This window comes from Gloeomargarita sp. SKYB120 (assembly GCA_025062155.1).
GTDB lineage: Bacteria > Cyanobacteriota > Cyanobacteriia > Gloeomargaritales > Gloeomargaritaceae > Gloeomargarita.
Genome location: JANXAM010000022.1, coordinates 1 through 41,574, shown reverse-complemented (window position 1 = coordinate 41,574; position 41,574 = coordinate 1). Strand labels below are relative to the sequence as shown.

The 41,574-nt window shown below is 57.2% G+C and carries 49 protein-coding genes and 1 pseudogene; 27 read left to right on the top strand and 23 right to left on the bottom strand.

The annotated features are described in order from the left end of the window. Nucleotides 1-49: 49 nt before the first annotated feature. Together NZ705_08795 and argB are read right to left on the bottom strand one after the other, a co-directional pair. Nucleotides 50-469: an HAD domain-containing protein gene (locus NZ705_08795; protein ID MCS7293048.1), complete on the bottom strand. Its 420-nt coding sequence runs from the start codon at nucleotides 467-469 to the stop codon at nucleotides 50-52. Between the two features lie 56 nt (nucleotides 470-525). Further along, on the bottom strand, nucleotides 526-1,404 hold the full coding sequence (gene argB / locus NZ705_08790) for an acetylglutamate kinase (protein MCS7293047.1): 879 nt from the start codon (nucleotides 1,402-1,404) through the stop codon (nucleotides 526-528). 88 nt (nucleotides 1,405-1,492) lie between these two features. On the opposite strand from argB, the gene NZ705_08785 reads away from it, so the two are divergent. From NZ705_08785 to NZ705_08765, 5 genes are all read left to right on the top strand, one after another. After that, nucleotides 1,493-1,837 (top strand): histidine triad nucleotide-binding protein, encoded by a 345-nt coding sequence (locus NZ705_08785; protein MCS7293046.1) that lies wholly within the window; start codon nucleotides 1,493-1,495, stop codon nucleotides 1,835-1,837. 107 nt (nucleotides 1,838-1,944) lie between these two features. Next, entirely contained in the window at nucleotides 1,945-3,015 is a 1,071-nt protein-coding gene (gene psbA, locus NZ705_08780) for a photosystem II q(b) protein (GenBank protein ID MCS7293045.1), read from the top strand. Between the two features lie 200 nt (nucleotides 3,016-3,215). Continuing rightward, entirely contained in the window at nucleotides 3,216-4,859 is a 1,644-nt protein-coding gene (locus NZ705_08775; GenBank protein ID MCS7293044.1) for a DUF87 domain-containing protein, read from the top strand. A gap of 304 nt (nucleotides 4,860-5,163) precedes the next feature. Next, nucleotides 5,164-6,195, top strand: a complete 1,032-nt coding sequence (locus NZ705_08770) for an RNA polymerase sigma factor, RpoD/SigA family (GenBank protein ID MCS7293043.1) — start codon at nucleotides 5,164-5,166, stop codon at nucleotides 6,193-6,195. After that, nucleotides 6,196-7,389: a class I SAM-dependent methyltransferase gene (locus tag NZ705_08765; protein ID MCS7293042.1), complete on the top strand. Its 1,194-nt coding sequence runs from the start codon at nucleotides 6,196-6,198 to the stop codon at nucleotides 7,387-7,389. It abuts the gene before it with no gap. On the opposite strand, the gene NZ705_08760 is transcribed toward NZ705_08765, so the two are convergent. After that, entirely contained in the window at nucleotides 7,331-8,524 is a 1,194-nt protein-coding gene (locus NZ705_08760) for a class A beta-lactamase-related serine hydrolase (GenBank protein MCS7293041.1), read from the bottom strand. The genes NZ705_08765 and NZ705_08760 overlap by 59 nt on opposite strands. Before the next feature lie 117 nt (nucleotides 8,525-8,641). Between NZ705_08760 and folK the strand changes: the two genes are divergently transcribed. Continuing rightward, complete coding sequence (gene folK, locus NZ705_08755) at nucleotides 8,642-9,187, top strand: 2-amino-4-hydroxy-6-hydroxymethyldihydropteridine diphosphokinase (protein MCS7293040.1); 546 nt, start codon at nucleotides 8,642-8,644, stop codon at nucleotides 9,185-9,187. A gap of 418 nt (nucleotides 9,188-9,605) precedes the next feature. On the opposite strand, the gene NZ705_08750 is transcribed toward folK, so the two are convergent. From NZ705_08750 to NZ705_08730, 5 genes are read right to left on the bottom strand one after another with little or no spacing between them, the layout of a single operon-like run. Further along, entirely contained in the window at nucleotides 9,606-10,553 is a 948-nt protein-coding gene (locus NZ705_08750; GenBank protein ID MCS7293039.1) for a glycosyltransferase, read from the bottom strand. A gap of 3 nt (nucleotides 10,554-10,556) precedes the next feature. Then, complete coding sequence (minE, locus tag NZ705_08745) at nucleotides 10,557-10,847, bottom strand: cell division topological specificity factor MinE (GenBank protein MCS7293038.1); 291 nt, start codon at nucleotides 10,845-10,847, stop codon at nucleotides 10,557-10,559. Nucleotide 10,848: 1 nt separating this feature from the next. Further along, nucleotides 10,849-11,646, bottom strand: coding sequence for a septum site-determining protein MinD (minD, locus tag NZ705_08740; GenBank protein ID MCS7293037.1), 798 nt, complete (start codon nucleotides 11,644-11,646; stop codon nucleotides 10,849-10,851). Nucleotides 11,647-11,676: 30 nt separating this feature from the next. Beyond that, the gene (gene minC / locus NZ705_08735; protein MCS7293036.1) at nucleotides 11,677-12,354 is read right to left on the bottom strand and encodes a septum site-determining protein MinC; all 678 of its coding nucleotides are present in this window, start codon (nucleotides 12,352-12,354) and stop codon (nucleotides 11,677-11,679) included. Beyond that, on the bottom strand, nucleotides 12,351-13,118 hold the full coding sequence (locus tag NZ705_08730) for a nuclear transport factor 2 family protein (GenBank protein ID MCS7293035.1): 768 nt from the start codon (nucleotides 13,116-13,118) through the stop codon (nucleotides 12,351-12,353). Before NZ705_08730 ends, minC begins: the two co-directional genes overlap by 4 nt. Before the next feature lie 83 nt (nucleotides 13,119-13,201). On the opposite strand from NZ705_08730, the gene speA reads away from it, so the two are divergent. Beyond that, nucleotides 13,202-15,151, top strand: a complete 1,950-nt coding sequence (gene speA / locus NZ705_08725; protein MCS7293034.1) for a biosynthetic arginine decarboxylase — start codon at nucleotides 13,202-13,204, stop codon at nucleotides 15,149-15,151. Here speA and tsaD read toward each other — a convergent pair. Continuing rightward, entirely contained in the window at nucleotides 15,148-16,182 is a 1,035-nt protein-coding gene (tsaD, locus tag NZ705_08720) for a tRNA (adenosine(37)-N6)-threonylcarbamoyltransferase complex transferase subunit TsaD (protein ID MCS7293033.1), read from the bottom strand. The genes speA and tsaD overlap by 4 nt on opposite strands. Nucleotides 16,183-17,273: 1,091 nt before the next feature. Between tsaD and NZ705_08715 the strand changes: the two are divergent. Then, a pseudogene (locus NZ705_08715) lies at nucleotides 17,274-17,423 on the top strand (transposase). An 11-nt stretch (nucleotides 17,424-17,434) separates the two neighbouring features. Here NZ705_08715 and NZ705_08710 read toward each other — a convergent pair. From NZ705_08710 to NZ705_08695, 4 genes are all read right to left on the bottom strand, one after another. Then, nucleotides 17,435-17,824 (bottom strand): Sua5/YciO/YrdC/YwlC family protein, encoded by a 390-nt coding sequence (locus tag NZ705_08710; protein ID MCS7293032.1) that lies wholly within the window; start codon nucleotides 17,822-17,824, stop codon nucleotides 17,435-17,437. Nucleotides 17,825-17,874: 50 nt separating this feature from the next. Continuing rightward, nucleotides 17,875-18,816 (bottom strand): tyrosine-type recombinase/integrase, encoded by a 942-nt coding sequence (locus NZ705_08705; GenBank protein ID MCS7293031.1) that lies wholly within the window; start codon nucleotides 18,814-18,816, stop codon nucleotides 17,875-17,877. Nucleotides 18,817-19,145: 329 nt separating this feature from the next. After that, nucleotides 19,146-19,328 carry a hypothetical protein gene (locus NZ705_08700; GenBank protein MCS7293030.1) on the bottom strand — a complete coding sequence of 61 codons (183 nt, stop codon included), beginning with the start codon at nucleotides 19,326-19,328 and terminating at the stop codon, nucleotides 19,146-19,148. 197 nt (nucleotides 19,329-19,525) lie between these two features. Continuing rightward, nucleotides 19,526-20,500: an aspartate carbamoyltransferase catalytic subunit gene (locus NZ705_08695; protein MCS7293029.1), complete on the bottom strand. Its 975-nt coding sequence runs from the start codon at nucleotides 20,498-20,500 to the stop codon at nucleotides 19,526-19,528. A gap of 56 nt (nucleotides 20,501-20,556) precedes the next feature. On the opposite strand from NZ705_08695, the gene NZ705_08690 reads away from it, so the two are divergent. After that, a complete protein-coding gene (locus NZ705_08690; GenBank protein ID MCS7293028.1) occupies nucleotides 20,557-20,838 on the top strand; it encodes a glutaredoxin family protein in 282 nt (93 codons plus the stop codon). On the opposite strand, the gene plsY is transcribed toward NZ705_08690, so the two are convergent. The 5 genes from plsY to NZ705_08665 all read right to left on the bottom strand — a co-directional run bounded on the left by plsY (nucleotide 20,816) and on the right by NZ705_08665 (nucleotide 22,800). Beyond that, nucleotides 20,816-21,484, bottom strand: a complete 669-nt coding sequence (plsY, locus tag NZ705_08685; GenBank protein ID MCS7293027.1) for a glycerol-3-phosphate 1-O-acyltransferase PlsY — start codon at nucleotides 21,482-21,484, stop codon at nucleotides 20,816-20,818. The two genes, NZ705_08690 and plsY, sit on opposite strands and share 23 nt — an antisense overlap. After that, the gene (locus NZ705_08680) at nucleotides 21,451-21,711 is read right to left on the bottom strand and encodes a chlororespiratory reduction protein 7 (protein ID MCS7293026.1); all 261 of its coding nucleotides are present in this window, start codon (nucleotides 21,709-21,711) and stop codon (nucleotides 21,451-21,453) included. The genes plsY and NZ705_08680 overlap by 34 nt, the downstream gene beginning before the upstream one ends. 7 nt (nucleotides 21,712-21,718) lie before the next feature. Then, nucleotides 21,719-22,252, bottom strand: coding sequence for a tetratricopeptide repeat protein (locus NZ705_08675; GenBank protein MCS7293025.1), 534 nt, complete (start codon nucleotides 22,250-22,252; stop codon nucleotides 21,719-21,721). Continuing rightward, nucleotides 22,253-22,540 (bottom strand): hypothetical protein, encoded by a 288-nt coding sequence (locus NZ705_08670; protein ID MCS7293024.1) that lies wholly within the window; start codon nucleotides 22,538-22,540, stop codon nucleotides 22,253-22,255. Between the two features lie 113 nt (nucleotides 22,541-22,653). Then, a complete protein-coding gene (locus tag NZ705_08665; GenBank protein MCS7293023.1) occupies nucleotides 22,654-22,800 on the bottom strand; it encodes a chlorophyll a/b-binding protein in 147 nt (48 codons plus the stop codon). 88 nt (nucleotides 22,801-22,888) lie between these two features. On the opposite strand from NZ705_08665, the gene NZ705_08660 reads away from it, so the two are divergent. The 10 genes from NZ705_08660 (at nucleotide 22,889) to cysK (ending at nucleotide 29,734) form a co-directional block, all read left to right on the top strand. After that, nucleotides 22,889-24,103, top strand: coding sequence for a GTP-binding protein (locus tag NZ705_08660; GenBank protein MCS7293022.1), 1,215 nt, complete (start codon nucleotides 22,889-22,891; stop codon nucleotides 24,101-24,103). A 20-nt stretch (nucleotides 24,104-24,123) separates the two neighbouring features. Next, nucleotides 24,124-24,429 carry a YtxH domain-containing protein gene (locus NZ705_08655; protein ID MCS7293021.1) on the top strand — a complete coding sequence of 102 codons (306 nt, stop codon included), beginning with the start codon at nucleotides 24,124-24,126 and terminating at the stop codon, nucleotides 24,427-24,429. Continuing rightward, on the top strand, nucleotides 24,422-24,850 hold the full coding sequence (locus NZ705_08650) for a hypothetical protein (protein MCS7293020.1): 429 nt from the start codon (nucleotides 24,422-24,424) through the stop codon (nucleotides 24,848-24,850). The genes NZ705_08655 and NZ705_08650 overlap by 8 nt, the downstream gene beginning before the upstream one ends. Before the next feature lie 56 nt (nucleotides 24,851-24,906). Further along, nucleotides 24,907-26,271 (top strand): ribosome biogenesis GTPase Der, encoded by a 1,365-nt coding sequence (der, locus tag NZ705_08645; GenBank protein ID MCS7293019.1) that lies wholly within the window; start codon nucleotides 24,907-24,909, stop codon nucleotides 26,269-26,271. 9 nt (nucleotides 26,272-26,280) lie between these two features. Beyond that, on the top strand, nucleotides 26,281-26,772 hold the full coding sequence (locus tag NZ705_08640; protein ID MCS7293018.1) for a hypothetical protein: 492 nt from the start codon (nucleotides 26,281-26,283) through the stop codon (nucleotides 26,770-26,772). Beyond that, complete coding sequence (locus tag NZ705_08635; protein ID MCS7293017.1) at nucleotides 26,769-27,344, top strand: biotin transporter BioY; 576 nt, start codon at nucleotides 26,769-26,771, stop codon at nucleotides 27,342-27,344. The genes NZ705_08640 and NZ705_08635 overlap by 4 nt, the downstream gene beginning before the upstream one ends. Beyond that, a complete protein-coding gene (gene lspA / locus NZ705_08630; protein MCS7293016.1) occupies nucleotides 27,341-27,790 on the top strand; it encodes a signal peptidase II in 450 nt (149 codons plus the stop codon). The genes NZ705_08635 and lspA overlap by 4 nt, the downstream gene beginning before the upstream one ends. Nucleotides 27,791-27,931: 141 nt before the next feature. Further along, on the top strand, nucleotides 27,932-28,285 hold the full coding sequence (locus NZ705_08625; GenBank protein MCS7293015.1) for a hypothetical protein: 354 nt from the start codon (nucleotides 27,932-27,934) through the stop codon (nucleotides 28,283-28,285). Nucleotides 28,286-28,346: 61 nt separating this feature from the next. Next, a complete protein-coding gene (locus NZ705_08620) occupies nucleotides 28,347-28,775 on the top strand; it encodes an Rrf2 family transcriptional regulator (protein ID MCS7293014.1) in 429 nt (142 codons plus the stop codon). Nucleotides 28,776-28,783: 8 nt separating this feature from the next. After that, complete coding sequence (cysK, locus tag NZ705_08615) at nucleotides 28,784-29,734, top strand: cysteine synthase A (protein MCS7293013.1); 951 nt, start codon at nucleotides 28,784-28,786, stop codon at nucleotides 29,732-29,734. A gap of 215 nt (nucleotides 29,735-29,949) precedes the next feature. Here cysK and NZ705_08610 read toward each other — a convergent pair whose 3' ends face one another. Beyond that, nucleotides 29,950-30,411 carry a hypothetical protein gene (locus tag NZ705_08610; GenBank protein MCS7293012.1) on the bottom strand — a complete coding sequence of 154 codons (462 nt, stop codon included), beginning with the start codon at nucleotides 30,409-30,411 and terminating at the stop codon, nucleotides 29,950-29,952. Nucleotides 30,412-30,604: 193 nt separating this feature from the next. Between NZ705_08610 and NZ705_08605 the strand changes: the two genes are divergently transcribed. After that, on the top strand, nucleotides 30,605-31,852 hold the full coding sequence (locus NZ705_08605; protein MCS7293011.1) for a sugar transferase: 1,248 nt from the start codon (nucleotides 30,605-30,607) through the stop codon (nucleotides 31,850-31,852). Here NZ705_08605 and NZ705_08600 read toward each other — a convergent pair. After that, nucleotides 31,818-32,855, bottom strand: coding sequence for a zinc ABC transporter substrate-binding protein (locus NZ705_08600; protein ID MCS7293010.1), 1,038 nt, complete (start codon nucleotides 32,853-32,855; stop codon nucleotides 31,818-31,820). The genes NZ705_08605 and NZ705_08600 overlap by 35 nt on opposite strands. 81 nt (nucleotides 32,856-32,936) lie before the next feature. On the opposite strand from NZ705_08600, the gene NZ705_08595 reads away from it, so the two are divergent. Then, a complete protein-coding gene (locus NZ705_08595; GenBank protein ID MCS7293009.1) occupies nucleotides 32,937-33,650 on the top strand; it encodes a metal ABC transporter ATP-binding protein in 714 nt (237 codons plus the stop codon). Nucleotides 33,651-33,729: 79 nt separating this feature from the next. Here NZ705_08595 and queG read toward each other — a convergent pair whose 3' ends face one another. Beyond that, nucleotides 33,730-34,650, bottom strand: coding sequence for a tRNA epoxyqueuosine(34) reductase QueG (gene queG, locus NZ705_08590; GenBank protein ID MCS7293008.1), 921 nt, complete (start codon nucleotides 34,648-34,650; stop codon nucleotides 33,730-33,732). An 86-nt stretch (nucleotides 34,651-34,736) separates the two neighbouring features. On the opposite strand from queG, the gene NZ705_08585 reads away from it, so the two are divergent. From NZ705_08585 to NZ705_08575, 3 genes are read left to right on the top strand one after another with little or no spacing between them, the layout of a single operon-like run. After that, nucleotides 34,737-35,402 carry an SIMPL domain-containing protein gene (locus NZ705_08585; protein ID MCS7293007.1) on the top strand — a complete coding sequence of 222 codons (666 nt, stop codon included), beginning with the start codon at nucleotides 34,737-34,739 and terminating at the stop codon, nucleotides 35,400-35,402. A 33-nt stretch (nucleotides 35,403-35,435) separates the two neighbouring features. Next, nucleotides 35,436-35,975, top strand: coding sequence for a Ycf51 family protein (locus NZ705_08580; protein MCS7293006.1), 540 nt, complete (start codon nucleotides 35,436-35,438; stop codon nucleotides 35,973-35,975). A gap of 11 nt (nucleotides 35,976-35,986) precedes the next feature. After that, the gene (locus NZ705_08575) at nucleotides 35,987-37,078 is read left to right on the top strand and encodes an iron-containing alcohol dehydrogenase family protein (protein MCS7293005.1); all 1,092 of its coding nucleotides are present in this window, start codon (nucleotides 35,987-35,989) and stop codon (nucleotides 37,076-37,078) included. On the opposite strand, the gene NZ705_08570 is transcribed toward NZ705_08575, so the two are convergent. After that, nucleotides 37,035-38,372 carry a hypothetical protein gene (locus tag NZ705_08570; GenBank protein MCS7293004.1) on the bottom strand — a complete coding sequence of 446 codons (1,338 nt, stop codon included), beginning with the start codon at nucleotides 38,370-38,372 and terminating at the stop codon, nucleotides 37,035-37,037. The two genes, NZ705_08575 and NZ705_08570, sit on opposite strands and share 44 nt — an antisense overlap. A gap of 80 nt (nucleotides 38,373-38,452) precedes the next feature. Between NZ705_08570 and NZ705_08565 the strand changes: the two genes are divergently transcribed. Genes NZ705_08565 through NZ705_08555 form a run of 3 tightly spaced genes read left to right on the top strand, consistent with a single transcriptional unit; the run spans nucleotide 38,453 to nucleotide 40,415 of the window. Beyond that, entirely contained in the window at nucleotides 38,453-39,037 is a 585-nt protein-coding gene (locus NZ705_08565) for a hypothetical protein (GenBank protein ID MCS7293003.1), read from the top strand. After that, nucleotides 39,037-40,107, top strand: coding sequence for a phosphotransacetylase family protein (locus NZ705_08560; protein MCS7293002.1), 1,071 nt, complete (start codon nucleotides 39,037-39,039; stop codon nucleotides 40,105-40,107). The genes NZ705_08565 and NZ705_08560 overlap by 1 nt, the downstream gene beginning before the upstream one ends. Beyond that, nucleotides 40,083-40,415, top strand: coding sequence for a TIGR02450 family Trp-rich protein (locus NZ705_08555; GenBank protein ID MCS7293001.1), 333 nt, complete (start codon nucleotides 40,083-40,085; stop codon nucleotides 40,413-40,415). Before NZ705_08560 ends, NZ705_08555 begins: the two co-directional genes overlap by 25 nt. Before the next feature lie 506 nt (nucleotides 40,416-40,921). On the opposite strand, the gene NZ705_08550 is transcribed toward NZ705_08555, so the two are convergent. Further along, on the bottom strand, nucleotides 40,922-41,574 hold a 653-nt coding region (locus tag NZ705_08550; protein MCS7293000.1), incomplete at its 5' end, for a WYL domain-containing protein.

The following is a 41,574-nucleotide window of genomic DNA, read 5'->3' as shown; positions in this document are numbered from 1 at the left end:
CCTGCGGCAAAAATTGCACTGTTTACAGGGAATATAAAGGTTTCGGGGCCTAGTTGCTGTGATACCAAGTCCGCAGGGCATCTCCTTCCCGGTCAGTAAAGCCGGCCAAGGGGTCCACCCAGATCAGATGCGGGTCAGCAGGGGCGAACAACTCCGGCATGTCGTCCAGAGCCACCCAACTACAGGCTCGTTCACTGGCAAGAAAGGCTTCGATTTCCCGGCGACGGCCCCCAGGGCACAGCCCATCGGGGAGAATTGGTGTCATGCCCACAACACGGGGCCGTAAGGGCGGGCTAAACAACGACCGTAACGCTTCAAAGGGATGCCCATGCCGCCATGCTGAACTGATCACAATGTCCAGGTAGGGGAGGGTTAGTAAGCACTGTTCCACGAAGGGCAAGCGAGTCAAAGGTTCTTCCCCCTCCGCGTGCAACACCCCGTCAAAGTCCAGAAACAGCAACTTGCGCATAACGCGGCGAGCCACGAGTCCGCTCCCATTTTATGCGGCTCACCTTGAGAAACAACCTAACTGTTGAGGCTCCCCATCCCTGAAGCCACAATCATTGAGCCGATGCCGGTGTCGGTAAAAATTTCTAGCAAGAGCGCGTGGGGCAACCGGCCATCGAGAATGTGCGCTGCTTTTACGCCCTGGGCCAGCGACCGCACGCAGCAGTTTACCTTGGGGATCATGCCGCCCCGGATTACCCCTTGCTCAATCAGTTCTCGGGCTTGCTGGATATTTAAGAAATGGTATAGGGTGCTGGGGTCTTTGGGGTCCTGGAGAATGCCAGGGGTGTCGGTGAGCAAAATTAACTTCTCAGCCCCTAGTGCAGCGGCAATTTCTCCAGCGACCGTATCGGCGTTGATGTTGTAGGCTTGGCCAGTTTCATCAGCGGCGACGCTGGACACCACAGGGATATAGCCTGCCTGGATCAGGGTCTCTAATAAATGGGTTTCCACGCTTTTGACTTCCCCCACAAAACCGATGTCGTCTGAACCTTCGGGCCGCGCTTGGATCAGATGACCATCCACACCGGCCACTCCCACTGCTCTGCCCCCTGCTTGGTTAATCAAACGCACAATTTCCTTATTCACCCGCCCCACCAGCACCATTTCCACCACCGCCATCGTGGCGGCATCCGTGACCCGCAACCCGTTTTTGAACTGGGGCGCGATACCCAACTTATCCAGCCAAGCATTGATCTCCGGCCCGCCCCCATGCACCAGGATCGGGCGAATCCCGACACAGGACATGAACACCACATCGCTAATCACCTGCTGCTTTAAGGATTCATCTTTCATCGCCGCTCCGCCGTACTTGATGACCATCGTCCGCCCCGTGAACTTCTGGATATAGGGCAACGCTTCGCTCAGCACCTGGACGCGGTCTTGATTGGTGAGCATGGAGTCGGCAATTTTCCTAAAATTTCCCCCTTTAGCTTACCGGATTCTGAGAAACTGAGAGAGAAGAGACGTTCTCGGCCTTCCCCCCATGAGCAGCGATACCGTCTTTGGCCGGATTATCCGCAGGGAAATCCCCGCCACCATCCTTTATGAGGATGACCTGTGTATCGTCATCAAGGACATCAACCCGCAAGCGCCGGTACACCTGCTGGTGATCCCCAAAGAACCCATTCCTCGGATTTCTGAAGCCCAACCTGAACACCAGGCCCTGCTCGGACATCTGTTACTCACGGCCAAACACGTAGCCCAAGCCCAAAACCTGACCCAAGGCTACCGGCTGGTGATCAACGACGGCCCCCAAGGCGGTCAGACCGTCTATCACCTGCACCTCCATATCCTGGGCGGGCGGGACATGGGTTGGCCCCCCGGCTAACAAAAATATAAAAAACCTGTAACAGTCCTTCACAAAACCCAGGGTTTGGGCTAATATACTGCCAGGGAGTTTTCCCTACTGTTGTCGTTCACTGGACTTATAGGACTATGACTGTAACCCTGGAACGTCGTTCGAGCGTGAGCCTGTGGGAACAGTTTTGCCAGTGGGTGACCAGCACGGACAACCGGCTGTATGTGGGCTGGTTTGGCGTGTTGATGATCCCCACCCTGCTGACTGCCACGGCTTGCTTCATCATTGCGTTTATTGCGGCTCCGCCGGTGGACATTGACGGGATTCGTGAGCCGGTGTCGGGTTCGCTGCTGTATGGCAACAACATCATCACGGCTGCGGTGGTGCCCACCTCCAACGCGATTGGGCTGCACCTGTACCCCATCTGGGAAGCAGCTTCGATGGATGAGTGGCTCTACAATGGCGGCCCCTACCAGTTGATCGTGCTGCACTTCCTGATTGGGGTGTTCTGCTACATGGGTCGCGAGTGGGAGCTGTCCTACCGGTTGGGGATGCGGCCTTGGATCTGCGTGGCCTACTCGGCACCGGTGGCGGCGGCGACTGCCGTGTTCCTGATTTACCCGATTGGCCAAGGCTCCTTCTCGGATGGGATGCCCTTGGGGATTTCTGGTACCTTCAACTTCATGCTGGTGTTCCAAGCGGAGCACAACATCCTGATGCACCCCTTCCACATGCTGGGGGTGGCGGGTGTGTTTGGCGGTGCCCTGTTCTGCGCCATGCATGGTTCGCTGGTGACCTCTTCCCTGATCCGGGAGACTACTGAGGAGGAGTCTCAAAACTACGGCTACAAGTTTGGCCAAACGGAAGAAACCTACAGCATTGTCGCAGCCCACGGCTACTTTGGCCGGTTGATCTTCCAGTACGCCAGCTTCAACAACAGCCGCTCGCTGCACTTCTTCCTGGCGGCTTGGCCGGTGGTGGGCATCTGGTTCACCTCGCTGGGGATCAGCACGATGGCCTTTAACCTGAACGGGTTCAACTTCAACCAGTCCATCGTGGACAGCCAAGGTCGGGTGATTAACACCTGGGCGGATGTGATCAACCGGGCCAACCTGGGGATCGAAGTGATGCACGAACGCAACGCGCACAACTTCCCCTTGGATTTGGCGTCTGCTGAACCGGTGGTAGCGCCAGCGATCAACGGCTAATTCCAGACCAATTCGCAATCTCCATAGGAGATGTAGTTTGCCCCCCAGCTGGGGGGTATTTTCTTTGCTGACCGCGTATCTGAGCTGGTCCAGTTCAACCGTTTTCTATCTAATTTCTGGCTTCTAGTCTAGTTTCTCCCCCGTTGTCGCTCATTCGGATGTAGGATAGAACCAATTTAATGGTGGTACGGACGGGATTTATGACCAATACAGCCCCCCTCGGTCTGGTGATTCAAGGGTCTCTCACCCAAGGTTTGGAGGTGCGGTTGCATCCCGATGTCTCGGTGGAGGATTTGCGGGTAGGGAAATTTTTGGTGGTGCAGGGACGGCGTGCTCGCTTTTTTTGTATGTTGACGGATGTGGCATTGGGAACTGCGAGCCCTCGGATCCTGGCGGACCCCCCCGCGCCCCACAACCACTTTCTTACCCAAGTGTTGGCGGGTACCGGCACCTATTCCACGATTACGCTCAACCCCATGTTGGTTTTGGTCACGGGCGATGGCGACCAGCCCATGGAACTCCTGCCGGTCAAAACGGTGCCAAGTCATTTCAGCCAGGTGTACGAGGCGTCGGAACAGGATTTTCGCTCAGTGTTCGGTTGGGAGGACGACCCGCACCGGCGCAACTTCGCCATCGGGCGGCCCCTGGACATGGACGTGCCCATCTGTATTGACCTGGACCGGTTTGTGGAGCGCAGCAACGGCATTTTCGGGAAATCGGGGACGGGTAAATCGTTTCTCACCCGGCTGCTCCTGTGCGGGATCATTCACAAGCAGGCGGCGGTGAATTTGATCTTTGACATGCACTCGGAGTACGGCTGGGAGGCGATGAAAGAGGGGCGCGACGTCTCAATGGTCAAGGGGTTGAAACAGTTGTTTCCCGACCAGGTGCAGATTTATACCCTCGACCCGGCCTCGACCAAGCGGCGGGGCGTCCCCCAGGCCCAAGAGCTGTGGATTAGCCTGGACCAAATTGAGGTGGAAGACCTGGAGTTGCTGCGGGAAGTGTTGAATCTCTCGGAAGCCAGCATCGAAAACGCCAACATCCTGCGGGCGGAGTACGGCAACCAGTGGATCGCTCAACTGTTGCAGTTGTCCAACGATGACATTCAGGAATTCTGCCAGACCCGGCGGGGAAGTCCCGCTGCCATCATGGCCCTGCAACGCAAGCTCCAGCGCCTGGAAAACCTGTCCTACATTCGCTCAGCGTCGGCCAACAACTACGTCCAGCAAATCCTGCGGGACTTGGATGCAGGGAAACACGTGGTGATTGAATTTGGCTCCCAATCCAACCTGCTGGCCTATATGCTTGCCACCAACATCATCACCCGCCGGATCCACAGTTCCTACGTGAAAAAGGCCGAGAAATTTTTGCAATCCAAAGACCCCAGCGACCGGCCCCGGCAACTGGTGATCACGATTGAGGAGGCGCACCGGTTTTTGAACCCCGCCGTGGCCCACCAGACCATCTTTGGGACGATTGCGCGGGAGATGCGCAAATACTTTGTGACGCTGTTGGTGGTAGACCAGCGCCCGTCAGGGATTGACAACGAGGTGATGTCCCAAATTGGCACCCGGATTACCGCCCTGCTCAACGATGAAAAGGACATCGAGGCCATCTTTACCGGCGTGGCGGGCAGTCAAGGGCTGCGGTCGGTGCTGGCGAAACTGGACTCCAAACAACAAGCCCTGGTGCTGGGTCATGCGGTGCCCATGCCAGTGGTGATCCAGACCCGTCCCTACGACCAGGCGTTTTACCAGTCCCTAGGCTACCTGGACAGTACCCAGCAGCGGGAGAAGGTGTTGGCCCGTGCCCGTTCTGCTCGGCAAGATTTGGGGTTTTAAGGAACTTCCGCGTCCGGGCATCCGTCTTGCCAATCCAGTGTTTGCGGCGCGGCCTATGAATTTACAGAAGGATACATTTGGTTTATCATATTAAACATGAGGTTAATGTCAAGCGGCGCTGTAGGCGGGCGGAACAGGTAACGGTTGGGTTACGAAGCATACCTTGGTTAGGGTTTGACGCAGGAGAGACAAATGAGCGACCAAGGGTACAGGGGCGGATAAGACCCTGACGCAACCTTTATTCTGGACAGCCTAAGGTCCACAGCGACGAAGTTTTCATTTTTTCCACCCTAGGAACAAGCCCATGATGCACGACTACACTGAACTCCCCACCGACGAGCTGGAAAACAGTTGGACTGCCCCCAGTGACTTGGAGAGCGGGCGACGGGCGGCGGTGACGCCGGACATGGTGCGCACCTATTTGCAGGAGATTGGCCGGGTGCCCCTGCTGACCCACGAGGAGGAAATTGTTTACGGCAAGCAGGTGCAGCAGATGATGCGGCTCCTGGAGCTGCGCGACCGGATGGCGGCGGAAACAGGGCAACCTCCCGATGAGGAAACTTGGGCCAAGCGGGCGGGGTTGTCGGTAGAGGAATTGCGCCAGACACTACGGCGGGGCCAGCGGGCCAAGCAACGGATGATTGAAGCGAATTTGCGGCTGGTGGTCTCCATCGCCAAGAAGTACCAAAAGCGCAACCTGGAACTGCTGGACCTGATTCAGGAGGGCACCTTGGGGCTGGAGCGGGGCGTCGAGAAGTTTGACCCCACGCGGGGCTACAAGTTCTCTACCTATGCCTACTGGTGGATCCGCCAGGCGATTACCCGCGCCATTGCCCAGCAGGCCCGTACGATTCGCTTGCCGATCCACATCACGGAAAAGCTGAACAAAATCAAAAAGACCCAGCGGGAGTTGTCCCAGCAGTTGGGGCGCTCACCCACACCGTCGGAAATTGCCCAGGCCCTGGAGTTGGACCCGGCCCAGATTCGCGAGTACTTGACGATGGCGCGGCAACCCATCTCGATGGACCTACGCATCGGCGATAACCAAGACACAGAACTGGGGGAACTCCTGGAAGACAAGGGGATGTCGCCGGAGGACTTTACCACGCGGGAGGCGCTGCGAGGCGACTTGGAGCGGTTGATGGCGGAACTGACGCCCCAGCAACGGGAAGTCATCAGCCTGCGGTTTGGGCTGCAGGATGGCAAGGAACTCTCCCTATCCAAGGTGGGCAAGCGCTTGAACCTGTCGCGGGAGCGGGTGCGGCAATTGGAGCAACAGGCCCTGGAACACCTGCGCCGCCGGCGGGTGAACATCCGGGAGTACCTGGCCAGCTAGGTGGACATTCCCCAGGTTGTCCTGAAGCCAGGGCGGGAAAAGTCCCTGTACCGCTATCACCCCTGGGTATTCTCGGGCGCGATTGCGCGGGTGCGAGGCCAACCGTCGCCGGGAGAAACCGTTGGGGTTTACGCCCACAGCGGGGAATGGTTGGCCTGGGGAGCTTGGTCGCCCCAGTCCCAGATTGCGGTGCGAGTGTGGAGCTTTCAGCCGGACGACCGCCTGGACCGCCAATGGTGGCGCACTCGGATTCACCAAGCCCTGGCGCGACGGGAACCGTTTGCCCAGCAGCCCGACCTGGACAGCTACCGCCTGATTTATGCCGAAGCCGATGGGCTACCGGGGGTCATTCTGGACCGCTATGGGGAGGTGCTCGTTCTGCAACTGCTCAGTTGGGGCGCCGAGTACTGGCGGGAAACGCTGGTTGAGGCGTTGCGCGAACGCTATCCAAGGGCCACGATTTATGAGCGGTCGGACGCCGAGAGTCGCACCAAAGAGGGTTTGCCGCTGCGCGCTGGTTTGATCCACGGCCCCGAACCACCGGAACTCGTGCCCATCCAGGAGTACCACAACCGGTTTTGGGTAGATGTTCGGCAGGGGCATAAAACTGGGTTTTACTTAGACCAGCGCGAGAACCGGCGGGTGGTGCAAACCTACTGTCGGGGTGGGGAAGCCCTCAATTGCTTTGCCTACACCGGCGGGTTTACGGTGAGCCTGCTGCGGGCCGGATGCCAGCACGTGACCCAAATTGATAGCTCGGCCCGCGCTTTGGATATTGCCCTGAAAAACGTGGCCCTTAACGGGTTCGACAACCGCTGCGTCACAAGCGTAGTGGGCGATGTGTTTCAACTGTTGCGCCGCTACCGGGATGAGGGCCGCACCTTTGACCACATCATCCTGGACCCACCCAAGTTTGCCGATGCCCAGGCCCAAGTCCCCAAAGCCGCCCGTGGTTACAAGGACATCAATCTTTTGGCGATGAAATTGCTCAAACCTGGGGGTTTGCTGGTGACCTTTTCCTGTTCGGGGTTGGTAAACGCCGACTTGTTCCAAAAAATCCTAGCGGCGGCGGCCATAGACAGTGGGCGCACGGTGCATTTGCTGCAACCGCTGGGGCAACCCTGGGACCACCCCATCAACCTGTGGGTGCCGGAGGGGGCCTATCTGAAGGGCTGGGTGTGCCAGGTGACCTGACCCGGTTCAGGTAGCGATAGATGTGCCGGGACAATTCCTGGAGCAATTGCACAGCGCGGGGGTCGTTGTAGGCGCTCTGGACGAAGATGGCGACTAAATAGCGCTGGCCGGTCGCTGTATCCACCACCCCCGCATCCCCAATGATGAAACCGATATCGCCCGTTTTATGACCAATCACCGCCCCTGGCCCTAGACCCGCCGGCAACAGACTCCGGTTCTGCGTACTGCGCAGGATGTGCAAAACCCAATCGCGGCTGCGGCGCGACAGGGATTCCCCCCGCTCGATCAGCGCCAGGGTATGCACCAAATCGGCGGCGCTAGTGGTGTTCGTGCCTTTTAGGTCGGGCAACCAATTGCGAATCACCGTGGTTTGCAACCCCCAGCTGGCAAACAGCCGGTTGACCACGTCCTTGCCCCCCAAACGCTCCAGGATCAAGTTGGTCGCCGTATTGTCGCTGATGACAATCATGCGGGTGGCCGTATCCAGCAAGGTGAACGTCGTCCCCACCGGCTGGAACTGCATATCCCCCGACCCACCAGCCAGCAAGGCTTTGGTCATGGTCAAGCGTTCCTCCAGGCGGACCTGGCCCTGGTCCCACGCCTGAAACACCGCCAGCAGCAGGGGCAACTTGATTGTGCTGGCCGCTGAAACCGTCCGGGTACCGTTGATATCCAGGTATTCACCGCTGTCCAAGTCCACCGCGTACAGGCTCACCTGCATCTGGGGCTGGCGCTGGATGAGTGATAAAAGCTGCTGTTGCAGGGTGGACATCTCGCCTCGGCGGGGAATGAGCGCCTCCAGCGTCGTCGGGCGCACCGGTTGGGGCATCAAAGCCGGCTGCTCCGGCGTTGGAGGCCAAAAAAAACTTTGCCAGGTGGGTGGCTGGTCTTGCGGGCGCAAGGGAAACGGGCCAATGCGGTCGTACCCCTGGCTCAACCAGAGGTGCAATCCCGTGCCCGTTAACACGCCCAACCCCACTCCCAAAATCCCCAAGCGCAAAGTGTTCAGGACAAATACCTGCCACCAGGGTTGGGAGCGCCGCATCGGTGGACGCGTGGGCGCTGGCTGAGTCTGCAGGTTGGTTCGGCGGTAGTTTTTGCCCATCAGCTCAAACCCGCTGGATTTGCTGGTCATTGTATCCCGCTAGCGGCTCACCTATCACCTCAGCGTGTCATCTTTCGGGTTGCAGGGCGCGATCCCGTCCTTTTCCCTGAAGTTTAGAATAAAAGTCTTAAACGACGCATTAGGGGAATGCGTGTACCCGTGTTCGCAGATAGAACGGCTGACCCTGACTCAACCAATCTTGTGACGCCGGTCGTGATTGCCTTCGGGAGTAATTTAGGGAATTCCCTAGTGACCCTGCAACGGGCGTTAGCGCATTTGGCCAACACCGAAGGACTCCGGTTGATTCGCCGTTCCCACTGGTATCGCACACCACCTTTGGGGCCGCCTCAACCCGACTATCTGAATGGTTGCGCCCTTTTCCATACCTATCACCCCCCCGAAAAATTGCTCCACATTCTTTTAGCAACAGAGCAACATTTCGGTCGGACTCGCACTGGGAAATGGCAACCCCGCACCCTGGATTTAGATTTGATTTTTTACGGTCAACACATCATTCATACCCCCACTTTAACGGTTCCCCATCCTGAATACCACCGGCGAGCGTTTGTGTTAGTGCCCCTGGCGGAAATTGCCCCCGAATGGCGCGACCCACGCAGTGACGTAACAGTTCGGGAATGGATGCAACAGGTGGATTGTTCCGGGATTAGGATGCTGGAGGACCGTTATAGCTAAGTTATCTATGCTCGTCACTCCTTAGGTTGCAGAACGCAGCCCTATCCCAGTAGTGCTATGTAATTACATTATACAGCTAAAATTAAGAAACTTGACATCAGCTACGGATAGTTTCGTTGGCCAAAGATTGCAGATTTCGATTGCACTCACCTGTAACTTATGCATCTTTTGCTTAATCAATCGGATTCAAATCTGGCGCATATCTAGGCAAACATATCAGCTTACCACCGCTAAATTGTCCATCACCATCTTTTTGCCAGGCCCAATTGCTAGTAATAACTACTCATGCAACCAAGTTAAAGCTCCCTATCCATCAGTGGCTTCCCGACATAGATCCGTGACATAAGGCATAGATGTAACCCCTTAACCTATCCACCTTATTCTACGTCAGACTAAATGTTTTTAGCCATAGATGCGCTCAAAAGTGGGTTGGGTTCGTTTCAAAACCACACACCTCGGCAATCGTAAATAGGGGGCGGGCTTTGACTTCGTCGTAGATGCGCCCGATATATTCGCCCAAAATGCCAATGGTGATGAGTTGAGCAGCACTTAAAAACAAAACCGCCATGATGATTAACGTGTAGCCAGCCAGGGGGGAATCGGGCACAAATAACCGCCAATACAACACCAAAAACAGCATCACCACTGCCATCAATCCAGCCAAAAAACCAAGATAGGTCGCTAAGCGCAACGGCACCCACGAGAAGGACACTAAGGCATTCATCGCTAGGGCAAAACTTTTGAGCCAGGTGTATTTGGGTTGACCGGCGTAACGGGGCGGACGGTGATACAAAATCGGCGTCTGGCGAAAACCGACCCACGCCCGTAAACCCCGCACATACCGGTTGCGCTCCGGCATTGCATTCAGGATATTGACGACCTGGCGGTCCAACAAACAAAAGTCGCCGCTATCTCGCGGAATTTCCACACTGGATAGGTAAGCCAGTACTCGATAAAAAATGTGAGCGCATACACGCTTTAACCAGTGCTCCTGCCGTTGTACCCGTTGCCCATAAACCACTTGATATCCCTGTTTCCAAAGAGCAATCATGTCAGGGATCAATTCGGGTGGGTCCTGTAAATCGGCATCCAAAATCACCACCGCTTGTCCCCGTGCAAACTGTAATCCGGCGCTCACCGCAATCTGATGGCCAAAATTTCGCGCTAAAGAGATATAACAAACTCGCCAGTCTTTCTGGTGTAATTCCCGCATCAAGGTTAAGGACTCATCCCGACTGCCGTCGTCTACTAAAATCAATTCGGCTGGGCCATCGAGACCGTCCATGATGGGTCGCAAACGTTGATAGAGATGCGGGAGATTGGGAGCTTCGTTATAGACAGGTACGACCAGCGAATAGCGCACCATGATTTAGGATTCAAGCAACTCCCGCCGCACCCGGCGAATAGGAACATTGGCAATCAGGGCCGTTACGCGCTCATCTATTTCTAAGGAAAATTCCATGCCTTCCGCGTCAAATTCCACGTACCGGCCAATCACTTCCACAATTTCCTGCCGCATTTTTTCCAGCATTTCCGGCGTTAAATCGGCGCGGTCGTGGGCCAAGACCAATTGTAACCGCCGTTTCACTTCATCCCGACTGCCGCTAGAACGGGGAAACCAACGCTCGAATAACTCCCGAATCGCTTGCAACACCGGCATATCAACGACTGAAGAAACGGCGTAAACGACCCATAAGCGTATTGTAGGGGGCATCCAGGTCTAAAAATGGGACTTTTTCACCTTCCAGGCGCCGGGCAATGTTCTGGAATGCTATTCCCGGTAAGGACAGTTTGGTGTCCAGAACCAATGGCTCGCCGCGATTGGTGGAGATAATTACCCGTTCGTCATCCGGGACCAGTCCTGCCAGCGGAATCGCTAGAATTTCCTGCACATCGCTAACCGACATCATGTGGTTGCTCTGGACCATCTGGGGCCGAATGCGATTGACAATCAAACCAATTTTGCGAATCCCATGGGCTTCGAGTAACCCAATCACCCGGTCGGCATCCCGCACGGCGGCAATTTCTGGCGTGGTCACCAGCAGGGCTTCCTGGGCGGGGGCGATGGCATTTTTAAATCCGGCTTCAATCCCCGCTGGGCAATCAATCAGCACGTAGTCAAACTTTTCGCTCAGCAGTCCGGCCAGATGGCGCATCTGCTCGGGGGTGATGGCGTCCTTGTTGCGATTTTGGGCCGCCGGTAACAGGGCCAAATTGGGCTGGCGTTTGTCCCGCACCAGCGCCTGTTCTAACCGGCAATCTCCGGCCAGCACGTCCAGCGCAGTGTAAACCACGCGGTTTTCCAGTCCCAATAGCAAGTCCAGGTTCCGCAGGCCAAAGTCAGCGTCTATCAGGGCCACTGTTCGCCCCATGCGTGCCAAAGCCATTCCTAGATTGGCTGTGGTTGTGGTCTTACCGACACCCCCCTTGCCAGAGGTAATGACAATCACCCGCCCCATGTGCGTTTCCAATCGCGCCTGATTTTTCTATCAGAATACTCCCCCAAGGGCGGTTCTGCCAAAATCTCGCGCTGGCTGTAAAAGAATCTCATCTCCCTGGACGCAGGCAACTTCGGGATAAAACGCTGGCTGGTCCGGCATCCGCGCCACCCGGTCGCCAATCCGTAATTGGGTCGCCGCCATTTCCAGAGCCATGATGAGCCGACGGTTATCACCGTTCGCGCCCGCATGAGCCACGCCCCGCAACCGTCCCCACACCAAAATATCTCCATCGGCCACGATACACCCGCCCGGATTCACATCTCCCACCACAACCACCGTGCCGTGATGCCGAATCTCTATCCCCGACCGCACTGGCTGCACGACATACAGGGGCGGCGATGCGTAAATTGCTGGTGCCGTATCCAGAGAATTTTGCTCTACAGACAACCCGGCCATGGCCGCTGCTACCGCTGTCGCCCGCACGGTTGATTGCACGGTCGTCAAGACCAACTGTTGCTGCTGGAGTAACGCCGCTAACCATTGCCATTGTTCAGTTGTGATAATGCGTTCTCCGGCCAGTACCCGCACCAGACTGTGGGGCGACCACCAGGGTTCAGTGAGTTGGAAGTAGGCTTGTAGCAGTTCTTGCAGGTAGGGCCAATCCGGTTCAGGAGGCAACACCAGGTCAAGGCCTTCAGCGCCGGGTTGCACCAAGGGGAAGGTCATGGTGTTGCTACGCGCAACCGCCGCGTGATGATGGTAATGCCGCCCTGGCGCACGAGTACCGCTGATAGCCACTGGCTGCCTGGCGTCGCTGGCGCTTGTCCCATCTTGAACAAACCACCGGATGACAGCACTTCTAACTTGAGGCGGGGATTTTCCAGCAGTTGTTCGGGCTGCACCGGGGTTGCCACCGCCGTCCCCAAAATTTGGTCGTCCTGTAAGGGTTCCTGCACGATGACGTCGAATTCATAGGTTTGGCTGGGAGCAACCACCTCAGGAAGCGTAACGGTCACCTGGGGCGGTTCTTTACCGGAAGTCAACTGCGTCTGTTCGCTGAGAATTTCCTGGCGCTGGATTTGCCCCTGGACTACGGTTTGGCGGGTTTTCAACACACTGGTCAGGTCAAACTGGCGATTCTTCTGGGTCTCTGTCCCCCGCAAGGTCATCTGCACATCCGCAACAAACCCCTGCTCGCGGGGTTGCCAGTCCAGCAATTCCGCCCGGTAGGTTAAGTTGGGAAAGCGCTGCCACAACCGGGTCAGGGATTGCGCCAGGACATCCCGGTTCAAGCCGTCGGCATGGGTGAAATTGGGACTATAGAGTTGCAAAACCGCATCGGCGCTGCGCTGGTTGAGGGTTTCTTCCAAGCGCCGGACAAAGGTTTTTACTGGTTCGGGAGCTGTCTCTGGGGGTAGCGCCTGAGCCACACCACTCCACAAGCAAAAACTCAACGCCCAGCCCCCCAACCACTTGGCGTACCAACGCATAGGCCACACCCGACGGAAAAGTTGCTCTTCATTGTAGCGACGAATCGGTACAATTTGTCATGTTGAGCGCAGGGGAGTCACCCATGAGTACAGCAGGGGCGTTGACGGTTGCGGCGGTTGCGTCTGATTGGAGCATCGAGGATAGCGAAGAACTCTACCGCATTCGTGGCTGGGGGGAACCCTATTTTTCCATCAACGCCGCTGGGCACGTGACGGTTTCGCCCATGGGTGAACGGGGCGGGTCGTTGGACTTGTTTGAACTGGTGCAAGCCCTGCAAAAACGCAACATCCAGTTGCCCTTGTTGATTCGCTTTCCAGACATCTTGCAAAACCGGATTGAGCGCCTGAATGCCTGTTTTGCCAAAGCCATTGCCCGTTACAACTACAACGGCATCTATCGGGGCGTGTTTCCAGTCAAATGCAATCAACAACGTCATCTAGTGGAAGCATTGGTGCGCTTTGGTGAACCCTACCACTTCGGATTAGAGGCGGGTTCCAAACCGGAATTGTTAATTGCTTTATCGATGCTGCCGACTCGTCAAGACGCCGATGCACCCCTGTTGATTTGCAATGGCTATAAGGACCGGGAATACATTGAAACGGCGATGCTCAGCCGGCGCTTGGGACACCAAACTATTATTGTCCTGGAGCAACTAGCGGAATTGGAACTCGTCATTCAAGCCAGCCGGCAATTGGGGATTCGACCGGTGTTAGGGGTGCGTGCCAAACTCAGTACGAAAGGGGTGGGACGCTGGGGCAATTCGACCGGGGAACGGGCGAAATTTGGGCTGACAATACCGGAAATTCTGGAGACAGTCGAGCGCTTGCGCAGTGAAGATTTGTTGGACTGTTTACGACTGTTGCATTTCCATATTGGTTCGCAAATTTCCGCCATTAGCGTGCTCAAGGACGCCCTGAAGGAAGCGGGGCAAATTTACACGGAATTGATGGCGTTGGGCGCGCCGATGGGCTATCTGGATGTGGGGGGCGGTCTCGGCGTTGATTACGATGGGTCGAAAACCAATTTCTATGCGTCGGTGAACTACACCATGCAGAACTACGCCAACGATGTGGTGGCGGCGATTAAAGATGCCTGCATGCAGAAAAACTTGCCTGTGCCAACCATCATCAGTGAGAGTGGCCGGGCCTTAACAGCCCATCAATCGGTGCTGGTGTTCAATGTGCTAGGAACCAGCGAAGTCTGGCAAGGGACACCCACACCGCCGTCCGAATCAGCCCACCTGGTGCTGAAAAATCTCTACGAAACCTATGTCACGATTCGTCCAGAAAACTACCAGGAAGCCTACCACGACGCGAACCAGTTCAAGGAAGAAGCCATTAGTCTTTTCAACCTGGGGTACTTGAGCCTGAAAGAACGGGCGGAAGCAGAACAATTGTACTGGGCTTGCTGTCAAAAAATCCTGGACATTACCCAGCAACAGGACTACGTGCCGGATGACCTGGAAGACTTGCCCAAAAACATGACGTCCATTTACTACATCAACTTGTCGGTTTTCCAGTCGGCGCCAGACACGTGGGCGATTGACCAACTGTTCCCCATCATGCCGATTCACCGGTTGAATGAACGACCGAGTTGCCGGGGGATACTGGCGGATCTGACCTGTGATAGCGATGGCAAAATTGACCGGTTTATTGACCTGCGGGATGTGAAATCGTGGCTGGAATTGCACCCCTACCGTCCGGGCGAACCCTACTACCTAGGGTTGTTTCTCGGTGGCGCTTATCAGGAAATCATGGGCAATTTGCACAACCTGTTTGGCGATACCAACGTGGTGCATATCCGGCTGTCCCCCAACGGCTATCAGATTGAGCACGTTGTCAAGGGCGATACGCTGCAGGAGGTGCTGGGTTACGTCCAGTACAACGCGGAGGATTTGCTCGAGCAGCTGCGTCGCCAGAGTGAAGCGGCTTTGCAGGCCAAACGCATTACATTGGAGGAAGCGCAACGGTTGCTCTCCCACTACGAACACAGCCTGAATCGCTACACCTACCTGAGCGATACCACGTCCTAAGCCGCGTAGAGACTGGCCACGGCGGTCAAGGGCAAGCGCGATTGACTGACCAGACTCAACGGCGATTGTTGCCCTTGGGATAGACGAATGACGCCGGCGCACCCAATCATCGCGGCATTGTCGGTGCAGTAGCGCATGGGGGGAATCACCACGCGAATCCCGTGCTGGGCCGCTGCTGCGGTTATCGTCGCCCGCAATTCCCGGTTCGCGGCCACACCCCCAGCCACCACCAGGGTTTTGAGGTCCTGGTCGAGGGCGCACCGAATGGCACGGCGGGTCAGGGTTTGCACGACAGTGTACTGAAAACTGGCGGCCAAATCTGCAACCGGTAAAGGCTGGGGGAGTTGCTCCACCAGACGCCGGACCGCAGTTTTCAACCCACTGAAACTCATGTCGTAGGGATGATAACCGCCCTGGGGCAGGGAAATTTTGCCCTCTGGAAGCCCAAAGGCGTGCGGGTTCCCAGTTTGAGCCAAGCGGTCAATGGCCGGCCCGCCCGGATAGCCTAACCCTAGTAACCGCGCCACCTTGTCAAAGGCTTCCCCAACGGCATCATCCCGCGTTTGTCCCAACGGTTCGTAGGTCTGCCAGTCCCGCACTGCGACCAAGCTCGTATGTCCCCCCGAAACCAACAGGCACAAAAAAGGCGGCGTCAGGTCGGGTTCCGTTAGGTATGCCGCGCAGATATGGCCTTCTAAATGGTGAATGCCCACCAACGGTCGCCGATGCAGGATTGCCAGGGTTTTGGCCACCGTTAATCCCACGTTTAAGGCCCCCACCAGCCCTGGCGCACAGGTCGCAGCGATGCCGTCCACATCCGTCCAGCGAATGCCTGTTTCGGCCTGCACTTGGGCCATCAGAAAATTGATCACCTCTAGATGCTGGCGCGAGGCGATTTCTGGAACGACCCCCCCGTACACCTGATGCTGGGGAATTTGGGAAGCCACGGCTTCGGCGAGCACCTGCCGGTCTTGCACCAGAGCGACAGCCGTTTCGTCACAACTGGTTTCGATGGCTAAAACAGTGGTCACAGTCAAGGTTGCTAACAGAGCCTGCATCTCTATAGTAGGGCCAAGTCGCTGATGCTGGTCATTCCTTAGGTTACAGGGTGGTGCTATGTAAGTAATGATGCATTATAGTGGTGGATGAAGTTGAATATAATTTCGATGTGATTTTCTAGGTTTTTAGAAAAGGACGGAGTTCCCATAGTCAAGTGACTCACTCGCTGTCGAAGCGTGTTGTTAAAGCACTCAATCAGGGACGTCCTACCACTCCCTTTGGCACTGGCTGCATGTTGAGATTGCGGAATTACCTTCCGATAAACTGACCAACAATCAGTATAAAATTTTGCCCGCTTTCGCCAAATAAGCGGCACTCTCTTCCATAACTTTTTGCCATCTCTACACTTCTATCCCCTACACAGGTCGTGACAATCATCCGTGTCTTTCTCGCTAGAACCAGCCAGCGCCATTGGAGATGCTTTTTCGAGTCGCAAAACGACCATATCTCGTCGCATTACAGCTAAGCTTTTTAAGGTTGTCATATAATGAACGTGTTGCTAGGGAGTGAGAAAATGCCTAGACTATATAACTATGATTTGCGCAAGAAGGCGGTAGAGGCCATCGTGGAAGTCAGTCAGTTCCTAAACGTCAGCTATCGAACGGTAAACGCTGGCTCAGACAAGGGTTAGAAACAAGAGATGTCCACCCCAAGGAAGGCTATCAAAAAGGCCATTGTCATAAGCTAAAAGACCTAGAAGAATTCCAGTAGTTTGTGGATTAACGGGAGATGGCCGCTCACTTCGGTGTGAGCTAAGGCCCTGCAAAAGATAGGCTATACCCACAAAAAAGCGTATTTCTAAGAGCGACAGGCTTACTGTGAGTTAATCGAGCAGATACCACCAGAGCAGGTGGTCTAGATGGACCAATCTGGCGTGGATTACCGGGATATTGATGAATAAGGAGAGAGAGTTTAATCGTGGAGAACGAGTTAGCATGATGGTGGCTTACCCATCAGGGCGTGTGATAGAACCATTTACTTGGATAGGCTATGGCGACACTCAGGTAGTCATCTGGTGGTTAAGTGAGAGACTTTTACCAGCGATAGGTCCTGGGAAAGCCATGCGGCGGTGAGACAGGTCGTGGAAGCGGCTGGGTTTCGCTTGGTTTATTTACCGAGATATTCACCTGATTTAAATCCAATTGAGCAGGTGTGGTCTTGGCTAAAACGGTGGATCAATAACCAAACGGAACCTACGTTCTCTCGTGGATGAAGCTGTCTGTCTTATATGTCAACCTTTGTCAGCTTAGCTATAAAAGCATCTGGGCAAGCGAGAAAAACTGATGCAAAACCATCCGTAATCAGGGGGTCGAGATGGGGTTTTGCCGGCACAATCATCGTCACGGGATAAGGAAAATGACTGAGCATTTGCCGGGCTGGGGGTGTCAATGCGGCGACGGTTTCGGCATGAGCAACACTGTTGGTCAAAATGGTTAACGGTTGGGGAGCAGGCAAATGCCTTACAGCTCGCAATTTCGCTACGGCTGTCGGAGACGTTCCCTTCGCCACTAAGCCATAGACTGTTGCCATGGGCAAGGCCACAATTTCATCCTGTTGCAAAAACTGCTCAATCTGACCGAACGACCGCCGGTCTGCCGGTAGCACCAACGCCATTGCCAACCCTCTCGCCCAATACTCATCTATCAGGTTGATATAAGTATAAGTCAATGATGAATACGCAGGCGAGCAACCGCCAGTTGCTTGGTTTGTTCCTCGCGCCGGTCGTAGCGAATCGTCGTTTGCACCTGGGCATGACCCGCCAGTTTCTGTACAGTGGCCACATCCACGCCTGCATCCAGCAAGTTAGAAATAAATGTCCGGCGTAAATCGTGGGGGCTAAACGCTGCTAGACCGGCCTGGTGCGCCCGTTTGCTCAGGATATGCAACACCGCCTGGTCCGTCATCCGGCGCACAATCACCTGGCCCCAGCGATTCACCGGGCACAACAGCGGCCCCACTTCCCGTCCCCGTACCGCTAACCAGCGTTGCAGCCACACCTCTGCTCCTGGTGCTAGGTACACCCAGCGGTCTTTGTTGCCCTTGCCGGCTCGCACATGCAAACGATGGGTAGCCGGTTCGTAATCCGACAGTTCCAACGCTACGACTTCCGCCCGCCGCACTCCCGACCCCACCAGTAGCGCAAACAATGCCGCATCCCGGTACCCCGCTGGACTGTTTTCTTGCTGGCATAGGGTTAAAATGGCGTTAATTTCGGCGTCGCTGACCACCCGTCCCCGCAAAAGCCGTTGCCCCCTGACCGTCGGCACATCTACAGTACGGTGATAGTCTTCCGCCGAGAGCAACCCCAAGCGCCAGCATTCCCGCAGGACCCCGCGTAGTGCTGCTAGTTGTTTATTGACCGTCGCCGGGGCGTACCGCTCCACCAACCAAGCCCGCAACGCCGTCGTGTGGGGATATCGCAATTGCCACCAGGGAAATTCCAGCGCCCCCCACTGGGCTTGACTCATCCAGCGGGCCATCAATTCCAGCGCTTCCAGCAGCGTGCGCCGCGACCCCGGGCTGAGACGGCTCAAATACACCCAGACGGGATGGGCTGTTGCTGGAGTCAATGGTTCGGGATGGGCCGGCAGCAAAGTGGGAGACATGAGTGAATAGATGCCGCAAGTTTATATCGCATTGTAGCGAGCAATGGCATTCCATAAAAATGGTTTTACAGCCCAATCTCTAGGCCGGTCATCTGATACTTCTATTTATGCAAGCTGGTAGAGAATTTCCTAGTGAGAATGCAGAGATGATGAAGGGGTACCCCCTGCGACCGCTAGTTGGCAATTTTTGTTAGGTTGTAGTCTAAAGCCCTGTGCTTATTTGATTATCCCTCTGGACAACCAAAGTCATTCAGCTACAGCAGGTGAGTAAACGGCCCCAAAGAAACAAGCCATGGCATATTTGTTGATAAAAAGAAGGTGCCGTTGAGTTATGAACCCTTCAGGGCCTTGAAAAATTCCTGGCGGTAGCGGCCACTAAACGCAAAAAAGATGGGCCACAGAACGGTTAACCAAAAACGATTGCTGGAGTAGAAAGTCTTATCAAAGCCAGCAAGAAACCGCCAGGCCCCCAGGAGATAAATCACTAACAAAAGGGTTGCTGCAATATTCATAGACCCTCCCCCCTTTGACCAGCAACTGACCTGTTGCCCTTTTGGAAATCGTGAAATGTTCTGTATCTGTAAAGGCATTATACTACGCGATTGCTGCACGTCCAGTCACGCTCCGGTTGTGGTTGTGCGCAATTTCCTGAGATTCTCTCTCGGTTGGTTATCCCCTGGGTTAATTCCTGGCATTTCCCTGACCAACTTCAGGTTATTTTCGCTGTGCCAAGCAAATACAAAACCGCCATGCGCACGGCAACGCCGTTTTGCACTTGGTGCGGCACCAAACTGATCTGCGGGTCATCGACCAAATCCGACGTGACTTCCACACCTCGATTCACTGGGCCAGGATGCAGCAGTTTGACGTGGGGACGACAGAGCGCTAACCGTTCACGGGTGATGCCATACTCCCGATGATACTCCCGCAAGGTCGGCAAAAAATGCTGCTGCATCCGTTCGGTCTGTAACCGCAAGGCCATGACAAAATCAGCGTCTTTTAAGGCAGGGGCCAATTCCCAATGCACGTGGACTCCCAGAGCTTCCAGTTCTCGGGGCACCAGCGTGGGGGGGCCAGCCAAATGCACATCCGCACCAGCAGCGCGCAAGCTGTAAATGTTGGAACGGGCCACCCGTGAATGGAGAATGTCGCCCACAATTACGACCTTGCGGTTTTGTAACGCCTGCAGCTGCGGGGATGAACCGGACAATTGCTGGCACAGGGTGAATAAATCCAGTAGCGCTTGGGTGGGATGCTCGTGTTGACCATCGCCAGCGTTGATCACGCCCACATTCGTTCCCAGGCGGTCGCACTCCTGGGCAATTTGCTGGGGGACGCCACTAGCCGCATGCCGGATCACCATCAGGTTGGTGTTCATGGCCAGCAGGGTTTTGGCCGTGTCCAGGATGGTCTCCCCCTTGTTGAGCGCTGATGTGCCAGGAGAGAAATTCAGCGTATCGGCAGACAGGCGCTTGGCGGCCAGTTCAAAGCTGTTGCGGGTGCGGGTGGATGACTCGAAAAACATCAGTGCCACCACTTTCCCCTGCAATGTCGGCACTTTGGGGGTGGGACGGGTGAGCACTTCGGCAAAACTGGCGCTGGTTTGCAAAATGATGTCGTATTCCCAGGGGGCCAAATCCGCCAGTGACAGCAAATGCCGGCGTTGCCATTGGTTAAGGGTCATATTGTCGCCGGGTGCGCCCGTACAATACCAAATGGGTTATCGTTGACCGGATCGCCATGACATTGCCCCATCTCGTGCTTTATAGTAAACCGGGTTGCCACCTGTGCGCAGGACTACGAGAGAAATTGACCGCCATTGCGCCGGGCTGGTTTCACCTGGAAGAACGCGACATCACGACCAACCCTACTTGGTGGGAACGCTATCAGTACGAAATCCCGGTACTGGCCTTGGTCAACGGTGACCGAGAAGTGCGGTTACCCCGCCTGTCCCCCCGTCTCTCTGCGGCTCAGTGCCAAGCCTACCTACAGCAGTGGTTCACCCGCCTCCCGACGGCTTAGCGGCTCCCAAGCGGGGTTCGGTGCCCTGGCGCAACCGTTGGATATTGCTGCGGTGACACCAGATGATGTAAGCGCTCCCCAGCAAGACATAGAGTTGGTAGGGCAACGGTATCGGCAGCACCAACGCCAACCCACTGGCCGTCAAACAGGCCGCGATGGAGCCGAGCGAGACAATCCGCACGGTCGCCACCAGCAGGACAAACACCGCCAGCGCCCCTAGGGCCACCGGCCAGGCAAATAACAAAAGCAACCCTAATCCTGTCGCCACCGATTTCCCACCTTGCCAGTTGATCCAGATAGACTTGCTGTGACCGACTAGGGCCGCCAGGGCATAAGCCAATTCCCACCACAGGCGCGTATCGCCGGGGTTCCATCCAGGCCAGGTTTGCCAAACCCACCGAGCGCAGAGAATCGCCGCCACACCCTTGAGCAGGTCAATTGCAAACACGACCAGGGCTGGTCCTTTCCCGAGCGTGCGCAAAACGTTGGTTGCTCCCGTTGAACCAGACCCCACCTGGCGAATGTCAATTCCGGCTAGGCGCCCGGCGATATACCCTGGCGGCAACGACCCCCACAGGTACGCCAGCACCAGCAGTAGCAGGTTAACCGCCATCACCGTCGCTTCTCCAACCGCACCAGATACCATTCCATAAATTCCCCCTCGCCCCACTCCAACCGGCAGGCCCGGTCCAACAAATATTGCACCCGTTCGGCCACGGTTGGGTAGACCGCCAGTTCCGGCGTCAATTCCGGCATCTGCTCGAGAACCCGCTGGAGCCGCTCCCGCAACTCGGCTTCCGTACACAGTTCCTCGGGGGCGGTGGGGGTCAACACCACGTAATGTTCACCTTCGTACAGCAAGGGGTCCGCCATGGCAAGTTCAACTCGGCGTGGGTGTCAAACGTTTGCGTAAGGAAGCCGCCCGTTGCTTGGCCGTTGGGTTATCCGGCGCGATTTGCAACACCTGCTCATAGACTTCCAGCGCCTGGGCGGTCAAATTCTTTTTCTCATAGGCATGGCCCAGGTTATTCAACGCTGTCACGTAATCCGGCTGCAATTTAAGCGCCTCCCGGTACTGGCGAATCGCTAGGTCGTATTGTTCTTGACTGAAATAGGCAAACCCCAGCGCGTTATAGACTTTGGCCAAGCCCGCCAGGTCATTTTCGTCCCAGTTTTTCAGGGCTTTTTGCAACTGGTTAACGCATTGGACGTAGAGCTTTTTGCGCAGATAAATGCTCCCCAATTCATAGTAGTCCGCTGCGGTGGCTTCGCCGGCTGTCACTTTCCGCTGCAATTCGGTCAGCCGGGTTTCCGTCGCCCGCGTTTTCAGCACTTGTCGCGCCACCAGGACCGCCGACACCCCCAGCAGCGTCAACAAGCCCAATAGATAGGTAATTTGCAGCGCCAGGTCCACCTACTCCGCTCCCGTTGTCGTTTGCACCGGTTGGGGCACCGTTAAGTCAATCACGTAATCGGGACTGGTGAAAAACCCCCGCAGCATGTCCGCCTGCTCGTTGTAAAAAGAATAGGACTGCAAGCCCCAGTGCCCGCTCATGCCGTTGACATCGCCGTTGAATTCCCCCGCGCCCTCGTCCACCAGCAGCGTCACACAGTTATTGCTAAAGGAATTGCTGTCGTACAGGCGCACCCGCACGATGTAGTCCGTGTTGAACACCTGGCTACCGACGCGAATCAGGGCCATACTCCTCTCCGCACCCGCTTCTTCACTTCCAAGATAAAACATGAAAAAGCCTAGGAAAACCCCAGGCTGCTCAAGTCTATGAGAAGATCAAAACGGGACTGACGGAACAGGAATTACATCAAACCCAACTGGGCCAAAATCCCCTTGCCGGTCAGCAACTCGGTCGCCACGCCAATCACAAACCCCAACATGGCCAACCGACCGTTCCAGGTTTCCGCAAAATTGGTAAAACCAAACTTGGGCGCTTGCTGCTCTTGCATAACCACCTCCAACAAGGCTGACATTAACAAATGTAACTAAATGTCCGACAAACGGCAACAAAATTTTACATTTTGTGGGGGAAGGCCGATGGCGACGGTGACAGCGATACAGGACTGGGCGGCGTTAAAGGGGGCGTGGTGTTATGCCCAGGCGCAGGCGCTCAGCAGCGGGTCAGCCCGGCAGCGGTTGGACCAGGGATTGGTACAAGTGGTGGTGCTGGGGTTGGTGGGGCGGGGCAAATCCAGCTTGCTCAACGCTCTGGTGGGAGAGCCGGTGTTTGCGACAGGGGCGGTGCATGGGGTGACCCAGGGGGCGCAAGCCGTGCAATGGTCCTTGGGAAACGTCAGGGTCGAGTTGGTGGATACGCCGGGCTTGGACGAAGTGGGGCAAACAACCGCCGAGCAGGTGTGGGCCTTGGCCTTGGGAGCGGAACTGGTCCTCCTGGTGCTCAGCGGCGACCCCAACCGGGAAGAATTGGGTATCCTGTCGCGCCTGGTGCGGGCGGGAAAACCCGTCATGGTCGTTCTCAACAAAATGGACCAATATCCCCCGGACGCCCAAGCCCTGTTGCTGTCCCGCTGGCAATCCGGTCAATTAGCTCGCTGGGTGGACCCCAAAGATGTGATTCCCGTCGCCGCGCAACCGACCACCTGGCAACGCACGCCCCAGGGCACTGTCGTCCGGCAACCCGCGCCTCCCCAGGTCGAACCCTTACGCCAGCGCTTGGTCCAGGAATTAACCCAACTGGCGCCGGCACTTTTAGCCTTGAACGCCCTGCACACCACCGCGCAAGCACCGCCTTTGAGTGCGCCTCCAGCCCAAATCGAAGCGCTGATCTGGCGAGCCAGTACCCGGAAAGCGCTGGCGGTGGCTGTTAACCCGGTATTTGGGGTGGATTTGCTGGTCGGGGCGCTGATGGATGGGGCCTTGTTGCTGCGATTGGCGCGCCGGGCGGGCGTGTCTCTAAGCGCTGGGGAAGCCATGCAATTTCTCCAGTTGATGGCGGGGAGTTTGGGCGGGCTAGGGATCGGCGCCAGTGTACTCAAAAGCAGTTTCGCCGTGGGGTCTGGCCTGACCTGGCTTCCCTACATCGCGGTTGCCGCAGGGCAAGGCGCGCTAGCAGGTCTGGCGACGTACCTGGTGGGGCGGTTGGGATGGCAGTACTTGATGCAGGACAAGACCTGGGGGCCGGGCAGTCCAGCCGCAACAATTCAGCAATGGCTCGGTGAGATTGACCAGGGGGCGGTGTTAACCCGTTTACGCCGGTATTTGCATTCCCCCCCCGCCCATGGGCTACAGTAAAGCCAGAGTGGGGATATGGTATGAGTCGCAATCCAACCGGCGCATTCTTAGGGGGGTTGGTGATTGGGGGTGTCACCGGCCTAGTGGCGGGCATGGTGTTAGCGCCGCGCTCCGGCCAGGAAACCCGGCGACTCTTGCGCAAGGCGGCGGCAGCCCTCCCCGAACTCACGGCGGATGTCTCCGGAAATTTGCAACTCCAAGCCCAGCGGTGGACAGCCGTGCTCCAGCAACAGTGGCAAGACCACTGGATTCGCTTCCAATTGGCGGTGCAGGCGGGGTGGGAAGCGGGACGACAGGAACATCAGCGGCAACAAAACCGTGGCTGAAGCAATCTTTTTTCTGGGACTGTCGTTGGCGCTGGTGGCGGTTTCCCTCACAGCCGTCTTGATTGCCCTGATCCCCGCCGTCCAGGAAATTGCCCGCGCCGCCCGCAGCATCGAAAAGCTGGCCGATACGTTAAACCGGGATTTGCCGCCTACTCTCGACGCCATTCGCCTGACGGGGATGGAAATTAGCGACCTGACCGACGACGTGAGTCAAGGGGTCCAAAGCGCTAGCCGCCTCGTAGAACAGGTCAATCAAGGTGTAGAAAGCACCAAGCAGACCCTGCGGCGCACCCAAATTTCCACCCGGAGTGTGTGGGTGGGCGTGAAAGCCGCTTGGCAAACTTGGCGACAACCGCCCCAACCACCTTACCGCTTGGCTCCGGAACAACGCCAGTCCTTGCCGGAATCTCCCCCCCAATAGCCGCCGCCGGCTGGATATGCTGGAAATAGCGTGCGTGGGATGGGGCGTAACCCAACATGGCGTTACCGATTGTGGCAGTGGTCGGTCGTCCGAACGTGGGCAAATCTACCCTGGTGAACCGCATCGCCGGGGGACGGGATGCCATTGTGTTTGACCAGCCGGGCATGACCCGCGACCGTCTCTACCGGCAGGCGTTCTGGCGGGACCGGGAATTTCTAGTGGTGGACACGGGCGGGCTGGTGTTTGACGACGACACGGAATTCTTGCCCCAGATTCGCCAACAGGCCATGACCGCTGTGCAGGAAGCCCAAGCAGTGATTTTTGTGGTGGATGGACAAACCGGGCCGACTGCTGGCGATGCCGAAATTGCCGAGTGGTTGCGGCGACAACCCCGGCCCGTCCTGTTAGCTGTCAACAAGTGCGAGTCCGTCACTCACGGTCTGATCCAGGCGGCCCAGTTTTGGGAATTGGGGCTGGGGGAACCCTATGCGATTTCCGCGGGGCACGGGATTGGCGTGGGGGATTTGCTGGATGCGCTGGTGCCCCATCTCCCCGCAGCAACTGCCACAGAAGTGCCTGACCCGATTCACATCGCCATCGTGGGCCGCCCCAACGTCGGTAAATCCAGCTTGCTCAATGCCCTGGTGGGGGAAGAACGGGCGATTGTCAGTCCGATTCCGGGCACAACCCGCGACAGCGTGGACACCTGGGTGGAACGGGACGGCCAAAGTTATTGTTTGATTGACACGGCGGGCATTCGGCGCAAGAAGTATGTGGAGTATGGCCCGGAATTTTTCGGCATCAACCGGGCGTTCAAGGCCATTCGCCGGGCAGACGTGGTGCTGCTGGTGCTAGACATCACCGAAGGCGTCACCGACCAGGATTTGAAACTGGCTGGGCGGGTGATCAAAGAAGGTCGGGCGTGCGTAGTGCTGGCCAACAAGTGGGACGCGATTCCCGACAAAGACAGCCATACCATGCCGCGCCTGGAGCAGGAATTGCGCCGGCGGATGTACTTTATGGACTGGGCGGATGTGCTATTTATCAGCGCTAAAACCGGCCAGCGGGTGGACAAAATCTGGGAACTGGTGCAAACGGCGGCCCAATCCCACCGGCGGCGGGTGAGCACGTCAGTCATCAATGAAGTCCTTCAGGAAGCCACGGCTTGGCAATCGCCCCCCGCCAATCGCCAGGGACGCCAGGGACGCATTTACTACGGCACCCAAGTGCAGACGCAACCCCCCACCATCGCCCTATTCGTCAACGACCCCAAGTTGTTCAAAGAGAACTACCGGCGCTACCTTGACCACCAGTTTCGGCAGCATTTGGGGTTCCGGGGAACGCCGCTGCAATTTCTCTGGCGGGGCAAGACGGAGCGACAGGCGCAGCGCCAGGCCAACGGTACAATGGGGGCAAAGTGACCCACAGCCATGCAGTACTTGGTTGCGCTGTTACCTGACCGTTTACAGGCAGAAGCTGCCTATTCAGCCCTGGAAGCCGCCGGCATTCCCCTGGAAACCGTCGCGCTGGTGGGGCGGGGCTATCGCGATGTGCAGGACTACCCGTTTGGGCAGGGGGGGTGGCGACCGCCGCTGTTGACCTACTGGCTGGTGCCCTTCGGGTTTGTGGCGGGCGTTGGGTTTAGCGTGCTCACGGGGCTAGAGACCTTCACGGCTTGGGTCGGCCCCTGGGGCAATCACCTGCTGGGCGGGCTACTGGGGGCTATGGCCGGCGCGCTGGGCAGTTTTTTGGTAGGGGGCGGGCTGGGACAATGGGCGCAATGGGGGTTGCCGAACTACGCCCAGGCCGTGGCCCAGGGTAAATATCTGCTCGTGGTGCAGGGGTCGGGGATGATTCCCAAGGCCCGTAACATTCTCCTGCGCTACCAACCCCAAGCCCTGAACGTTCTGGAAACCCGATGATCTGGCTCCGGCAGGGTTTGTGGGCGGTTACGGGCGTTTTTCTGCTCGTGCTGGGAACGTTTGTGGGGGTATATGTCGTCAGTCCGCCGTGGCAATGGGCAACCCAGGGGATTTGGCTGTGGCCGATGGTGAGCAGTTGGCAGGTTGGCGCGATGGTGCTAACCGCTTGCTTGGGGGGGCGGTCGGTGGCAACGGTGGCAGTGGTGGCCTATTTAACGCTGGGGCTGATGGGCTGGCCGGTGTTTACCGCGGCGGGGGGCTGGACGTATGTTTATCAGCCGGGGTTTGGTTACCTCGTGGGGATGATCCCTGGTGCGTGGGTCTGCGGCGACCTGGCGTTTCGCTGGCCGGTGACGCTGGAGCATCTAGCCTTGGCGGCGCTGCTGGGGCTACTGACGATGCACCTGGTGGGCTGGGTGGGTTTAGCGCTGCACTATCCCCACTGGCCGGAGTGGTGGTCTTGGGTAGGGCATTACAGCGGGACGCCGCTGGCGGGGCAGTTGCTGGCGATGTGCGCGGTGGTGGTGCTGGCCTACGGGGCGCGGCGGTTAGGCATTGCGGTGCGGTGGTGAAACATCGGACCTTTTGGGTGGTGGCCGGGCTGGGCCTGCTCCTCGACCAACTCAGTAAACAATGGGTTGTGCAGCAATTCGGTTTGGGGGAATCGTGGCCGCTATGGACGGGGGTGTTGCATGTTACTTATGTGCTGAATACGGGGGCAGCCTTTAGTTTATTTGGGCAGGGAACCATCTGGTTGCGGTGGTTGTCAGTGGCAGTCAGCGGGGCGCTCATGGTGCTGGCTGTGGCTGGGCCGCGCTTATCCCGTCTGGAGCAGTGGGGCTACGGGTTCATCCTGGCCGGTGCCGTGGGCAATGGGATTGACCGGTTTCGGTTGGGGGCTGTGATTGATTTCATTGACGTCCGGGCGATTGGATTCCCCATTTTTAACCTGGCCGACACCTGGATCAATCTGGGGTTAATTTGCCTGTTCTGGCACTATCTCCGGCAACCGCGCTAAAAAAATTCTGCATCTTGGGGTATGAGCGATAGGCAAACAAAAATGATTCGTGTATAGTAAAGGCGGGGTCAACCGGCAAGCCAATTCAGGGTTGATAGAGTGCGCTGGATTCTTTAGGGTTACGTTTTTGGGAAAGGTCTTATGTCTCGATACACTGGCTGGTTTGTTCTGGGTGTCCAAGCGCGCAACCCCCTACCCCTGCTAGCGGAAACGCTCCAACAGTGTGACCTGAATGTAGTCTATCGGTCGGACGATTATCTCATGGCCCGCGAGACCCCCGGCTCTGTGCCCCCCTCGCGCTTCAATCGTCTGGTCACCGCAGAAATCCTGCTAGAACAACACCCGCAACCAGGTCAAGTACGGCTCCAGGTAGTGGTCAAAAACGAAGAGCTTCCCCTCCACCGGCACAATCACTGTCAGCAAGTCTTTGAGAAAATCCGCACCGCCATTAGCGACAACCACAACTGGGAATTACTGGACCTGGTCGCCAGCTAGAAACCCTGCAAAATCCAGGGGAAAACCGGTATATACTAGGGTAAGTGTTTGGGGGCCGGTTGTGGAATTGTCCTGCAAGACGGAGTATGCGCTCTTGGCCTTAATGGCGCTGGCGGATGGTTATGGTCGCGACGAGCCAGTGCAGATTAGTCAGATTGCTCAAGAACAGGGGATTCCCGACCGCTATCTGGAACAATTGCTGGCCACGTTGCGCCGGGGCAATCTGGTGCGCAGTCAACGGGGGGCCAAAGGCGGTTATTTCCTAGCCCGGTCGCCCTGGCAAATCAACCTGCTGGACGTGTGGGCGTGTTTAGAAGGCACAACGCCAGTCACCCAGCCAGCCGCGACGACCCCTGAGCGGGCGGTCATTCACCACATCTGGCAGGAAGTCCAGCAGGCCACCCACGCCATCTGGCAAAAATACACCCTCAAAGACCTGTGCCAAAAGCGGGATAGCTTGCGCCAGCGCGATTTGATGTATTACATCTAGCCAGGCCTATGCGGATTGCCAATAGCATTACCGAGTTAATTGGTCGGACGCCGCTGGTGCGGTTAAATCGGATTCCCCGAGCCTATGGCTGTGTGGCGGATATTGTGGTGAAACTGGAGAGCATGAACCCCGCCGCCTCAGTCAAGGACCGGATTGGCTTACACATGGTGGTAGCGGCGGAACGGGCCGGGTTGATTGCGCCGGGAAAAACTGTGCTGGTGGAACCCACCTCTGGCAACACGGGGATTGCCCTGGCGATGGTGGCGGCGGCGCGGGGCTATGACCTGATCCTGACCATGCCGGAGACCATGAGCCTGGAGCGCCGAGCCATGCTACGGGCCTACGGGGCGCAATTGGTTCTGACACCGGGGATAGAAGGGATGGGGGGGGCGATTCGCAAAGCCCAGGAGTTGGTGGCGACCCTACCCAACGCCTACATGCTCCAGCAATTCCAGAACCCCGCCAACCCGGAAATTCACCAACTGACAACGGCGGAAGAACTCTGGCAGGACACCGATGGTCAGATTGATATACTAGTGGCGGGGGTGGGGACAGGCGGCACAATCACCGGCGTGGCGCGGGCGCTAAAACCCCGTAAACCCAGTTTCCAAGCGATTGCGGTAGAACCGGCAGCCAGCCCAGTGCTCTCAGGCGGGCAACCTGGACCCCACAAAATCCAGGGCATCGGCGCCGGTTTTATCCCAGCCGTCTTGCAGATGGATTTGATTGACGAAGTGATAACTGTGACGGATGAAGAAGCCATTTTCTGGGGCCGGAAACTGGCGCGGGAAGAAGCCTTGCTGTCAGGAATTTCCAGCGGCGCGGCTCTCGCAGCAGCCATCAAAGTCGCCCAACGCCCAGAAAACGCCGGCAAGTTGATCGTCATGGTGCAGCCCAGTTTTGGCGAGCGCTACCTCAGCACTCCTCTATTCCAAGACCCAGCGCTGCTGGCTGAATAAAAAGCCGATTTATAGCCAAGCCACTTTCGTTTGTCAGAGTGAAAACCAGGAATGGCGCTTTGCCCCGCAACCCGCTGGACGACAAGCATAGATGACTTGGCTATAGCAGAAAAAAGAACCCTGCCCCGCAACCCCAGGTATCACCTTCTCCAGCTATCTAGACGCCGACTTGGCGCCCGCAGGTGGGACAGGGCAAAGCGTTTTACCAGTTGCTGTTAGCTCGGGCAGACCGGTTTTTTGTTAGCGTTCAGGAAGATTTTGCCCGCTTGACCATTCACTTTAATGGGGACTTTGGTATTTTCCCCGACCACCCGGAACATATTGGGCCGGTCCGCTAAACAGGCTTGCACCCGGCTAACCCATCCGGCCAAGGCTTGGTTGTACTGCTTTTGGTGGGCGGGCAGGTCATCTAAGTTTTGGACCCCATCCCCCGTATAATCCCGAAACGGCGTAATGGTAAATCTGTCTGTCAGAACCGTGTTGGTGCGGATAGCGGTGTTTTGGTTCACCCCTAAGATAAACGTGCGGGTTTCGTAGTTCAAATTGGCGGGGTACATGTAGGGCGCTTCCGGCGGGAAAGAAATGGGAATCCCACCCCCCGGCATCATAAAGCTGGGCGACACTTCCCCTTCCTCGGTCACGGTTTCCAGCTTGGGACTGGCATGGGCTACCCCCATTCCCAAAAGAACTGTGCAAGCTGTCGCTAAGGATACAGAAACAAAACTTTTGATGGACACCATTTTTTCACTCCTCGTTAGCAGAAAACCGGCTGTGTAAAGCCTTGTTTCTACTACGATAGCGGTTTAGCCAGGAATGCACAATGGGCGTTTTGCGATTGAATAGTTAGGGGAGCGTACGAGCAGCGTGGGAATGACGGCAGTAACCTGGCAAGCACAAGCGGCACGCCGGTGGAGCGGCTGGCGGTGGGTGGCCCATCTGGTCGGGCTAGTAGGAATGCTGCTGCTGTCGGCTCAAATCACCTGGGGCGATGGACGGTTTTGGTTGCACTGGCCCTATTTCCGCCTGGCGCTGCTGGTGGCGGCGACTTACGGGATGGCGCTAGGGTTGGCGACGCAGGTGAGCGATTTCCCCAGGGTGCAGCGGTCGCGGGTCGTGCTGGTAAGCGTGAGCTTGTGTTTCTTGGGGTTGCTGGGGCTGGTGGGGATGACCCGCTGGTACTACTCCCGCACGTTTGTGGGGTTGAGCTATCTCCTAACGTTGCTCTGGCAATCAGGGTTGGCGGGATGGCGACGCCCGTTGCGCCTGGGACTGGTGCCGGGGGAATTGACGCTAGCGCTCAGTCAAGTGCCGGGCGTGCAATGGTGCTGGCTCAACGAAGAACTCACCTCTGGCGTGGGGTTAGATGGGGTGGTGGTGGACCTACACGCGCCCTTATCCGCGAACTGGTTGCGGTTTTTGGCCAATTGCCGGTTGCAAGGGATACCCGTGCATCATGCAGCGACGGTGTGGGAAGGCCTCACCGGGCGCGTGTCCCTAGCGCACTGGCGAGAAGAACTGTTGCCAACACCTGCGGATCAAGGCTACTTGCTCATCAAGCGGCTGGCGGAAACGGCTCTCATCCTGCTGCTGTCGCCGGTGCTATTGCCCTTGGCCGGGTTGGTAGCGCTGGCAGTGTGGTGGGACTCGCCGGGGCCGGTGCTGTTCTGGCAAGAACGCATGGGACAAGGGGGACGCCCGTTTCGCATGGTGAAGTTTCGGAGTATGCGGGCAGGGACGGGAAAGGCCCAGTTTGCTCGTCCGGGCGACCAGCGCCTGACCCGCGTTGGGAAATGGATTCGCCGGTTTCGCTTGGATGAATTGCCCCAGCTCTGGCACGTGCTCACCGGGGAAATGAGTTTGATTGGCCCGCGCCCCGAGCAAGTTCCCTTTGCCGAAGAATTCAGCCGCCGCATTCCCTACTACATGTGCCGCCACCTGGTCAAGCCGGGCATTACGGGCTGGGCGCAAGTCAACCAGGGCTATGCTGCCGGCGTGGAAGAAACCCGCTTAAAGCTGGAGTACGACCTGTATTACGTCAAGTACCTGTCGCTCTGGTTAGATGGACTCATCCTGGCCAAAACGGTCAAGACGATTTTGACGGGGTTTGGCGCGCGTTAAAGGGCGTACAGGTTCCCCCCAACCCCTGCACCACCGTACAGGTATTGGTGATCAACATTCCTTGCACCGTCGCAGCGGGACTCCCTGGCGGCCCTAAACCATCGGTGTACAGGGGTGTGGCGGCAATTTTCACCCCCGCTTCCTGAGCCACGGTGTTGAGCAATTTGGGATTGATGCTCACCTCAGCAAAGATGGTGGGGACTTGGGCCTGTTTGATGTCGCGGACAAGTTGCGCCAAACGGGCCGGGCTGGGTTGCTCCTGGGTGCTGATGCCCTGGAGCGCGCCCATGAGTTCCAGACCATAGGCCTGCGCAAAATACCCCAACGCTTCGTGCGTCGTCACCAACTTGCGCTGGCGCGGGGGAATGGTTTGCACTTGCTGGCGAATCCACTGGTCAATCTGTTGCAGCTCGCCCACCACCTGACCCGCCTTGGTCTGGATGGCCGCCGCTTGGGCCGGGTAGATTTGGGCCAGTTTGTCCCCGATGACCTTGGCCATATTCGCCGCGTTGACGCCAGTGTGGAACACATGGGGGTCAGGGACTTTCTGAGCCTTTTTCTCATCCCCGTGATGGTGGTAGTCGTGCCCGTGGTCATGGCCGTGACCGGGATGCGCGTGTATCCCCATCAACGGTTTAGGCACCGCCAATTCCCCCACTGGGACACGAGTGACGCTTGCCGGCAACGCCGCAATGAGTTTTTCCACCGCTGGTTCCAAGTTGTAGCCGTTATAGAACACAACCTGGGCCGTTTCTAGAGCTTGGCGGTTTGCTGGCGTTGGCTGATAGGTGTGGGCATCCACACCGGGGGGCACCAAACAGGTCAAATGCACCCGCGTTTGGGCAATCTGGCGCGTCAGGTCGCAGATGACAGATGACGTGGCGACGACCTTGGGCGCATCAGGAGCCGGTGTGGGCAGTTGTTCCGTTCGGGTCTGGGAAAGGATACCACCGCACCCTGTTGCCATCACCACCAAACCCACTAGCCAACCATGCGCCTTCATACACCGTTTCTCAAAACCCCCCATGCTATAGAATAATAATCACTTTTGCGATGATGAGAATCATTTTCGCGGGGTTGATTGGTGCTGGCGGTTGAAGGCTTAGCAGCGGGGTATTCAGAGCGGTGGGTACTACGGGATGTAAGTTTTACCGTAGCGCCGCAGGAGATGGTGGGGATTGTGGGGCCGAACGGGGCGGGAAAGAGCACGTTGCTCAAAGCCTTGTTGGGGCTGGTACCCCGGTGGCGGGGGCGAGTGCAGTTGGATGCCCAGCCGTTATTGCAACAGCGGCGGCGGGTCGCCTATGTGCCCCAGCGGTCGCAGGTGGACTGGGATTACCCGATTACGGTGGAACAGGTGGTGCGCTTGGGGTGCAACGGGCGGTGCTCTGAGCGGGTGCAGCAAGCGCTCGGGCAATTGGGGTTGGAACATCTACGGCGGCGGCGCATTGGCGACTTATCGGGGGGACAGCAGCAGCGGGTGTTTTTAGCGCGGGCTTTAGTGCAGGGCGCCGATGTATTTCTGCTGGATGAACCCCTGACCGGGATTGATGCCCAGGCGGAACGGGTCATTCTCGACGTGCTGCGGCATTGGCAACGGCAGGGGGCCATGATTTTGGTGAGCACCCACCACTGGGGGCAACTACTCCAGCACATGAACCGGGTGATGTTGCTCAACCAGCGGTTAATTGCGGTGGGGCATCCCGAGGACGTGATGACACCGGCTTATCTGGATAGGACTTACGCCACCAGCCAGGAGACTGATGTTGCCTATCAGCACTGGTCGTCGTTTTGTTAAGAAAGCCTTGGCGTTAAGTCATTGATGCTTGTCATGAGGTTGCAGGGCGCAGCCCCGTTCTGGGGTTTTCCAGTATCTTTTAAGGCGGCGTAGCGCTCGCACAACGACTTAACAACGCCCGTGCATTCCGTCGCCACATGGCCGGTTTAATCCGTCGCAGGGCCGACCCCCTTAACGTGCGGTCCCAGGTGTCGGTATCCATTTCCGCCCATGCCTTGAGGGATAAGGGGGGTAAGCGGGGTTGGAATTCGTCTACATCAGTAGGTTGGGCAAAACGCTGGTTCCAGGGACAAACTTCCTGGCAAATGTCACAACCTGCCAACCACCCTTCTAAACGGGGGACGATTTCTGCAGGCAGTTCCGGTTGCCGGTTTTCAATCGTGTGATAGGCGATACAACGACGGCTATCCACCACGAAGGGACGGACAATGGCTCCGGTTGGGCAAGCCTCTAAACAGCGGGTGCAGGTGCCGCAGTGTTCCGTGTGAGGTGGGTCGGGTGTCAGTGCCAACGTGGTCAACACTTCCCCCAGCACCACCCAGGAACCGTACTGCCGCGTGATGAGATTGGCATTTTTCCCTACCCAGCCTACACCGGCCCATTCTGCCCAGAGTTTGTCTTCCACCGGCCCCGTATCAACATAAATACGGGTTTCACAGTCGGGGACTTGTTGTTTGAGCCATTGCGCCAGCGCTTTCAGTCGTCGCCCCACCACCCGGTGATAGTCCCGGCCCCAGGCGTAGCGAGCGATTTTCCCAACCTGGGGTTGCTCCCCTGGCCAGTAGTAGTTCATCGCCACGGCAATTACCGACTTCACCCCGGGCAATACCTTTTCAATCCGTTGCCGCCGCGCATCGGTTAACCAGTCCATGTCGGCGTGGTAGCCTGCCGCTAACCACTCAGCCAGGTGCGATTGGGGTGCTGGTTCAACCGCGGCAATCCCTACCCGATGAAACCCTAATCGCCGCGCTTGTTCTTTGACTTGCTGGGCGTTTATCATCGGCGTTGGCTCCCGCTGTCCCTATTCTACGGAACTCCCTGCTAGGGCTGGCGGTCTGGAAAAACGGTGGTGTAGGAGAGACGGACATGAAGCGATGGCTGGGATTGAGTGTTTTGCTGGTAGGGTTGTGGCAACCGGTGGCCTGGGCAGAAATGAAAGAACGGGTTTTGCAAGTAACGGGTCAGGGAATGGTGACGTTGCCCACCCAACTAGCGGAAGTGGAAGTGGGAGTGGAAATTCGCGGCAACAGCGCTAACCAAGTCCAAACGGAAATCGCCCAGCGCATGAATCGTCTGGTGCGGACGCTCCAGCAACGCCAGGCTGAAAAAATTAACACCACGGCCTTGAGTTTAAGCCCGCTTTACGGCGAACGTCAGCAACTCCTGGGGTTTCTTGGTCGCAGCGCTGTCGAATTTCGCCTACCCATCTCCCAGGCCGGCGCTGTGGTGGATGAACTGATTGCCCAAGGTGCGAATCAAATTGCTCGGCTGCAATTCATTGCCAGCGATACAGCCCTCGAACAGGGACGCACTCAAGCCCTGCAACTAGCCGCCCAAGATGCTCAACGACAAGCCCAAACGGTGTTAGCAGCCCTGCAGCTGGCGCCTAAAGAGGTGATCAATGTCCAAATTCTCAGTACCACTCTACCGGTGCCCGAACCGGTGGCCTTTGCCCAGCAGCGCCTGAGTACCCCCATCCTCGGCGGTGAGCAAGTGGTGCGAGCGCAAGTACGTCTGGAGATTCGCTACTGAGTTAAGCTCATAGTAGCGCTGGAAAATCGCTGGATGCTGGCCGTCACCATTCCCACACCTGCTGAATTTGCCCAGGCAGCTCGCTGGCTAGGGGGACTGACCCTGTTCATGGGTGTTGTGACGGCAGTGGCGTTTATCGCCCAGTGGGGGATTCGCTTTCGCCTGGTGGGGATCACCGCGTTTATGCTGGTGTTGACCGGCGGCCTTTTTGCTCTGGGGTTAACACCTGTGACCCGTACCGTTTTGCCAGATGCCGTTCGCTATACCACAGTGTATGACAATGGCGGTACGCAGGCCGTGATTGCAGTGCCCCGCGACATCACCCCTACCCAATTGCATGCCACCCTGCAACAGGCCGCTAACGATTTGTTTTCCTACGGGCGCTTGGCAAAAGGAGAACCCGTGCTGACTATCCGAGCGCGGACATTGCTGCATCCCGAACCAGGCGTGACGGAACCGGTGTATTTGGGCTACGTCCGGCGGTCGTTGCGCCAGCGAGAAGACCCAGCCATGGTGATAGAATTGGATACTCAGGCCCTAGCGCGGGTCGCAGCCAACCACTCGGGTTCCTAGTAGGTTCGTCCATGTCGGAATTACTGGTAGCGCCCTGGCGAGTGTTGCGGGGACGGCAGTTACTCAGTCAATACGGCCACCAGTTGCGCTCTCTTGGCCAACGCTGGTTACTAGTGGGGGGCCAAACGGCGCTATCGCTGGTGCAACCCCAGTTACAGGCCGCAGGGATTTATCCGGTGCAGGCGGTCGCCGTTAAGGAATGCACGGAGAACCTGCGCCGTACTTTGGGACAACGAGTAACGACTGAGCGAATTGATGGCGTGTTGGCCTGCGGCGGCGGCAAAGCCTTGGATATGGGAAAACTGGTGGCCCATGACTGTGATTTACCAGTGGTGACCATCCCCACGTCAGGGGCAACTTGTGCGGCCTGGACAGCCCTCAGCAACATCTATTCCGAAATGGGAGCTTTCCAGTACGATGTACCGCTGCGCCGGTGTCCAATTTGGTTGCTCCTGGACTACGACCTAGTGCAAACGGCTCCCCAACGGACTTTAGTCGCCGGCATTGGAGATGCACTGGCCAAGTGGTACGAGGCGTCCGTCAGTGCGGGGCAATCAGCCGAAACACCAGTGGTGATGGCGGTTCAGCAGGCGCGGGTACTGCGGGACATCCTCTTGCAAAAAGCGACGGCAGCCTTGACAGCACCGGGCAGCGACGTGTGGGAACAGGTGGTGGATGCCACAGTGTTAATGGCGGGCTTGGTTGGGGGCCTCGGTGGCGCTCCCTGTCGTACAGTGGCGGCTCATGCTGTGCACAACGGGTTGACCTATTGGCCAGCGACCCATCGCTGGTTGCACGGGGAAAAGGTGGCCTTTGGTATCCTGGTGCAATTGCGTTTAGAGGAAATGCAGGGGTATCGGTTGGCGGGCATTGCTCGGGGGCAATTACTAACGTTGTACAAACAAATTGGGTTGCCCTGCACACTGGCAGAATTGGGTTTGGGTGATTTACCCACGGACGAACTCCGGGTCCTTGCCGAACGGATTTGTCAACCCGCTAGCGACATCCACCGTTTGCCCTTTCCAGTGACCACCGCTCAGGTGATGCAGGCACTAGGGACTACCACCCAGGCATGGCCCCCCCAAACGGCGCCGGTAGGATAATGGCGAGTGCCAATCCCCAGGTCGCAATCGCGAAGCCATCCCGCCAGTGATTGGGTTCTGTCAGGTCGTTCAAGACTGGCGGCGGCAGCGTTGGGATAAAACATAACAAGATAGCCCATCCCCACAGCCAAGGTTGCAGACGCCACGCCACCAGCAGTAGCAATCCCTTAGCGACCCATCCCCCCATCCCAGCCGCGCGTCGTCCTAGTAGCCCTTGGAGCAGGCGTCCCCCGTCCAACCGACCCACCGGCACCAGTTGCAAGGCCACCAGTCCCAAGCCAGTCAGAGCCGCAGCCGCCAGTGGGTGTAGATGTAAACCCATGTCCAGCGGCCATTCCCGCCCCCAGACCAGGCGACACATGCCCCACAGCAGTAAAGAATACTCCGGCGAGAGACCCCCTGATGCCCAGTGGGAATGGGCAAGTCCCCAAGCCAGCAACGGTAGCGCCACTGCCAGGCTCCCAGCTACCCCTGCCAACGTTCGGTCCACTGCCGCTTGCCGGTGGGGGAGTAGCGCTTGCATTTGACTGTAGGTGCCGACCACACCCGGCCAGAACAGTAACGGTAGGCACCAGGGCCACGCCACCGGCACCCCGTAGCGACGAAGCACCCAGCGTTGACCAATTTCTCGCGCCAGCAGAATGCTCACCATACCGGCTGTGTATAGGATTGGTTCAACCTTGGGCCAAGGCGCCGGCATAATTCCCAGTAGCACTATCCCCAACCCCCAACTGGCGGTGCCAATGAACCAAACAGAGGTGGAGGGCCGCACCGGCTGGCGGGGTATCACCATAAAGACCGGTTGATGGTTGGACAGGCATTCCAGCAGCAACCAGAACCGTTGTCCCCAGCGGGCTTCCACTTGTTGCTGCACCACCCGGTAGGCCTGAGCCGCATCCATACGCAGGCGACCCCGGCAAATCACGATGTCCCCCTGCGGTTCCAGTCGTTGTAAGGCGTACACATCTGATGGAAAACATTGCCGCAGACCAGCTAAATCCTCTGGCTGCCATAGGGAGGGGGTTAGTGAGGAAGGAATTATTGATTGCAAGCGACCGTTTTGCTGCATCAGCAGTAGATAGAGTAAGCCGCTGAGGATAAACGGGCCAGCGACCAGTACAGAGGGCAGGGGCCGTTGATGGCCGTAGAGATACACCCACCATCCCACCACCAGCCCCGGCAGCATTAACACCAACCACAGCAACCACCAGGGCGTGCGGCTGACGGGACGGACGTAATGCCAGACTAGGAGAAAGGTCATCATTGCTAGCAATCCCAAGGCAACCCATGTCATCGGCTTCTCCTAGGCTCATTCTTGAGGGTATTTGGGCGTTTCCCCCTAACCGGCACACCCTCGGTGGTACTAGCTATTTTATGGCGGGGGCAGCGCTGAACTTACCGGGTAATGTCCTGGTGGATTGTCCAGCGGCAGAGTTTCAGGACTGGTGCCAGGCCCAAGGCGGGATTCAGTATCTATTGCTCACGCAACGGGATGGGGCTGACCGGGTGGAGCGCTGGCAGCAGCGGTTTCAGTGCCCTGTTTACACCCAGCAGTACGAAGCCTATCTCTACCCCGGCGTGTGGGTGCGTCCGTTTGCTGCAACGGCTGAAGTTGCACCGGGCCTAAACCTGATCTGGACACCGGGTTATAGTCCTGGCAGCAGTTGTATTTATCTAGAGCGGCTAGGGGGTGTTTTGTTTACTGGGCGGCATTTGTTACCTGATTCTCAGGGCGAACTGAGACTGTATCGCACGCGCAAAACCTTTCACTGGCCCCGGCAACAACGCAGTTTGGAGACGCTCAGAAACTGGCTCGGCGCTCGACCTGTGCAATATATTTGTCCGGGGGCGCACACGGGATTTTTGCGGGGGCGCGGCTATCTAGCGGTCAATTCCCCAACAGATTGGTATGATCAGGTCAGGGAGCGTCTGATGACTGGCGTTCCACAGGTGAGGTAGTGACTCGTCGCTTTCTATTCGTCGGTTCCACTCAGGCATACAGTGGCAAGTCCACGGCCATCTTAGGTATTGCCCAACAGCTACAGGCCCGGCACTGGCGGATTGGCTATGGCAAACCGGTTGGTCACAGTCAAGTGACGACGGACCCGGTTCCCCTGGATATGGATGGGCAGTTAGCCGCGCAGGTTTTACGTTTGTCGGCTGACTGCATTGCCCCAACGCTAGTTTTTCTCCAGGATTGGCTCAAACAACCGGAGCGCTTGTTGCAGGTGCAGCCTTTGACATCGGCGTTGGCAGATTATCAAAACCTGACCACCCCAGATGCCCTACTGGTGGAAGCGCCGGCGAATTTCTATGAGGGGTATTGCTTTGGGCTAGGGTTCAAAAGCCTGGTGAACGTGCTCAATGGGGCCGTGCTGCTGGTGGTGCGGGTGGAATCGTTAATGGTGGTAGATGAGTTGCTGATGGCCCAAGAACAACTGGGTTCGCGCCTAATCGGTGTGTTGCTGAATGCTGTCCCGGCTGACCAACCATCCGTACCGGAAATTCTGGTGCCGATGCTGGAACAACGGGGAATTCCAGTGCTAGGGATATTGCCGCGCAGCCGGTTGTTACGCAGTGTACGGGTGGGGGAACTGGCGGAGCGGTTGCAGGCGCAAGTGCTATGTTGTGCAGAACGACTAGATTTACTGGTGGAACATCTGTCCATCGGGGCCATGAGCGTCAACGCCGCGCTGGATTATTTCCGCCAGGGAGTAAATATGGTGGTGGTGACCGGCAGTGGCCGTACCGATATTCAAATGGCAGCGTTAGAGGCATCAACGCAATGTTTGGTGTTGACAGGTCCTAATGACCCTGACCCTATGGTGCTCGCCCGCGCCGAAGAAATGGAGGTGCCAATTTTGCGGGTGGATATGGATACCCTGACGGCAGTGGAGATTATCGAACAGGCGTTTGAGCGGGTGCGGCTGCAAGAACCCGTGAAGATTCAATATGTCCAACAAATGATTGCCCAGCATCTGAACTTAGAGCGATTGCTGAATTTATGGGACGCGGTTTGTCCAGCGTGAGGGTCGGGTCAGCTTGGACGGCGCAGCAGCCGATGTGGGGATGGCGACATTTTCAGGTGAAAAATTGCAAGCGCCAGGGGCGTTTTACCTTTGTAGAGCTGGTGGCGGTGTGCGACCCCCAGGTGCGGTTTTGGGTCAATGCCCAGCAATTGCGCGACCGGAACCTGTGGCAACCGGGGTGGCAATCGTTACAAAGCGCGAATGAGCGTTTGCAGTTTGGCAATGACTTCGTTGAAGGGTTTGATAGGCAGCTTACAACTGAACACTGCTTGTCGAACGCGCCAATCCAGACTTCTGACTTGATCTGATAGCACGACACCCGATACCTTTAGCCCGGCTGGAATTTGCACCTCAAATGGATATCCCTTAACCTGGTTGGTAATAGGGCAAAGTAACGCTAAACCTACTTTGGCATTGTACGCTTTGGGTGATATCACTAACGCTGGCCGTCGCCCTGCCTGCTCATGTCCCGCCTGAGGATTGAACGTAATCCACACAATATCTCTTCGGTCTGGTACATAGCTTGTCACCAAACTTCCTTACCGACAGGCGAACCCATATCAACTTCATCGTGCCGATTCTCGGAAGTCACACCTGCCAGTAGCTCCGCCAAGGTCCAATCCGATTGGACTAGGGGTGTGACCACCAAAGAACCATTTGCCACCCGCATATCCACAAGCGTCTTGGGCGCTAACCGGAGCTGAGCAGCTGTGGTTTTGGGGATTCGGAGGGCTAGACTACGGCCCCAGCGCTGAACTTTTGCACGCATCACACAGCTCTTGAAGATCTCTGTAACAAGGATACCTCGACCTGGTCAATGCGACAAATTGCCATAGCTTTGGTAAGCCCGTTGCAGTTCCTGGCGCAAGTCTTGGGCTAACCAGGCCGGTTCAAGCACCTGCGCGTTGGCCCCGTATTGCAATAACCGTTGGCGAAACCAAAACAGGCAATCCACACTGGCCTTGATTTCCACAAACTGACCATCTGGGTCTTGCACGACCACCTGCTCGTAGGCGCGCCGGGGTTGGTAGCGGGCTAATTCACCTTTCAGGCGATAGCGCACGGTGAGGGTGGGGAAATGGCGCCGTTGCCAGGGAGTACCGGATGCTGGACCCACGTAAACAATCCGGTCCACCCGCAAGGTGAAGTTCTCCTCGACACTGGGGGAAGGCAAGCGCCGCGGCAGGAAAATCGGTGGCGTCGGCACCCACGTAAACAAGTACAAAACCCCGTTGTGTAGCCGTAGCTCCGAACAATCGCAGTCCCAGAGGCGCTCATCCCCCTGGAGCGGGCGATAGGCAATCGCAAAGCGCCGCCGCTGGTGGATACGTTCTTCCAATTGCTGCCGGATGGTTTGGTAGTGGGCTTCGCTGTAATCTACCGGAGGGCTGAAATCAGTCTTCAGGGCTGGGGGAAAGTCCTCGGGACGCAAACGCCCAACCTGGAGCACGTGATGCGCCTCCCGGG

Bases quoted from the DNA above. Each gene is read 5' to 3' on its own strand.
- NZ705_08690 (MCS7293028.1), top strand. From the start codon at position 20,557: ATGACATTGCCCCATCTCGTGCTTTATAGTAAACCGGGTTGCCACCTG.
- minD (MCS7293037.1), bottom strand. From the start codon at position 11,646: ATGGGGCGGGTGATTGTCATTACCTCTGGCAAGGGGGGTGTCGGTAAG.
- NZ705_08730 (MCS7293035.1), bottom strand. From the start codon at position 13,118: ATGCGTTGGTACGCCAAGTGGTTGGGGGGCTGGGCGTTGAGTTTTTGC.
- NZ705_08670 (MCS7293024.1), bottom strand. From the start codon at position 22,540: ATGGCCCTGATTCGCGTCGGTAGCCAGGTGTTCAACACGGACTACATC.
- folK (MCS7293040.1), top strand. From the start codon at position 8,642: ATGCGTGTACCCGTGTTCGCAGATAGAACGGCTGACCCTGACTCAACC.
- NZ705_08705 (MCS7293031.1), bottom strand. From the start codon at position 18,816: ATGTCTCCCACTTTGCTGCCGGCCCATCCCGAACCATTGACTCCAGCA.
- NZ705_08680 (MCS7293026.1), bottom strand. From the start codon at position 21,711: ATGGCGGACCCCTTGCTGTACGAAGGTGAACATTACGTGGTGTTGACC.
- NZ705_08760 (MCS7293041.1), bottom strand. From the start codon at position 8,524: ATGACCAGCAAATCCAGCGGGTTTGAGCTGATGGGCAAAAACTACCGC.
- cysK (MCS7293013.1), top strand. From the start codon at position 28,784: ATGCGGATTGCCAATAGCATTACCGAGTTAATTGGTCGGACGCCGCTG.
- plsY (MCS7293027.1), bottom strand. From the start codon at position 21,484: ATGGTATCTGGTGCGGTTGGAGAAGCGACGGTGATGGCGGTTAACCTG.
- queG (MCS7293008.1), bottom strand. From the start codon at position 34,650: ATGATAAACGCCCAGCAAGTCAAAGAACAAGCGCGGCGATTAGGGTTT.
- speA (MCS7293034.1), top strand. From the start codon at position 13,202: ATGAGTACAGCAGGGGCGTTGACGGTTGCGGCGGTTGCGTCTGATTGG.
- NZ705_08565 (MCS7293003.1), top strand. From the start codon at position 38,453: ATGGCGGGGGCAGCGCTGAACTTACCGGGTAATGTCCTGGTGGATTGT.
- NZ705_08785 (MCS7293046.1), top strand. From the start codon at position 1,493: ATGAGCAGCGATACCGTCTTTGGCCGGATTATCCGCAGGGAAATCCCC.
- NZ705_08605 (MCS7293011.1), top strand. From the start codon at position 30,605: ATGACGGCAGTAACCTGGCAAGCACAAGCGGCACGCCGGTGGAGCGGC.
- NZ705_08710 (MCS7293032.1), bottom strand. From the start codon at position 17,824: ATGGCGTTGGTGCTACCGGCAGACCGGCGGTCGTTCGGTCAGATTGAG.
- NZ705_08640 (MCS7293018.1), top strand. From the start codon at position 26,281: ATGCAGTACTTGGTTGCGCTGTTACCTGACCGTTTACAGGCAGAAGCT.
- NZ705_08575 (MCS7293005.1), top strand. From the start codon at position 35,987: ATGTCGGAATTACTGGTAGCGCCCTGGCGAGTGTTGCGGGGACGGCAG.
- NZ705_08695 (MCS7293029.1), bottom strand. From the start codon at position 20,500: ATGACCCTTAACCAATGGCAACGCCGGCATTTGCTGTCACTGGCGGAT.
- NZ705_08635 (MCS7293017.1), top strand. From the start codon at position 26,769: ATGATCTGGCTCCGGCAGGGTTTGTGGGCGGTTACGGGCGTTTTTCTG.
- argB (MCS7293047.1), bottom strand. From the start codon at position 1,404: ATGCTCACCAATCAAGACCGCGTCCAGGTGCTGAGCGAAGCGTTGCCC.
- NZ705_08795 (MCS7293048.1), bottom strand. From the start codon at position 469: ATGCGCAAGTTGCTGTTTCTGGACTTTGACGGGGTGTTGCACGCGGAG.
- NZ705_08625 (MCS7293015.1), top strand. From the start codon at position 27,932: ATGTCTCGATACACTGGCTGGTTTGTTCTGGGTGTCCAAGCGCGCAAC.
- NZ705_08585 (MCS7293007.1), top strand. From the start codon at position 34,737: ATGAAGCGATGGCTGGGATTGAGTGTTTTGCTGGTAGGGTTGTGGCAA.
- NZ705_08770 (MCS7293043.1), top strand. From the start codon at position 5,164: ATGATGCACGACTACACTGAACTCCCCACCGACGAGCTGGAAAACAGT.
- NZ705_08655 (MCS7293021.1), top strand. From the start codon at position 24,124: ATGAGTCGCAATCCAACCGGCGCATTCTTAGGGGGGTTGGTGATTGGG.
- NZ705_08600 (MCS7293010.1), bottom strand. From the start codon at position 32,855: ATGAAGGCGCATGGTTGGCTAGTGGGTTTGGTGGTGATGGCAACAGGG.
- minE (MCS7293038.1), bottom strand. From the start codon at position 10,847: ATGCCGGTGTTGCAAGCGATTCGGGAGTTATTCGAGCGTTGGTTTCCC.
- NZ705_08665 (MCS7293023.1), bottom strand. From the start codon at position 22,800: ATGCAAGAGCAGCAAGCGCCCAAGTTTGGTTTTACCAATTTTGCGGAA.
- der (MCS7293019.1), top strand. From the start codon at position 24,907: ATGGCGTTACCGATTGTGGCAGTGGTCGGTCGTCCGAACGTGGGCAAA.
- NZ705_08570 (MCS7293004.1), bottom strand. From the start codon at position 38,372: ATGACATGGGTTGCCTTGGGATTGCTAGCAATGATGACCTTTCTCCTA.
- minC (MCS7293036.1), bottom strand. From the start codon at position 12,354: ATGACCTTCCCCTTGGTGCAACCCGGCGCTGAAGGCCTTGACCTGGTG.
- NZ705_08775 (MCS7293044.1), top strand. From the start codon at position 3,216: ATGACCAATACAGCCCCCCTCGGTCTGGTGATTCAAGGGTCTCTCACC.
- NZ705_08750 (MCS7293039.1), bottom strand. From the start codon at position 10,553: ATGGTGCGCTATTCGCTGGTCGTACCTGTCTATAACGAAGCTCCCAAT.
- NZ705_08580 (MCS7293006.1), top strand. From the start codon at position 35,436: ATGCTGGCCGTCACCATTCCCACACCTGCTGAATTTGCCCAGGCAGCT.
- NZ705_08660 (MCS7293022.1), top strand. From the start codon at position 22,889: ATGGCGACGGTGACAGCGATACAGGACTGGGCGGCGTTAAAGGGGGCG.
- NZ705_08610 (MCS7293012.1), bottom strand. From the start codon at position 30,411: ATGGGGGTAGCCCATGCCAGTCCCAAGCTGGAAACCGTGACCGAGGAA.
- NZ705_08700 (MCS7293030.1), bottom strand. From the start codon at position 19,328: ATGAATATTGCAGCAACCCTTTTGTTAGTGATTTATCTCCTGGGGGCC.
- NZ705_08555 (MCS7293001.1), top strand. From the start codon at position 40,083: ATGGGACGCGGTTTGTCCAGCGTGAGGGTCGGGTCAGCTTGGACGGCG.
- psbA (MCS7293045.1), top strand. From the start codon at position 1,945: ATGACTGTAACCCTGGAACGTCGTTCGAGCGTGAGCCTGTGGGAACAG.